We start from the raw sequence: 57,138 nt of genomic DNA, 5'->3' as shown, positions 1-57,138 counted from the left end.
TTCCGGGGTTTCGTTGTACTGGGTGGACAGGGCGCCCATGGCGTCGAACAGGAACGACTGGCTCCAATGTTCTTCTTCGCCGCCGCCGGCGAACACGATGTCCTGCTTGCCCAGTTGGATCTGCTCGACGGCGGTACCGATGCAGTGTGCACTGGTGGCGCATGCGGAGGAGATTGAGTAGTTCACGCCCTTGATCTGGAACGGCGTGGCCAGGCAGGCCGAAACGGTGCTGCCCATGGTCCGCGTGACACGGTACGGGCCAACGCGCTTCACGCCTTTTTCGCGCAGGATGTCCAGCGCTTCCATCTGGTTGAGGGTCGATGCGCCGCCGGAGCCGGCGATCAGGCCGGTGCGTACGTTCGATACCTGGTCTTCGCTCAGGCCGGAGTCGGCGATGGCGTCTTTCATGGCCAGGTAGGCATAGGCGGCAGCGTGGCCCACGAAGCGATAGATCTTGCGATCGATCAGTTCTTCGAGGGGCAGGTCGATGGAGCCGGAAACCTGGCTACGCAGACCCATTTCGGCATATTCCGGGTTGAAGCGGATGCCAGGGCGACTTGCACGCAGGTTAGCGGTGACGGTCTCTTTGTCATTGCCCAGGCAAGAAACGATGCCCAGACCAGTGATAACGACGCGGCGCATGCGGATAACCCTTAAAAGTTGTCAGTGGAAGTAAATACGCCGACCCGAAGGCCTTCGGCAGTATAGATCTCGCGACCGTCGACAGTCACCGAACCGTCGGCGATGGCCAGGTTCAGCTTGCCCTTGAGGACGCGCTTGATTTGAATGTTGTAGGTGACTTTCTTGGCGGTCGGCAGGACCTGGCCGAAGAACTTCACTTCGCCCGAACCCAGGGCGCGGCCACGGCCTGGCAGGCCTTGCCAGCCCAGGTAGAAGCCGACCAGTTGCCACATGGCGTCGAGGCCCAGGCAGCCGGGCATGACAGGGTCACCTTCGAAGTGACAGGCGAAGAACCACAGGTCCGGGGTGATATCCAGCTCGGCGACCAATTCACCTTTGCCGTACTTGCCACCCTCTTCGCTGATATGGGTGATGCGATCCACCATCAGCATGTTCGGGGCGGGCAGTTGCGCGTTACCTGGGCCGAACAGCTCACCGCGACTGCAGCGCAGCAGGTCTTCCCGAGTAAAGGCGTTTTGTTTGGTCATGCGAGCTCCTCAATAATCCCATGCGGCAGGGTAGGGCAAATCTTCCCGAACCGAATGAAGCGTTCATGCCTCATGTCGGCAGCCTACACATAGACTATTGCGTTGTAGTGAAAGTCACAGCGGCAAGGTACTGAATGTACACTTGTTCACTGAAATTTTAAACCGAGCCTGTTTATGGGCCCGTTCGGGTGCCTAAGACTGCCGCACTTTCGTCTTTCACGCCAGTCGGAGTTGGCTAGTGGCGCGCCGCTATTGCACCCAGCGCTGCAGGATTTGCTGCAGATCCGTGCGTTTGAACGGCTTGGCCAGGTAATCGTTCATTCCGGCCGCAAGGCAGGCTTCCCGGTCGCCCTGCAAGGCGTTGGCCGTCAGGGCGATGATCGGCAGGTCGGCGCAGCCGGGCAGTTGGCGAATCTGCCGGGTGGCTTCGTAGCCGTCGATCAGGGGCAGGCGACAATCCATCAGGATCGCGGTGAAGATCAGGCTCTCGGCACTGCGGATCGCCTCGGCGCCATCGGTGGCCAGGCTGACTTCAAAGCCCAGGCTGCGCAGCATGGCTTCGACCACGGTGCGGTTGACCGGATTGTCCTCCACCAGCAACACATGGCGACCCTCGCCGGCGCTGTGCTTGCCCTCGGCATCCAGGGCGATCGACGGCTGGCTGTGTGGGTCGATGGCCAGCGGGATCTCCAGGGTAAACACCGAGCCACGGCCTTCTTCGCTCTGCGCGCGCAGCGTGCCACCCATGCGTTCGGCCAGGGTACGGGCGATGGGCAGCCCGAGACCGGTACCGCCGTAACGTCTTGAAATGGAACTGTCGGCCTGCTGGAACGCATCGAACATCAATTCCAGGCGCTCGGCGGAAATCCCGATGCCGCTGTCACGCACGGTGCAGGTGAACCACACCAACTCATGGTCGAGCACCTGCCAGTGGGGCTCCACGCTGACGGTGCCGTGTTCGGTGAACTTCAAGGCATTGCCGATCAGGTTAACCAGGATCTGGCGGATCCGCGTCGGATCGCCCTGTACCCGCAGTGCGTCCATGCCGGGCGGGATCGGCAGCTTGAGCGCCAGCCCGCGCTGCTGGGCGCTGTGCTGGAAGGCCTGGGCGCAACTGTTGATCAGGTCGGCCAGGTTGAAGGGGATATGTTCCAGCTCCAGGGCCGCGCGTTCGATGCGCGAGAAGTCGAGAATGTCGTTGATCACCTTGAGCAAATGCTCGGTGGATTCGGAGGCCAGCGCCGCGTATTCGGTCTGTTCCTCGGTCATTTCGGTGGTTTCCAGCAGTTGCAGCATGCCCAGTACGCCGTTCATCGGCGTGCGCAGTTCGTGGCTCATCATGGCCAGGAAGTCTGACTTGGCGTTGTTGGCCCGTTCCGCCTCTTCGCGGGTCTGGATCAACTGGGCCATGGCCTGCTGTTGTTCGCGGCTGGCCTGGTTGAGGCCTTCGGCGAGGTTGTTGATATGCCGCGACAGGTCGCCCAGCTCCGAATCATCCACAATCGGCAGCGGCGTCTTGTAGTCGCCCTGCTGGATGGCCTTGACCGCATGGCCCATGGCGCTGATCGGTTGCGACAGGCTCGCCGCCAGGCGCCGGGCGAGCAGGAACGTAAACAGCAGGGCGAACAGCGCGAGGATACCGGCCTTGAACAGGATCTCCTGCTGGCGCTGGCTGAAGGCGTCATTGGACATGCCGACGATCACCCGGCCCAGATAGTCCGCGCGGGGGGCCTTGGGTTCGTTAAGGTTGTCCTGGAAAAAGTCGTTGCCCAACTGGATATGCTGCAGGCGTATCGGCGCCTGGAACACTTTGACCGACAGCGCGCGGTCGTGTTTCTCCGCGGGTTGCTCGACGTACACCAGGATATTTTCGCTGCTGTCCTGAATCTCCAGGAAGCGCACATGGGGCGTGGCCAGCGTGGCGCGCAGCAGGCTGTCGAGCACATCGTTGTTGCCCGAGATCACCCCATATTCGGTGGCGGGTGCCAGTTGGTTGGCGATCAATTGGCCGGTGTGGTCCAGTTCCTGGCGCAGGTCCTGGATACGCACGAAGGTGAAGAAGCTGATCAACAGCAACGTCAGCAACAGCGCCGGGCCCAGGGTTATGAGCTGGGTGCGGGTATTGATGTCCCAACGACGACGCAAGGTCATGGGCGTTTTTCTCCTTCGGCCATTCGGGCGGCGACGCTGGCTTCGTCCACCTGTTCGATGCCCAGTGAGCGTGCGACCTGCGCGTTGCCCACGACTTTGAAGTGGTCGGGGTACAGCGCGCGTGGCCAAGCGGCCGGCGGCTGGTCGAGCAAACGATCGAGTACCGCCAGCCAATCGTCCTGGTCGCTGTAGGTGCTGGCGAGGCTGCCGGCGCGCACAAACCCTGCATTGGGCCCGAACAGCGGCAATTGCTGGGCGTAGCTGCTCAGCAGCAGGTTTTTAGCGGTCTTCGGGTTGTACAGCTGCGGGTCATCGAGGCCGAGCAGCACGTCGCTGTTCCTGAACAGGGTTTGCAGCGGGCGACTGTCGTTAGTGTTGTCCCAGCGCTGCGGCACGATCTCCAACTCCAGGGCCGCCGCATGCTGGCGCAATTCGGGCAGCAGGAATTCACTGTCGGTGCCGTAGAGCACACCGATGCGCCGTGCCTGGGGCAGGACGCTGCTGATCAGGCGCAGCTGCCGCTCCAGCGGCGGGTCGCTCCACAACAGGCTGACCCGCGCGTGCCGTGAGGCCTCCGGGCGCTGATGGGCTTGTAGCCGACTGATGCGCAGTACCAGCGTCGGCGGCCCTTGGGTATCCCGCAGGCGCCAGTCGAGGCCGGGCAGGTCGAGCAGGATCAGGCGCGTGCCGGCGGGCAGGTGGCTGGGTGCCGGCAAGGCCGCAAGGGACGTGAAGGTGACGCGGTCTTCGGGGCGTTGCCGGGCCAGCGCCTGGGTAAAGGCCTGCACCCCGGCGCCGTCTTCGGCGGCGGTCAGCAGGATCTCGGCGCTCCACGCCGGTGCGCACAGCAACAGGCCGGCCAGCAGCCCGGCAAGTCGCCGCAACTTATAGATAAAGAAGGAGGTCATCCGTGACGAGTCGCCCATCTCAGAACTCCAGCTCCGCGCTGAAGTAGAGTACGTGACGATGGTCGTAAGTGTTGTCGGCCCAGGTGGTGGGCTGGTTATCGAGGCGTTGTTGCAACATGCCGGCCAGCTCCACGTTGGCTTTGCCCAGGGCAATGCGCTTGGCCACCCGCAGGTCGACCCGTTCGAAACGATATTGGTTGAGTGCGTCGTCGCCATAGTAGAACAGCGCGCTGGACCAACCTTGGCCCCATTCGCGCAACCAGCCGGCCGAGCCACTGTTACGCGCGGTCTGTGCTTTGTCCAGTGGGTTGCTGGTGGTGGCGTCGACATACGCGTAAGTCAGCCGCAGGCGGTCGGCGTTGCTCACGCGCCAGTCGAACTGGGACTCGGCGCCGGTGAAGCGTGAGCTGTTGGCGTTGCTGGCAATGTACTGGTTATTGCGCAGCGGCGAGCTGATCATGTCGGTGATTTCGTCGTAGAACACCTTCACGTCCATGTTCAGCCCGATGTCGGCAAAGAAGCCGTTGTAGCCCAGTTCCCGCGAGCGCATCAGTTCTTTGTCGAGGTTGCCCGGGCCCCGCGTCTTCACGAAGTACTGTCCGGAACTCTGCCCATAGGTCGGTGAGCTGAGGTTGGTGACGCGGTAGCTCCAGTTGACATTGTTCTCGAACATGTCCGGCGAACGGATGGCTTCCGAGTACACCGCGCGCAAGCCGTGGCGCGGGTTGATCAAATAGTTGACCGCCACCCTTGGCGTCAGCGAATGGCCGCTCAGGTGCGTGTCTTCGAACATGGCGCCGCCTTGCAGCAGCCAATGTTCACTGGCGCGCCATTCCAACTGGCCGAACAGGCGCCAGGTGGTGTCGTCCAGGGTGCCGTTGAAGTAGGTATCGGAGTCGGCGCGGTCGTAGCGGTAATTCATGCCGCTGACCAGGCGCAGGCTGTCGGACAGGCTGAGGGTGTCCTGGATTTCCACATCGTAGCGGCTTTCGCGGGTGCTCTGGTCGATGTCGCCGCATACGCTCTGGTTGGCGCCGTTGCGCCACTGGTCCAGTACCTGGTTGGCCAAGGCTTGTTCGGCGGCGCTGCCCGGTGGCGCGGTGCCCTGGCTGTAGGTGTCCATATGCCGGGCCAGCCGTTCGGCATAGTTGGGGTTGAGCTGCCACAACTGGGTCAGCTCGGGGCTGAACGAGACCTTGGCGTCACAGGCCTTCCAGATTTGCCGGCGGTCCCACTGCTGGGCCGAGCCTTGGATATACAGGCTGTGGTCTGGGTTGAAATCAAAGTTCCAGCGCAGGGAACCGGCGTAGTCCTTGGCCGTGACATCGGAATTGTCGCCGCCCTCGGTAATCCCGGCGAATACGGGGGTGTAGGTGTAAGGGCGCTGGTTGGTGCCTTCCTTGGCATTCAGTTGCCAGTCGATACTCTGTTGCGCGTTCAAGGTCTGGCTCACTGCCAGGCTGAAGCGGTTGAGGCGACGGCCGTCTCGGCGGTCGGCGCCAACGGCATCGCTGTCAAAGCCATCGTCCTGTTGCCCGGACAGCGACAGGCGCAGATCGCCGGTTTCCCAGCCCACGCCCTGGCTGGCATAAAAGTCATTGATACCGCGCTCACCGCGAATCACCTTCACCCGTGAGCCATGGCTGTTGGCCGGTGAGCGCGTGAGGATATTGACCACCGCCATCAAGGCATTCGCCCCGTAGCTGACGGTGTTGGGGCCGCGGAAGACCTCGATGCGCTCGATGTCTTCCATCGCCACCGGAATGTCGCTCCAGTCCACCGTGGCCAGGCCGGCGCGGTACACCGAACGCCCGTCGATCAATACTTGCATGCGGCGCGCATCGCTGGCGCTGGTGCCGTGGTAGTTCACCGCCGCCTGGTTGCCGGTGGTGTAGCCGACCATCATCCCCGGCACCAGGCGCAGCAGCTCGCTGATATCCCTTGCGCCGCTGGCCTTGATCAACTCGCTGTCGATCACGGTCATGCTGCCCGGCACGGCGGCGGCCGATTGCTTGAGGCGCGTGGCGGTCAATACCTGCGGCAGCGGCTGGCTGTCGAGGAACAGGTCGTCAGCCAGCGCAGGTGCACTGCACAACAGCATAAGCAGTAGAGATGAACGGGAAGGAGGGCCCAAATACACGACATGGCCTTGATAGTGACGGATAGCCGTCCATGTTAACCGAGGCGAGGCTATTTGCCAGTCGCCGCCCTTGCAATTCCGTCCCACAGGCGTGGCATTTCCCGACAGGCCCACGATTTGATACGGGGGCTGGCCGCAAGCGGGTCGCCCCGTATAATGCCGCCATCGCCACTGGTATGGATTAACGGATTGCATATGACTGAACAGCGCCCTATTGCGGTCCTGGGAGGCGGAAGTTTTGGTACCGCCGTGGCTAACCTGCTGGCCGAGAACGGTCATGCGGTGCGCCAGTGGATGCGCGATCCCGAGCAGGCCGAGGCCATTCGCGTACACCGCGAAAACCCGCGTTACCTTAAAGGCATCAAGATTCATCCGGCGGTCGAGCCGGTCACCGACCTGTTGGCCACCCTGGCGGACTGCGACCTGTGCTTTGTTGCGCTGCCTTCCAGCGCCTTGCGCGCGGTGCTGGCGCCCCATGCCGAGCGCCTGGCGGGCAAGCTGCTGGTCAGCCTGACCAAGGGCATCGAGGCGCAGACCTTCAAGTTGATGAGCGAAATCCTCGCCGAGATCGCCCCCCAGGCGCGCATTGGCGTGCTGTCCGGGCCGAACCTGGCGCGGGAAGTCGCCGAGCACGCGCTGACCGCCACGGTGATCGCCAGCGAGGATGAGGCGTTGTGCGAGCGCGTCCAGGCGGTGCTGCATGGCCGGACCTTCCGCGTGTACGCCAGTGGCGACCGCTTTGGCGTGGAACTGGGCGGGGCGCTGAAAAACGTCTACGCGATCATCGCCGGCATGGCGGTGGCGCTGGGCATGGGCGAAAACACCAAGAGCATGCTGATTACCCGTGCCCTGGCGGAAATGACCCGCTTCGCGGTGAACCAGGGCGCCAACCCCATGACCTTCCTGGGCCTGGCCGGCGTGGGCGACTTGATCGTCACCTGCTCGTCGCCGAAAAGCCGCAACTACCAGGTGGGTTTCGCCCTGGGCCAGGGCCTGAGCCTGGAAGACGCGGTGACGCGCCTGGGTGAAGTGGCCGAAGGGGTCAACACCCTCAAGGTGCTCAAGGCCAAGGCCCAGGAAGTCGGCGTGTACATGCCGCTGGTCGCCGGGCTGCACGCGATCCTGTTTGAAGGGCGCACCTTGAACCAGGTCATCGAGTTGCTGATGCGGGCCGAGCCCAAAACCGACGTCGACTTTATTTCCACCAGTGGTTTCAACTGAGGAACGCGCCATGAACGATCCAAAAGCAGCCCCCAAGTACGAGTCCATTGTCCTGCGCATCCTGTGGATGCTGGTGTTTGCCCTGGTGTGGCAGGTGGCGCAGTTCCTGCTCGGCGCATTGGTGGTGGTGCAGTTGATCTACCGCCTGGTCTACAGCGCGCCGAACCTGGGCCTGATGAACTTCGGCGACAGCCTCAGCCAGTTCCTTGCCCAGATCGGCCGCTTTGGCAGCTTCCACACCGAGCAGAAGCCCTGGCCGTTCGCCGACTGGCCAACCCCGCGCGCTCCCGAGGGCGAAGCCGCCCACAGCGTGCCGCCGGCGCCGCACCCGGTGCGGGATGAGGAGCCGAAGCTATGAAGGTGTGGGTCTTGCGTCACGGTGAGGCCGAGGCGCATGCCCGCACGGATGCCGAGCGCAACCTCACCGAACATGGCCGCGCCGAGGTGTTGCGCAGTGCGGCGCACCTGATCGGCCAGCCGCTCAGCGCGATCATTGCCAGCCCGTACGTGCGCGCGCAGCAGACTGCACAGCTGGTGCGGGACGCGTTGGGTTTTGCGCCGGACATCCGCACGGTGCCTTGGCTCACGCCGGAGGGCAATCCGCTGGAGGTCCTGAGCAAGCTCGACAGCGATGACAATGTGCTGCTGGTCAGTCATCAGCCCCTGGTCGGTAGCTTGATCAGCTTTTTGCAGCATGGCCATCAGCGCCAGCCGCAGCCGATGTCCACCGCCAGCCTGGCAGAGCTTGAAGGCGACTTCCCGCTGGCGGGGTTGATGAGCCTGGTCAGCGTGAAGAATCCGTAGGCTACCGCCAGGCCACAGAGGATCGGGTCTTATGTCCGTCGCTTTTCGTTGGAGCGAGCGCAGCGAGGCAGTTGTGTGGCAGGATTAGGGTCGTAATAAAACCAATAAGGACAATTCCATGAGCTTGTGGCGCACCCAACCGAATATCGAACAACTCAATGCCGGCCAGAAAAACACCATCGGTGAACTGCTGGACATCCGTTTTGAAAGCTTCGACGACGAATCCCTCACCGCCAGCATGGTGGTCGACCACCGCACTCACCAGCCCTACGGCCTGCTGCATGGCGGTGCGTCGGTGGTTCTGGCCGAGAGCGTCGGCTCCGTGGCGGCCTATTTGTGCATCGACCCGAGCAAGTTCTATTGCGTGGGCCTGGAGGTCAACGCCAATCACCTGCGCGGTGTGCGCAGCGGGCGGGTGACGGCGGTGGCCAAGGCGATCCATATCGGCCGCACCACCCAGGTCTGGGACATTCGCCTGACCACCGATGACGGCAAGTGCAACTGTGTCTCACGGCTGACCATGGCCGTGGTGCCTTTGGGCGAAACCCCTCCGGCGCGATAGGTGTGGCGTGAGTGTCATCATTCCTGGCAGTTACAGTCATTGCTGTGGGGCTTGGGCCTGGTGACAATCAATCTCGGTTTTTGCAGATGGATCCGCTATGTCGCAGCACGTGTTTTTTGCCCACGCCAATGGCTTCCCCTCGGCCACCTACGGCAAGCTGTTTGCCGCCCTGGCCCCGGAGTATGCGGTGGCTCACTTGCCGCAACACGGTCACGACCCCAGGTTTCCAGTGGACGATAACTGGCAGAACCTGGTGGACGAGTTGATCCATCATCTGGAGCAGCAACCGCAGCCCGTCTGGGGCGTGGGCCATTCCCTGGGTGGCGTGCTGCATTTGCACGCGGCCTTGCGCTGCCCGCAGCTGTATCGCGGGGTGGTGATGCTCGATTCGCCGGTATTGACCCGCGCCGACCGTTGGGTGATCCGCGCCGCCAAGCGCTTCGGTTTTATCGACCGCCTCACGCCGGCCGGGCGCACCCTGGGCCGTCGTGAAGAATTCAGCGACCTGGACGCCGCGCGCAGCTACTTCGCCGGCAAGACCCTGTTCCGAGGCTTTGACCCGGAATGCTTCGACGCCTACCTGCAACACGGCCTGTACCAGGCGGGTGATCGCCTGCGCCTGCGTTTCGACCCGGCCACCGAAATCAGCATCTACCGGGGCGTGCCCCACACCAGTCCCGGCCAGGTGCGCCAATTGAAAGTGCCGCTGGCGGTGGTGCGCGGTCGCCAGAGCCGCGTGGTGATGCGTCACCACGCCAGCGGCGTCGACCGTCTGCCCATGGGCGAAATGCTCACCATGCCCGGCGGCCATATGTTTCCCCTCGAACGCCCCCAGGACACCGCCACCTTGATCAAGACCCTGTTCGCCCGCTGGGAAGCCCGGGAGCGCAGCTGCGCATGAGCACACCCGTCGAAGAGGTTCGCCTGAGCCTGCCGCACATTGAGTTGGCGGCCCATCTGTTTGGCCCCGAGGACGGTTTGCCGGTGATCGCCCTGCATGGCTGGCTGGACAATGCCAACAGCTTTGCACGCCTGGCGCCGAAGCTTGCGGGTTTGCGTATCGTGGCGCTGGACATGGCCGGCCATGGGCATTCGGCGCATCGTCCTACAGGTGCCGGTTATGCCTTGTGGGATTACGTCCACGACGTGCTGCACGTTGCCGAGCAACTGGGCTGGAAACGTTTTGCATTACTCGGCCACTCCCTCGGCGCCATCGTGTCCCTGGTGCTGGCCGGTGCCTTGCCGGAACGGGTGACGCACCTGGGTTTGATTGACGGCGTGATCCCGCCCACGGCCAGCGGTGAGAACGCCGCCGAGCGCCTGGGCATGGCCTTGCAGGCGCAATTGAACCTGCAGGATAAGCGCAAGCCGGTCTACACCACCCTCGACCGGGCGGTTGAGGCGCGTATGAAAGGTTTGGTCGCCGTGAGCCGTGAAGCCGCAGAACTGCTGGCCCAGCGCGGTTTGATGCCGGTGCCGGGCGGTTATACCTGGCGCTCGGACAGTCGCCTGACCCTGGCATCGCCGATGCGCCTGACCGATGAGCAGGCGATGGCTTTCGTGCGCCGCGTGGGTTGCCCTACGCAGTTGGTGGTCGCCGCCGATGGCATGTTGGCGAAACATCCCGAATTGCTTTCCCAGCTACCCTTTACGGTAACCACGTTGCCGGGTGGCCATCATTTACACCTGAATGATGAGCCTGGTGCGGTCCTTGTTGCAGACTGTTTCAATCGGTTCTTCTCCGCGCCTTGACTTGGGGCGGTCAACTGCCGAGGCTGGGCGGATTGAAAGGGAGTCAACCATGAACCAACTCAACACTGCTGCGACCTCCGATGGCCAGGGCTCACCGATCCGATGAGCCTGCGTAAAGGATGTATACGTGCCCTCGGACTGTGCTGTTTCAGCCCCTTGGTGTTCGCCGCCGATGTGCCGGGAAGCCAGGACCTGCCTGCCGTGGCCCGTCAGGTCGACGCACAGATCGTCGATTACCGTCCCGCTGAAGAAAAGGAACGCATCTACCCCATGGGGGCGATCCGCAAGATCAGTGGCCAGTTGCGTTATGAGGGCCAGGCCACCGCCCGTGGGCAAGCCACAGCGATTACCTACGAGCTGCCTGCCGAACACACCTCCAGTGCTGCGTTCACGTCGACGCGCGAAGCGTTGCAGGCCAACGGCGCGCAGTTGTTGTTCTGGTGCCAGGCCCGCGATTGCGGTGAAAGCAGCCTGTGGGCCAACGAAGTGTTCGGTAATGCCAAGCTGGTAGGTGCCGACGGCCAGCAGGAATACCTGCTGCTGCGTCTCGCCGCCCCGCAGGAAAACTCCCTGGTGGCCATCTACGGCATCACCCGAGGCAACCGTCGTGCCTACCTGCATGTGGAGCAGTTGGATGCCGGCGCACCGCTGGGCGACCTGCTGCCCACCTCGGCCACCTTGTTGCGCGAGCTCAAAAGCACCGGTGAGCTGGATTTCCCCGCGCTTGGCGGCGACCCCGACGACACCTGGCTGACCCTGATTTCCCGGGGCTTGAACCTCGATACGACCTTGCGCGTCAGCCTGACCGGCCCGAAAGCCGAAGCCTGGCGCCAGGCTTTGGTCGACAAAGGCGTGCGCGCCGCGCGCCTGGAAACCGGCAGCACTGAAACCAAAGGCCTGCACCTGCATCTGATACGCTGACCGCAACAGGGCGAACGGACCCGTGCCGTTCGCCTAAGCTCTCTTCCTACAGCCTTTTCTAGAGATACCCCATGCTCAATAACGATCGCCTGCTGGTGCAAATCCTGCTGCTGGTGCTGTTTGGTGCCAGCTTCTGGGTGATGGCGCCGTTCTGGTCGGCGCTGTTCTGGGGGGCGGTGCTGGCGTTTGCCAGTTGGCCGCTGATGGTGCTGCTGACCCGCGCGCTGGGTGGCCGTGAATCCCTGGCCGCCGGCATCCTGACCCTGGGCTGGATGTTGCTGGTGGCGGTGCCGCTGGTATGGCTGGGGTTCAATCTCGCGGACCATGTGCGCGATGCCGTGGCGTTGATCAAGGATATTCAGGTCGATGGGCTGCCCGAGGCGCCAGCCTGGTTGGGGGCGATTCCCTTTGTGGGGGAACGCCTGGTCGGCATGTGGAACAGCATCGACGAGCAGGGCGCGGCGCTGATGGTCAGCCTCAAGCCGTACCTGGGGCAGGTGGGCAATTGGCTGTTGGCGCGCAGTGCGCAGATCGGCGGCGGCATCCTCGAACTGACCCTGAGCCTGGTGTTCGTGTTCTTTTTTTATCGTGATGGGCCGCGTCTGGCGATGTTCGTGCATCGCTTGCTGGAACGACTGATCGGTGACCGTGCCGGTTACTACATCGAACTGGTGGCCGGTACGGTGCAGCGGGTGGTCAACGGTGTGATCGGCACTGCCGCCGCCCAGGCCCTGCTGGCACTGATCGGCTTCCTGATCGCCGGCGTGCCGGGTGCGTTGGTGCTGGGGATCGTGACGTTCCTGCTCAGCCTGATCCCGATGGGCCCGCCGCTGGTATGGATCCCGGCCACGGCCTGGCTGGCGTGGAAAGGCGACTACACCTATGCGGTGTTCCTTGGCGTGTGGGGGACGTTCATCATCAGCGGCGTGGACAACGTGCTCAAGCCCTACCTGATCAGCCGTGGCGGCAACCTGCCGCTGGTGATCGTGTTGCTCGGGGTCTTCGGCGGCTTGATTGCCTTTGGCTTTATCGGCCTGTTTATCGGCCCGACCCTGCTGGCCGTGGCCTACAGCCTGCTGATGGATTGGAGCGCAACCCAGGCCCAGGTTCGGCGTGAAGACAAGCCCCTTTAAGCCCTGGGCAACCACATCACGGCGGTCAAGCCGCCGCCTGGGGTCTCTTCCAGGCTCAGGCGGCCGCCCAGGCGCTCCGCGGCTTCCTTGGAAATGGTCATGCCCAGGCCAACGCCGCCGGAATTGCGGTTACGCGAGCCTTCCAGCCGATAGAACGGCTCGAACACCGCCTCACGCTTATCGGGCGCAATCCCCGGCCCGTGGTCGATCACACGTATGACCAGCGCTTCGCGGCTGTCCTCCAGCTCCACGCGGGCGGTGCCGGCATAACGCAAGGCGTTGTCGATCAGGTTGTTGAGGCATGAGCGCAGGGCCATCGGTTGCACCTGCAAGGGCAGGCAGCTGCCCGCACATTGCACATCGGAGCCTTGGTCCTGGGCGTTTTCACTCATGGACTCCACCAGCGCCTGCACATCCAGCCAATGCCGGGTTTCACTGGTGCGCTGTTCGTGCAGGTAGCTCAGGGTGGCGTCGAGCATGTCGATCATGTCGTTCAGGTCCTGGCGCATCTGGCCCTGCAGCCGGGTGTCCTCGATCTGCTCCAGGCGCAGCTTGAGGCGTGACAGCGGGGTGCGCAGGTCATGGGAGACGGCGCCGAGCATGCGCGCGCGTTGGCTGACCTGCTCGCGAATACGCCTTTGCATCAGGTTGAAGGTCGAGGCGGCCTGCCGTGCTTCCCTCGGGCCGGATTCATCGAGGGGTGGGCTGTCGAGGTCCAGGCTCAAGCGTTCCGCCGCTTCACTCAGGCGCTGTATCGGCCGGCTCAGCAGTTTGGCACCGTACCAGGCCGCGATAATCAACGAGACGAATTGAAAGGTCAGGGGCACCACCGGGCCGCCAAACCAGGGGCGTGGGTGCTTGTCGCGCATCGGCGCCAGGGTCCCGTCCGGCTGCTCGATAAATCGCTCAGGAGGGGGCGGCGGCGGTTGGCCGTAGTGGTGAAACCAGAAGAACGCCAGCCCATGGGCCAGCACAATCGCCACCAGTAACACGCCGAACAGCCGACCGAACAGCGTGTTGAAGGGCGCGCGCATCAGCCAATATCCCGGGCGTCGAACAGGTAGCCTTCGCCGCGCACGGTCTTGATCAACTGCGGTGCCTTGGGGTCATCCCCGAGTTTTTGCCGCAGGCGTGACACCAGCAAGTCGATACTGCGATCAAAGGCCTCTATCGAGCGGCCACGGGCGGCATCAAGCAGCTGCTCACGGCTCAGCACCCGGCGCGGGCGTTCGATAAACACCCATAACAGGCGGAATTCCGCGTTGGACAGCGGCACCACCAGGCCATCGTCGGCCACCAATTGACGTAACACGCTGTTGAGGCGCCAGTTGTCGAAGCGGATATTCGCGCGCTGTTCGGTGCGGTCATCGCGTACCCGGCGCAGGATGGTCTGGATGCGAGCTACCAGTTCACGGGGTTCGAAGGGCTTGGACATATAGTCGTCGGCCCCCAGTTCCAGGCCGATGATGCGGTCGGTGGGCTCGCAGCGGGCGGTGAGCATCAGGATCGGGATATCCGATTCGGCGCGCAGCCAGCGGCACAGGGTCAGGCCGTCTTCCCCCGGCAGCATCAGGTCGAGTACCACCACATCATAGGTTTCGGCTTGCATGGCCAGGCGCATCGCGGCGCCGTCGGTCACGCCGGTGGCTAGGATATTGAAGCGTGCCAGGTAGTCGATCAGCAATTCGCGGATCGGCACATCGTCGTCGACGATCAGCGCACGGGTGTTCCAGCGCTTGTCATCGGCGACCACCGCGCCTTTTTGCTCGTCGTTCACGGGGACGGAAGGGGTATGCATAGTGCGATCATCTGCCTGGTTGTTACGGTCAGCATAGGCGCCCAGCCCCATGGCTGGTAGTGCTGGTCGGTGGGTCGTGCGGGCGAGGCTAGCGGCAGGGCGTGTTGTGGGCATGTCATGAATGTATCAGCTTTGAAATAATCATCTGGAATGCCTGGCTGATGGCGGTTGGTCAGTATTTACCGATCATCGGATCCCGCAACGGCGCTGCTTGCGCTACAATCCGCGCCGATTTCGACTTGCCTGAGAGCCCATTCCAATGTCCGCCTGCCAGACTCCTATCATCGTCGCCCTGGATTACCCCACCCGTGACGCCGCACTGAAGCTGGCTGACCAGTTGGACCCCAGGCTTTGCCGGGTCAAGGTCGGCAAGGAACTGTTCACCAGCTGCGCCGCGGAAATCGTCGGCACCCTGCGTGACAAAGGCTTCGAGGTGTTCCTCGACCTGAAATTCCACGACATCCCCAACACCACCGCCATGGCGGTCAAGGCTGCGGCCGAGATGGGCGTGTGGATGGTCAACGTACACTGCTCCGGCGGCCTGCGCATGATGACCGCCTGCCGCGAAGTGCTGGAACAGCGCAGCGGCCCCAAGCCGTTGCTGATCGGCGTGACCGTGCTGACCAGCATGGAGCGCGAGGACCTGGCGGGCATTGGCCTGGATATCGAGCCTCAGGAGCAGGTGCTGCGCCTGGCCGCCCTGGCGCAGAAAGCTGGCCTTGATGGCCTGGTGTGCTCGGCGCTGGAAGCCCAGGCCTTGAAAACTGCCCATCCGTCGTTGCAATTGGTGACCCCGGGTATTCGCCCTGCGGGCAGTGCCCAGGACGACCAGCGCCGCATCCTGACCCCGCGCCAGGCACTGGACGCGGGTTCCGACTACCTGGTGATCGGCCGTCCGATCAGCCAGGCGGCGGATCCGGCCAAGGCGTTGGCGGCGGTAGTCGCCGAGATCGCCTGATCGATGCGCGTTCCCACGTTCGCGTGGGAACGCGCGGATCTGCCGTGTATCAGCTGACCTTGAGCACCAATTTGCCAAAGTTTTCGCCGTTGAACAGCTTCATCAGCGTCTCCGGGAACGTCTCCAGCCCCTCGACGATATCCTCCTTGCTCTTGAGCTTGCCCTGGGCCATCCAGCCGGCCATTTCCTGCCCGGCGGCGGCAAAGTTCGCCGCGTGATCCATCACCACAAAGCCTTCCATCCTTGCGCGGTTGACCAGCAGTGAGAGGTAGTTGGCCGGGCCTTTCACCGCTTCCTTGTTGTTGTACTGGCTGATGGCCCCGCAAATCACCACGCGGGCTTTCAACGCCAGCCGACTGAGCACCGCGTCAAGAATGTCGCCGCCGACGTTATCGAAATACACATCCACGCCTTTAGGGCACTCGCGCTTCAGGGCGGCGGGCACGTCTTCGTTCTTGTAGTCGATGGCGGCGTCGAAGCCCAGCTCATCCACCAGGAACTTGCACTTGTCGGCGCCGCCGGCAATGCCGACCACGCGGCAGCCTTTGAGCTTGGCGATCTGCCCGGCAATGCTGCCCACGGCACCGGCCGCGCCGGAGATCACCACGGTTTCACCGGCCTTGGGCGCGCCGGTGTCCAGCAGTGCGAAGTAGGCGGTCATGCCGGTCATGCCCAGCGCAGACAGGTAGCGGGGCAGGGGCGCCAGATTGGGGTCGACCTTGTAGAAGCCGCGCGGTTCGCCCAGGAAGTAATCCTGCACGCCCAGGGCGCCATTCACGTAGTCCCCGACGGCGAATTTCGGGTTATTCGAGGCAATCACCTTGCCTACACCCAGCGCGCGCATGACCTCGCCGAGGCCTACGGGCGGAATGTAGGACTTGCCTTCATTCATCCAGCCACGCATGGCCGGGTCGAGGGACAGGTATTCGTTGTGCACCAGCACCTGCCCGTCCCCGGGCGTGCCCACCGGCACGACCTGGTAAGTGAAGGTTTCCCGCGTGGCCGCGCCGACCGGGCGTTTGGCGAGCAGGAATTGGCGGTTGGTCTGGGCGGTCATGGCAAGGACTCTTTAGAAGTGAAGCATGATTGATAGACCTTGGACGGCCCGGGGGCAAGGTCAGCCTAGGGTGCGAATGCTCATCGATAGGTGCCATTGATAGTGAGCCCGGTTGCCTTATCACTATGACTCATGCGGCACTAACCGGACTTCTGATAGTGCTGACGTGTGCGTCTCGGCGTTGGCTAGACTCGTGCCACTGCCATTAATCCCAATAGGACATCCTCCATGAGCATGACGTTTTCCGGCCAGGTCGCCCTGGTGACTGGCGCCGCCGCCGGTATTGGTCGCGCCACTGCGCTGGCGTTCGCCGCCGAAGGCTTGAAGGTCGTGGTCGCCGACCTGGACGTAGCTGGCGGCGAGGGTACGGTCGCGCTGATCCACCAGGCCGGGGGCGAGGCGCTGTTCGTGCGCTGCAACGTCACCCAGGAGGCGGATGTGCAGCAGTTGATGGCACAGACCATCGGCGCCTATGGTCGCCTGGACTATGCGTTCAATAACGCCGGCATCGAGATCGAGAAGGGCAGGCTGGCGGACGGCAGCCTGGATGAGTTCGACGCGATCATGGGCGTCAATGTCAAGGGTGTGTGGTTGTGCATGAAGTACCAGTTGCCGCTGCTGCTGGCCCAGGGCGGTGGGGCCATCGTCAACACCGCGTCGGTGGCGGGGTTGGGCGCGGCGCCGAAGATGAGTATCTACGCGGCCTCAAAGCACGCGGTGATCGGCCTGACCAAGTCCGCAGCTATCGAATACGCGAAGAAGAAAATCCGCGTCAATGCCGTCTGCCCGGCGGTGATCGATACCGATATGTTCCGGCGCGCCTATGAAGCCGACCCGCGCAAGGCCGAATTCGCCGCCGCCATGCACCCGGTCGGGCGTATCGGCAAGGTGGAGGAAATCGCCAGCGCAGTGCTGTACCTGTGCAGCGACGGAGCGGCGTTCACCACCGGCCACGCCTTGGCCGTGGACGGTGGCGCGACGGCTATCTAGGACCTGGCGCCGGCCCCTTGTTCGAAAACGTCTGGGCGCGCGTGGGGCTTTTCCAAAGCTGGCAAAACGCTGTGACCGAATATGTGTCAGTAGGTAAATAAGTCAATAAAATCAATAATTTAATAAATTTATGCGGCCGGCAACCTGCTGCTTCTGTGCTTAACTCTCCGGGTTGATAACAGACAGTTGAAGTGAGTGGCTCATGGATTTAGGGATTGATCGACAGGCCCTTGTACCGGTAGTGCAGCAAATCGTCAGTGCAGTGGTGCAATGGATTCGCAAGGACGGCGTGAGCCCCGGAACGCGCTTGCCGTCCGTCCGCCAGTTGGCCCTGGATAACCTGCTCAGCCAATCCAGCGTGATCGAAGCATTCGAACGGATGGTCGCCCAAGGGGTGCTGGCGCCCCGGCAGGGCTCGGGATTTGTGGTGGCCCAGCCGGCTGCCTGCCACGAAGGCAATTGGTATGAGGGGGCGGAGCGCGAGTGGGGCGCCTTTGCCGACAATCCGTTGGGCGAGTTGAAGCTGGGCTGTGGCTGGTTGCCCGATGCCTGGCGCGAAAGCGATGACATCAGTTACGCGATTCGTGAAGTCACCCGCACCGACACGGCCGGCCTGTTCAACTACAGCACCCCTCTGGGTCTGCCTGCGCTGCGCGAGCAACTGCTCAAGCGTCTGACCCAGATTCACATCGCCACCAGCCTGGAGCGCATCCTGACCACCGCAGGTGCCAGCCATGCCCAGGACCTGCTGATACGTACGCTGCTCAAGGCCGGCGACAGCGTGGTGGTCGAAACCCCCGGGTATGCCAACCTCTATCGGCAGCTGGCGTTCCAGGGCGTGCAACTGCTGGAAGTACCGCGTACCCGAGGCGGCCCCGACCTCCCGGCGCTTGAAGCGCTGCTGCAGCACCATCATCCCAAGTGCCTGTTCATCCACAGCCTCTATCACAATCCCACGGGCACCAGCCTGTGCCGGCTGGTGGCCGAGCGCTTGCTGGAACTGGCACACCGCAAGAACTTCCTGATCATCGAGGAAGATGTCTACGGCGATCTGCAACAGGCCAGTTGCACGCGGCTTTCTGCATTGCCCCATGATGATCGGGTGATCTACGTCGCGAGTTTTTCCAAGACCCTGAGCAGCGCCTTGCGCGTGGGCTACCTCTGCGCCAGCAGCGCAATCATCACGCAACTGGCCAGCCTCAAGACCTTGAGCGGCTTCGGCACCTCCCGGTTTGCTGAAGCGGTGGTCGCCACGTTGCTGGCCAATGGCACGTATCGCAAGTGGGTGCAGCGCCTGCGCAAGCGGTTGAGCAGTGAAATGGCCGTGACCCTGCAAGTGCTGGAGGACGAAGAGTGGGAGGTGTTCGCCGTACCCACCGGCGGTATGTTCCTGTGGGCACGCCCGGGGACGGCGCAGCCTTCGCGGTTGCAGGCGTGCGCCCGGCAGTTGGGGGTGTTGTTGTCGCCCGGGGCGTTGTTCAGTCCCACCGGCGGGCACAGTGAGTGGCTACGCCTTAATGTCGCCTATGCTACTGATCAACGTGCCTTGGCGTTGTTCCGTGCGATGGGGCCCGCCAGATCGACCTCGACCATTCTGAAAACGACGAGTGTGTAGCTTTTTGCCATTATTGTGGCGCCAGTGCCTTGTGCTCAGTGCCTTTTGGTTGCGAATCTCGTTGCTTGTCCATCGGACTTGATGGCGTCCGCCATTGCAAGAGGATTCAAGTGCAATGATTTCAGGCGTGCAACGACGTTTCGCCAACCTGGGTATGGCGAAAAAACTGGGCTTGGGCTTCACCCTGGTGCTGCTGCTGACGGCGTTGGTCGCGGCTATCGGCGTGTGGTCCCTGCAAACCGTTGGCCAGCGTTTTGAAGGCCTCAAGGCCATGTCGTCGCTCAACAGCGGCTTGCTCAAGGTGCGCCTGATCGAACAGGACTACGCGCTGCACGCCGACCCCAAGGCCGTCGACGCCTTGCATGAAAGTCTCGATGCCCTGGCGGCCCAGGCGGCCGGCCTCAAGGCCCGGTCTGCGGCGAATGTGCCGGTGATGGCCGAGGTCGAGCAGGCTCTGGCAGCCTACCGGAAGGCGTTCGATGAGTTCGTCGAGCTGACGCAGACCAAGGATCTGGCGCTGGAAATGGCCAGTTGGTCGGTGTCCAGCGTGGCGAATAACCTGGATGTATTGCAGGCCGGGCTGGCGGACGACGGCGCCTATGGCCTCAAGGAAAGCCAAGGTAAGGAGGGGGCCGAGTTTATCGAGCAGGCAGGCCAGATCAGTCAGGTTTCCCGCTTGATGTTGCAGGCCATGAACGAAGCCCATGTGCGCCTGGACCAGAGCCGCAAGGCGGATGCTGACGACGCCGAGCAAGGCAAGATCGAGCAGGCCGACCAGGCCCTGGCCCAGGTCGAGCAATTGAAAACGTCGGTCAAGGACCCTGGTTATCAGACGGTGCTCAACGAAGTTTCCGGGCATATCGCCGCCTTCAGCGAAAAGCTGGGGGAATACACCGGCCTGCTGGCCCAGGAAAAAGTCGTCTACAAACAACTGCATGATCGAGCTGACCAAGTCGTCAGCCGGGTCAACCAGGCCTATGACGCTGAAGACCTGTCGATGCAGGCGCAACTGAAGAAAAGCGCGATGTTGATCATTGGCTCGTCGGCCCTGGCCTTGCTGGTGGGGTTGATTGCGGCCTGGGTGATTACCCGCTTGATTGTCGCGCCGCTGCGCAGTGTGATCGCGGTAGCCCGACAGATTGCCGCCGGGGATCTGAGCGGGCGCATGGAGGTCAGCCGCCGTGATGAAATCGGCCAGTTGATGCAGGCGATGCAACAGATGGGCGGCGGCCTTAGCCAGATGGTCAGCGGCCTGCAGGCCGGTATCGAACAATTGGCCAGCTCGGCGCAGTCGCTGTCCAGCGTGACCGAGCAGACCAATGTCGAGGTCAGCAGCCAGAAGGAAGAAACCGAGCAGGTCGCTACCGCGATGAACCAGATGACCGCCACCGTGCACGATGTGGCACGCAACGCCGAGCAGGCCGCACAAGCCGCGCAGACGGCGGATGAAAAAGTCGACAGCGGCCAGCAGGTGGTGCGCCAGAGTTTGCAGCGTATCGAATTGTTGGCCACGTCCAGTACACGCGCGAGCACCAGCATCGAGAGCCTCAGTGCCGAAATTCAGAATATCGGCACCGTGCTGAGCGTGATCAAAAGCGTCGCCGAACAGACCAACCTGCTGGCCCTGAACGCAGCCATCGAAGCCGCCCGCGCAGGCGAACAGGGCCGGGGTTTTGCGGTGGTGGCCGATGAAGTACGGGCACTGGCCAAGCGCACCCAGCAGTCGACCGAAGAAATCGAGCGGCTGGTCAGTACCTTGCGCAGCGCGGCGCAATCATCGGTGCAGCAGATCCAGCAAAGTGGCGAACTGGTCAAGCTGGCGGTCAGCGATGCGCTGGAAACCGAAAGTGCCCTGGGCAGCATTGCGGTAGCGGTGTCGTTGATCCAGCAGATGAACCAGCAGATTGCCGCTGCGGCTGAGGAGCAGAGCTCGGTGGCCGAAGAGATCAACCGTAGTGTCACCAGTATTCGTGCGAGTGCCGATCAATCGGCGTTGAGCATGCAGGGCAATGCGGCGTCGAGCATCCAGCTGGCGCAGTTGGGGGCGGAGCTCAAGGGGATGGTGGGGCACTTCCGCCTTTGATCGCCGCCCCGAGGCGGCGATCAAAAGGGAGGGCGATCAGGCGTGGTTGGCGAGGAAGGTCAGCAGCGCTTCGTTGACGAAATCCGGGTTCTCCCGGCTGGAGATATGCCCGGCGTCTGGAATCAGGATCAGGGCACAGCCAATCAGTTCGGCCATTTCCTCGGATTCGGCGGGTGGCCGAGGCTTGTCCTGTTCGCCACACATCACCAAGGTGGTATCGGCGTCCAGCCGCGGTAGTTGCTCCAGTACATCTTCGCGGCTGAAGATCAATCGACCCAGGGGGACGATGCTGTGCAGCAGGCGTTCCCGGGGAAAGTCCTGCAGTGACTTGCGAAAATCCTGGTAGAGCGCCGATTCGCGGTCGATGTCGGGGCGAAAGAAGATCGGCGCGATCACATCCAGCAACGGCTCAGGAATGGCGCCGGCATCTTCAATCATCTTGAACAACGAGAAGTAATACTGGCGCGTGGCCTCTGGCTCGGCACCGAGGTAGGTGTCCATCAGCACCAGGCTGTTGATCCGCTCGGGGGCCTGCAATGCCAGGCGTGCGCCCCACATGCCGCCCACCGACAGGCCTGCCAGGTTGATCTGTGCGATCTCCAAATGGTCAAGCAGGGCCAGGACCTGGCGCGCAAGGTCGTCGAGGGTGTGGGTGGGGGCGGGGAGTTGGCCCGATTCGCCGTGGCCCCACAGTTCGGGCACGATGACCCGGTACTGTTGTGACAGGGCTTCGATCTGCGGGGCCCACATGTCGCGGTCCCACAGGTAGCTTGAGCCGAGCAGGACGACAGGGCCGGTGCCCTGGTCGACGTAATGCAGCGGTTGTCCATCAATGACGGCGATAGGCATAGCGGGCCTCTGACTTCACGGAGTGAGGGGCACTTTTTTACGCTAGTCGGGGGCGGGGCGATAGATGCAAATTGATGGCATGTTGGGGCGAGCGGGCAGCCCGCTCACCCCAGGGGAGTGGGCAGATCAGTCGTAGATGACTTTCTTTTTCCACTCGGCATCGGCGTCGACTTCTTTCATGCCTTCGGTCAATTCGTTGACTTCCTCCGCCGCCTGTTTGCTGTTAGCCAGCACGGTCGAGTTGGCGCGGGCCAGTTGACCTTCCAGCAATTGCAGCTGTGCACTGTAGAGCACCGGTTCAGGCTGCTTGCGCAGGTACTGCACGCCACGCTCGAAGGCCAGGCGCGCCTGGCCAGGCTGGCCCTGCTGCAAGGCGTGCTGGCCGAGGTTGTTGAAGAACTCTATGTGCAACAGCACCAGGATATGACGGATTTCCTTGATCCAGTGCTTGGCTTCGTTGGTCGGCAGGAACCCGTCCTGGGCGGCGCGGGTGACCTGGCCATGCAGGGCTTCCAGCAGGAAGCGCACGTCCTTGGCCTTGGCTTCGGTCTGGATCGGCGCCGGCGGGTTGTTCACCGGGATGGACTCGCCCTGGGCCACCAGCGTGTTCAGCTCGGTGATACGGGCCTTGAGCGGTGCACTGGTCTTGTTGAGGTTCAACAGGCGCTGATTGACGTTGAGCTCCAGGCGGGCCAATAACAGCTTGAGCGCCGGGGTCATCAGTTGGCCAGGGAAGGTCTCGGTGATCTCACCGCAACGGCGCAGGCGATCATTAAGCTCGATCTCGGTGCGCTTCTTTTCCAGCTTGTTGTTTTCCACCACGTGGTTCATGTAGCCAATGGCGATCAGTATTACGATCCCGGCAATTACCAGCAGGGTGATCATGAGTGGTGTCACCGGTGTGACCTCTTTGATAGGGTTTACAGTGGAGTGTAGTGACTGGGCTTGTCGACGGATAGGACTGATCGACCAGTTACCCAGGTAGTTCTTCTATATAAGTAGCCGCTCCCTGCGTAGATGCACATTGCCATCACTTGCTGGAACGAACTATAGCGCCTTGTCGGACGCCAGAATATAGGCGTCAAGGCCTGGACGGGCAGAATGCCCCGCGCGGGCCGGTAAACACGGGCGAAGTCATTGATTTAAATAAATTTATCCTTGGGGGTTGACGACCTTTCAATCCATCCATAGAATGCGCGCCACTTACAGCGTAAAGCACACAGCGAAACGCGGTAGGGAGTGAATGTTGTACGTGTGTCCCCTTCGTCTAGTGGCCTAGGACACCGCCCTTTCACGGCGGTAACAGGGGTTCGAGTCCCCTAGGGGACGCCATATGCGGGAATAGCTCAGTTGGTAGAGCACGACCTTGCCAAGGTCGGGGTCGCGAGTTCGAGTCTCGTTTCCCGCTCCAATTTACAAGCAGTGTGGCTTTCGGGCGGCACTGAGTGAAACCAGGACCAAGTCTTCGGACGAGGCCTCTGGGCACTGAAATACACACCATGTGTTTCAGTAGCGTGTCCCCTTCGTCTAGTGGCCTAGGACACCGCCCTTTCACGGCGGTAACAGGGGTTCGAGTCCCCTAGGGGACGCCATTTGCGGGAATAGCTCAGTTGGTAGAGCACGACCTTGCCAAGGTCGGGGTCGCGAGTTCGAGTCTCGTTTCCCGCTCCAAATATTGATCTACAGACTTCCACTGGCATCTGTAGGTCGTTGAAAAGAGGAGCTTCGGCTCCTTTTTTCATTCCAGCAAAAGCCACGGTAATCCACCGACAGCCAGCATTTTTGAGGCCAAAATTGAGGCCAAAGAATGCGGGTGGTACCGGTGCAGGATTGTTGCTGGGGTTGGATCGGGATGACTAGCAGCATCGAGCCTAAGTCTCATGACTTAGGAGTTTGATGATGGCACTCTCTGATCTGACCGTGCGGCAAGCCAAGGCTGCCGAGAAAACCTACAGCATTCCCGACACCGACGGCCTCGGCTTGGTGGTCACCCCCACAGGCGGTAAATCGTGGCATCTGCGCTACTACTGGCTCGGCAAGCAGAAGCGCATCTCCCTGGGTAACTACCCCGAGGTCGGACTGCGCGAAGCACGCGCGTTGCGTGATGAAGCCCGGGCGCTCGTGGCGAAGGGCATCAATCCCCATACCGACCGCAAACAGAAGCGGCACGCCGTCAAGCTGGCCTCGGACTACACGTTCAAGGCTGTCTTCGATGCCTGGGTCGAGCATCGCGCGAAGGAACTTAAGGAAGGCAGAAACAGCACGCTGTCGCAGATCCAGCGAATCTTCGGGAAGGATGTGCTGCCCAGCCTTGAGAAGATGTCGATCTACTATATTCGTCGGCCTCAACTCCTGGGCGTCCTGGCGCGGATCGAGCGACGCAAGGCTTTCACCACAGCCGAGAAGGTCCGCACCTGGCTGGGCCAGTTGTTCCGCTACGCCCTGGTCATTGTCGAGGGCATGGAGGCCAATCCGGCCACAGACCTCGACGTGGTGGCCGAACCCAAGCCACCGGTGAACCACAACCCCTACTTGCGTCTGCCTGAACTGCCCGATTTCCTCCAGAAGCTCAGGCTCTACAACCCGCGTGGCTGGCAAACGCAGCTCGGCATTCGCCTGTTGTTCCTGACCGGGGTGCGTACCGGCGAACTGCGGCTAGCGACTCCGGATCAGTTCGACCTCGAGCGCAGTCTTTGGATTATTCCGCCGCATATCGTCAAGCAGCTTCAGGACGAGATGCGCAAGGCGGGCAAGCGCCCGCAGGACATACCGTCTTACATCGTGCCCCTGTCTGTCCAGGCCATCGAAATCGTGCACTACCTCCTGCGTGTAATGCGGCCTGCCCAGAAGCACCTGCTGGCGCACCGCAGCGAACTCAAGAAGCGCATCAGTGAGAACACGCTCAACGCTGCTTTGAAACGAATGGGCTACGAGGACCAACTGACCGGCCATGGCATCCGGGGAACGATCTCGACGGCACTCAACGAGATCGGTTATCCCAAGATTTGGGTGGACGCGCAGCTTTCGCACTCCGATCCGAACAAGGTGAGTTCGGCCTACAACCACGCCAAGTATGTCGAGCCGCGCCGCCGGATGATGCAGGATTGGGCCGACCGTCTCGACCTGCTTGAACAGGGCAAAGTGGAAGCTGCCAGTGCGCATCTCACCATCCATATCGAAGGGGTGCCAGCGATGGCGGAAGAGCCGACGGCCATCGCCGCTGCTTCCGCTAAAGCCGCCATGTCGTCCACGCCGATCGTTGTGGCGCCAAGTACTGAGGGCGCCACCTTCCAGCGGCTGTCGCAGGTGCCTCCGCCCCCCACTCGGACGCCGGAACCGGAAGTGTCTGCAATCCAGCGCGAGCGCGAGGAAATGCTGGCTATGTACGAGTCGCCTAGTTGCCTGCCGGTGCCGCTGTTCGGCAAGCTGGCCGGTAAGTCCAAGGACCAGATCAACCGCGAGCTGAAGGCAGGCAAGCTGCTTTCCATCAGTCTCGGTAATCGGGGGCAGCGTGTTCCTGATTGGCAACTGGTGCCACTCAAGCACAAACTGGCCCAGGTACTCATGAATCAGTGTCCAGGAGCGGACTCGTGGGACCTGTATCGAATGCTGACCCGACCGCACCCAGATCTCGGTGAGCGCGCAGCGATCGATGTAGTCACGCCGACCAATGTGGTCGCGATCGTTCGGACCATCATGGACGACCAACATCATCCAACTGCCTACGAGACCGTCTCACCGCGGGCTATCTCCAAGAGCGTGCGGCAGAGCATTCGCCAGAAGATGGATGGCTAGGCGGTGTTTGAAGGTGTTTGAATGCCAACACTGCGGCCCGTTGACCGGAGCGGGGCTGCCCCGGTCAACAGGTATCGGAGGCTGCTCCAGCGCTGGCGACCTGCAGCGCTCTGCGCTCGAACTGCTCAGCAGCCGAGTGGCTTGCCCGCGAGGACGCAGCAGATGCGTCACGATCTCGTAGCTGCCGTCGGACAACCAACGCATGTTGATCCCCAATACATTCGCTTGCTGAACGCGGGATTGCGCGCATAGCAAACTTCACGCTTTCCTCCTTGTAAGATTATTTTCCCCTGCTTCAGACCGCTGTGCCCTCTGATTTCAAGATCGTGAGAGAGCATGGGTCGAAGTACGTTTCTTCCTAAATTAGTCCGAACGGTTGCCTGGCGCAAAGCTCGATTCTGCACGGTCGGACGTGAGTTAAAACGTTATGGACCATGACTCTGCGTTCATAGGAATTGATGTTTACAAAAACAAGCTCGACTCATTCGTCAGCACTACTGGTCAAGTCGAACAGTTTTTCAATACTCAAGAAGATATCCAGCGTTGAGCTAAACATCTCAAGGCTAATGAGCCAGTTTTGTGGTGCTGGAAGCGACTGGTGGATATGAGCTGCTTGCCGCTGCTAGCTTTGCGCTGCTGGACTGCCAGTCGTTGTCGTGAATCTCCGGCACGTGTGTGATTTCGCTAAGGCTACCGGTCGGCTGGCTAAAACCGATGCCTTGGATGCCCAGGTGATTGCGGACTTTGCTCAGGCCGTCAAACCCGAGATTCGGGAGATGCCAGATGAACATCCTCGTGAACTGGCGAATCTACTGACTCGACGCCGTCAGCTCATCGATATGATCGTGGCTGAAGAGTCTCGACTGAAACAGGCGGTATTCAAGGCACTTCGACGGGACATCAAGGCACATATCGTCTGGCTTCAAAAGCGCCTTAAAAGCACAAACGATGACTTGCACGAAGCGATCAAAGCATCGCCGGCATGGAAGGGCAATTATGATTTGCTGCGGGAGGTTTCTGGTGTTGGCAACGTGCTCGCACTTTCGCTGCTGACGATGGTTCCGGAACTAGGCAAGTGGCTGCATTGGGTGGTATGGCCCCTTTAACTGCGATAGCAGCCTCTACAAAGGACGGAGATGGATATGTGGTGGTCGAGCTGAGGTGCGAAGTGTCCTTTATATGGCTGCCTTGTCCTCGAAGAGCCATAACCCGGTGATCGAGAGGTTCTATAATCATCTGCTTGCTGCAGGGAAGACGAAGAAAGTAGCGCTGGTGGCATACATGAAAAAGTTGCTGACGATCCTGAATGCTTTGGTGCACTATCAAAAAGCATTCGCTGAAATGGCTTGAATTTCGACACGGTTGCTCTCTCCCATCACACCAGAAATGCTCGCCGCCGGCGAACTGCGCCGCAGTACCTTGTAGCTGCTCTGTGAACTCCAACCGTTGCGCCACCTAGCCATCGAACAGCCCTCACTGTGATTGCTACGAAGTCAGGTGAATGCCATAACGATCCTGTCATTCGAATGAAATACACCCCAGCCTAAGATCCCGATACGAGGCTGCCTACGCACGCCTCCTGCTTGACGCGAAAGTCTTGATTTCTACGTGAATGTGGCGCCGTTGATTTCCTGCGCCGGCCTTTGAGATTTACTCCGGGCCGATTTTCAAGGATCGATATCTACGCGCGTAGATAGCAGTAGAAAAAGAGATCTCGTGGGTATCGACACTGACGCATCCCCAAAATGGTCCCTTGTGGGCCGTCCTTGTATCAGGAGTTTTTTTATGTTTACAGTTGCAAGTGCTGCTAAACCCGATACGCCTTTCGCATGGGGCGTAGCGGATGAAAGCTTGATAACCCCGCAAGGACGTAGAGAGCTGTATCGCGCCACGCTCGCCTGTTGGCTTGGCACGGCAATGGAGTATGCGGACTTCGCCCTTTATGGCCTGGCGGCGGGCCTTATCTTCGGCGATGTGTTTTTCCCCAATGTGTCACCTGCCATGGCGTTGCTCTCCACCTTCGCAACCTGGTCGGTGGGGTTTGTGGCGCGGCCGATTGGCGCTCTGTTCTTCGGGTGGCTGGGTGATCGCAAGGGCCGCAAGGTGGTCATGGTCTCCACCGTCGTGTTGATGGGCGCTTCCACCACGTTGATCGGCTTGATTCCCAGCTATGCATCGATCGGTATCTGGGCGCCGGCATGCCTGGTGCTGCTGCGCTTTACCCAGGGTTTCGGTGCAGGCGCCGAATTGGCCGCAGGTACGGTGATGCTGGGCGAGTTCGCGCCCGCCAAACACCGGGGCCTGGTGTCCTCGGTGATTGCCCTGGGCTCCAACAGCGGAACCTTGCTGGCTTCACTGGTTTGGCTTGCCGTGGTGCAAATGGATCAACAGCAATTGCAGGAGTGGGGATGGCGCATTCCGTTTCTGTGCAGTTCTCTGATTGCCGTGGCCGCCCTTTGGCTGCGTCGCAACCTGCGGGAAACGCCGGTGTTCGAGCTTCGAAAGGCACAATTGCAAGCGCAGCGCGATAACGCTCTCACTGCCCCTGTACAGCCAATTGGTTTCTGGAAAGGCAGCCGGGCATTTCTGACCATGGTCGGTTTGCGCATTGGAGAGAACGGCCCTTCTTACCTGGCCCAGGGTTTTATCGTCGGCTACGTGGTGAAGGTACTTGCGGTGGATAAATCTGTCGCAACCCAGTCCGTTTTGATCGCGTCGATCCTCGGCTTTTTGATCATCCCCTTGGCGGGCTGGCTGTCTGACCGGTTTGGTCGACGCATCGTGTACCGCTGTTTCTGCCTGCTGCTGATGCTCTACGCCTTCCCGGCGTTCATGCTGCTGGATTCACGCGACCCGGCCATTGTCATGGCCACTATCGTGGTCGGCATGGGCCTCGCTTCCCTCGGTATTTTCGGCGTACAGGCGGCCTGGAGCGTTGAGATATTCGGCGTGAAAAACCGCTACACCAAGCTGGCCCTGGCCAAGGAGCTGGGCTCGATCCTCTCCGGCGGTACCGCGCCTCTGGTGGCTGCCGCGCTGCTGACCTGGACCGGCCACTGGTGGGCGATTGCCGGGTACTTTGTCGCCATGGCCGGGATTGGTTTCGTGACGACCTTTGTCGCTCCGGAAACCCGTGGGCGCGACCTCAACGCGCTGGCAGATGCTATCTAGTTTCATCCCCCTGAAAAACCACTGACGCCTCGCAGAAAGGCGCAAACCCGCACGACGGTTCAATCACCGGTCGGGCGAAGCCATGCCTGTAAATCGGCAATCCATAGGAGCATTGACATGAAACGGTCCACCCTCGCACTGGCAGTAACTACCAGTATCCTTGCGCAACAAGCACTGGCCGCAGGCTTTATCGACGACAGTACGGCGTCGGTCAACGCGCGCACTTTTTACCTTCGCAGTGATAACCCGAACACCCCGGGCGTTGATCAGAACGAGCTTACCCAGGGTTTCAAACTCGACTATCTCTCCGGGTTTACCCAAGGCACCGTCGGCTTCGGTCTCGACGTTCAAGCCATGCAGGCATTCAACCTTTCCGGTGGTACCCAACACCCGAATGCCAGCACTTCGAACTCACTAGCACCGGTCGATTCGGACGGCACGCCGGTGGACAGCTGGAGCCGCCTTGGGGCCAACGCCAAGCTTCGCGTGTCCAAGACCGAGTTCCATGCGGGCAGCGCGCTGCAGCCTAACCTGCCGATCCTGGTGGCCAACGATGGCCGGTTACTGCCGCAAACCTTTGAAGGCCTGACGGTAACTTCCAAAGACATCGATAACCTGACGATCAATGCCGGGCAACTCAACCGCTCCACGGGACGTGCCTCGTCCAACTCCACTGGGTTGGCCATTGCCGGTGGCACCCAGGACAGCAACTCATTCATCTATGCCGGCGCCGACTGGAAAATCACTCCCACCACCACCCTGCAGTACTACCGTGCCGACCTGAAGGACTATTACACCCAGGATTTCCTTGGCCTGTTGAACATCACGCCGCTGGGTAAAAACTCACGTTTTAAAACCGACCTGCGCTACTTCAATAGCAAATCCCAGGGTAAAAACGGCACCGCCGGTTATCTCTTCAACAATAACGGCGGATATGCCAGCGATCCGGGCAAAGTGGATAACACCACCTGGAGTGCGGCGTTCACCTATTACCTGGGCGGCCACGCCTTCATGCTCGGCCACCAGCAGGTGTCTGACTCGGGCGGCACCGTGTACTTGAACCAAGGCAACGTAATGGGCGGGGCCGGCAACAGCGAAGGCAACGGCGGTGCCAGCGTCTACCTGATTACTGACGTGATGGACAACTCGTTCATCCGCGCCGGCGAAAACACCAACTTTGCCCAGTACTCCTACGATTTCGCCGCGCTGGGCGTGCCCGGCCTCTCGGCCTCGGCGCTGTACCTACATGGCGACAACATTCGCTCGGTCGACGGCGCCAGCCGCTACTCGGAGTGGGAGCGTGATATGCGCATCGACTACGTGGTGCCGAGCGGCCCGTTGAAAGGGTTTGGGACCTCGTTGCGCGAAGGCAGTTTCCGTAGCGGCATTCCCAACGTGGGGGCGGTGGACCAGGCGCGTGTGATCTTCAGCTATACCTACGCGATCTTCTGATTCTGAAGGGGGCTGCGGGTGACTAAACGGAGTCGTACAAAGTCATCAAACTGAAATAAACTAGCGGTGATAATGCTGCCCATCTCATCCCTCTTCTTGCCGTAAACATCTACGCGGATAGATCCTTTACCGAGTACCGCCCGCGTGTCCATCGACTCACAGGAAATAGCAGGTCGCTTTGACAAAACAGTATCCCACTCGGGCCACACGCGATGATGTGGCCCGCGAAGCAGGAACCTCGGTCGCGGTCGTCAGCTATGTGATCAACGACGGTCCAAGGCCCGTCGCCAAGGCGACGCGCCAGCGTGTGCTGGATGCCATAAAACAGACCGGTTACCGGCCCAATGGCGTCGCTCAGGCATTGGCCTCGGGCAAAACCCGCACCTATGGGCTGATTGTGCCGAATATCTCCAATACCTTCATCGCCTCCTTCGCCCATGCGCTGCAACAGGAGGCGCTGGACAACGGTCTGGTAATCCTGCTGGGCGACTCCGGTGACTGCCGCAAGCGTGAACTGAACCTGATCAACAACCTGTTGAGCCAGAGGGTTGATGGCCTGTTCTACACCAGCGTCGACCGCCACCCGCATATCGAGCTGATCCAGGCCAGCGGCACGCCTTTTGTGATGCTCGACCGGGTCAACCCCAGCTTGGCCGTCAATATGCTGCGTGTCGACGAGCGCGGCGCTGCATGTCAGGTCACCGCGCATTTGCTGAGCCATGATTACCGCGAGGTAGGCATCATTTGTGGTCCCCTGGAAATGCTAAACGCCCAGGACCGTTTGAACGGCTGGCGTGACGCGCTGGCGGACTACGGAATTGAGGAGCGCGCAGAATGGATCTTGTCCGACAGCTATACGCGACAAGGCGGGTATGACGCGACACAGCGCATGTTGGCCGCTGGCCCTCCGCCCCGCGCGCTGTTTTGCTCCAACGAAGCGCAAGCCATCGGCTGTATCCGGGCCCTGTCGGAACACGGCATAAAAGTCCCCGAACAGGTAGCACTGGTGTGCTTTAACGGTACCGAGGAGTCGGCGTTTTATGCCCCGTCACTGACTACCGTTTGCCAGCCCGTGCGGGAGATGGCCAAAGCCGCCATTGCAATGCTGCTGGGTTGGAATGGCGAGGTGAAGATGCGAGAGTTCTCTCACCGTCTGGTGATTGGTGAGTCCTGCGGATGCGGCGCTTTGCAAACACCGCGAGTCTAAAAAAAGAAGGTGAAATGAAACGTTTAATTATTGATTGCGACCCCGGAAACGGGATTGCAGGCGCCAATGTTGACGACGGTCTGGCATTGGCGCTGGCACTGGCTGCACCCGAACTGTCGCTTGAACTGGTCACCACGGTTGCAGGCAACACCCCCAGCACCGTGGGTTACAACGTCGCCAAAGACCTGATGGCCCGAACCGGCCGCTCGCTACCGGTGGTCAGGGGCAGCACCCAGGCACTGCAGGAACCAGGCGGCCCCTGGCGCGATGCACTGGACAACACCGTACACACGCGCCAGCTCGCTCATTTATGGGATGGCGTTCGTACTCCCCTTGATTTCGAGGCCCCGGCCCAGGAAGCGGCTGACGCCATAGGCCAGTTGATTTGCACGAACCCTGGGGAAATCACCCTAGTAGCGATCGGCCCGCTGACCAACGTCGCGCTGGCGATTGAACGCTACCCCGAAATGATCAAGGCAGTCAGGCAGATCGTGATCATGGGCGGTGTTTTCGCCCTGGATGACTTCATCAAGGACACCAACTTCGGCTTCGATCCGGAAGCGGCGGACCGTGTCCTCAGTTGCGGTGCGAATATCACCTTGGTGCCCCTAGATGTCACCACGCAAACCCTGATGACTCACCACGACCTGGACCGTATCCAACAACTCGATACGACCCTCGCCAATTTTATCTGCGAGACGTTCAGGCCCTGGATCGACTATTCAATGGCCACCCGCGGCCTGGCCGGTTGCTGGATCCATGACGCCCTGGTGATTGCCTGGTTGCTGGACCCACGCGTAGCCACCACCACGCACTACTACACGGAGGTAGAACTGCGCGTCGGCCGTACGCGAGGCAAAACCTGGCGCTACAAGCAGCCCCTGCGGTTGGACGTAGCCATCACGCCGCCCACCAGTGGCCTAGTGGACGTATTGCAAAGCGTAGACAACCGATTATTGCTCGAAATCATAGAGAAGTATTTATCGACTAATCCTGGCTCGGCCTCAAAGAACCACCAATGATATCGGAGCCGTGACTCAGTTCAATTTTGGTGTGCGCAGAACTGTGCGCAGCACACTGCGCGTTTTACTCAAGCGCTCACGCTCTCGGCTCTGGCACGATTCTTACCGGGGTCGAGCTGGGTGCAACGAGGTCAAACATGCCACTGGGCTGGACCAAAGTTGTCCCCAGATTTATGTGTTCGCGATCAGTGCTTTTAGATCGTAAAGTGTATCTTTTGGTATGGGAAGGCCAAAACGCTGAGCATCGGCCCGGTTTGCGAAGCGACGTTCACCGGGTAGACGATCCTGACCTACTTGCGTGAGCCGTTTACACAGCAGAGCAATCCGCATCGCGAAGTCAGAGTTAGCTATCAATTTGGGGTCAATGACAATTAGCGGTTGCCCGCTCCCTAGACATGGGGCCCTCAAGGCCATCCCCCAAAATCATTTTCAAATGACAATTGTCCACCCGTCAGGGCTTCGGCCAAAATCTCAACCAAGAAGGCGATTGATGAATCCTTGTAACCACCGAATGTGTTAAGGGCACTGCCGTCCAGGACAGCATGATGATCCGTGGACGCTTTACCATCTCTATCCACTCCTGTCCCTGATGGAAGCATTTGATTGGCAAGAGCATGAAGTCGTACTTCGCCGTTTGCCACTACGCTTGTAACCTGATCAACAACGAAGGGTTCTGAGTTAGCTACTGGGGCGGTAAAGACAATTGGGTTTGTACAATAGACTTTTGTGTGGCCTCCATGAGGAACTACATTTGGCAAACCATTTAAAAAGCTGATAGCTAAAAGGCCCCTACGCGCGAGCGGCTCCACGTCTGGCCAGAGAGCGCTCAAGTAGTGCGAGTTACGTAGTGCCACAATGGAAACACCGGTCATCGCAAGAGCGGTTTCAATTTGTTCTGCAGCTGCCGGCTGCGCGAGCCCATTTCGAGCATCGACGCGGATGAAGGATGGGTTAACCATTATTATGTCGGGTTCACCGTGGCCATTGGGCCATCCCTTTTTTAAAGCCATCTCATAGCCCGGCATGCTGCAAATTCCGTGGCTTAGTGCGCCGTCTTGCTCACATCCGGCACAATTCTTCCGCAAGAATTGCCGCAGAGAATTCAGATACGCCGTTGCTGACAAAAATGTCTTTAAGTAGTGATTCCAGTTCTTTGAAATCTACCTGAACTACAGGTTTTTCGGCTGTCATGATCTAGTCATCAGTTCGTTCAAGGTGTGTTTTTCTATTCATTTCGAGCGCGAGCACTGGGCGAATTTGAAGATAAGAAGCCCGCTTTCACGGGCTTCGTTTCATATCGCTAGTGACCGCTTATAGGCTAGGAAACGCGAATTGAGACGCTTCATGACTGGCACGCTTCGGCCAGCGCTGGGTGATGGCCTTGCGTTTAGTGTAGAACCGAACCCCGTCCGGACCGTACGCGTGTAGATCCCCGAACAACGAGCGCTTCCAACCACCAAAGCTGTGGTAAGCCACAGGCACTGGCAGGGCGACGTTGACTCCAACCATCCCGACCTCGATCTCATCGCAGAACAGCCGCGCGGACTCGCCATCGCGGGTAAAAATACAGGTACCGTTACCGTATTCATGCTCGTTGATCAGACGCATGGCTTCTTCAAGGCTGTTCACACGCACGATGCACAGCACTGGGCCAAAGATTTCTTCTTTATAGATAGTCTGTTCTACGGTGACATTGTCGAACAGGCAGCCTCCAATGAAAAAGCCTTCTTCGTGACCAGGTACTTTGAAGTCCCGACCATCTACCACCAGGTTCGCGCCGGCCTCGACGCCCGCGTTTACGTAACCAATGACCTTATTCATATGCCCTTGAGTAACGAGCGGCCCCATGTCCAAACCACGCTCTGTACCAGCGCCGATTTTCAGTGCCTTGATTTGCGGAGTCAGCTTGGCAATCAGTGCATCGGCTACTTGATCACCTACGCAAACGGCAACGGAAATAGCCATGCAGCGCTCACCGCACGAACCGTAAGCGGCACCCATCAAGGCGCTGACGGCGTTATCGAGGTCCGCGTCAGGCATGACCACAGCGTGGTTTTTCGCCCCACCGAGAGCTTGCACGCGTTTCCCGCGACGGGTGCCCTCGGAATAAATGTATTCAGCGACAGGGGTGGAGCCGACAAAACTCAGTGCTTTGACCTCTGACGCTTCAATCAGCGCGTCAACGGCGACCTTGTCACCGTGCACCACGTTCAATACACCTTTAGGCAGACCGGCCTCGTGAAACAGCTCTGCGATCAGCAATGTCGAACTTGGGTCGCGCTCAGATGGCTTGAGGATGAAGGTGTTGCCGCAAGCGATCGCGAGCGGATACATCCACAGCGGGACCATGGCCGGGAAGTTGAAGGGCGTGATGCCCGCCACTACACCGATGGGTTGAAAATCGGACCAGGCATCAATACTAGGGCCAACGTTACGGCTGAATTCGCCCTTTAGAATTTCAGGCGCAGCGCACGCGTACTCGACGTTCTCGATCCCTCGTTTGAGTTCACCTGCGGCATCTTCCAGCGTCTTGCCATGCTCTTCGCTGATCAAACGAGCAATTTTGCCCTCGTTAGCTTCCAGCAACTGTTTAAAGCGATAAAGAACTTGGGCCCTTTTGGCCGGAGGGGTATTGCGCCAAGCAGGGAACGCTGCTTGAGCAGCATCAATGGCCTGCTGAACGGTCTCAATACTTGCCAGGCCCACCTGGCGAGTAACTTGGCCAGTGGCTGGATTAAATACATCGGCGACACGGCCTTCGGTGTGGACGGCCTGACCGTTGATAAAGTGATGAACGTTACTCATGAGTGATCTCTGTATTCAGGGGAAGGGAAAAAATGGAAATCAATCAAGCCGTCTGCTGAAGCGCATCGCCTACGGCATTAAATAGACGACCAAGCTCTGCCGGTTTGGCGTTAAACGTTGGGCCGAACTGCAGCGTGTCGCCACCAAAGCGTACGTAAAATCCCGCCTTCCAAAGCTTCATGCCGATCTCAAATGGCCGAATAATCGCATCGCCGTCGCGTGGAGCGACCTGAATGGCGCCCGCTAGTCCGCAGTTACGTATGTCAACCACGTGCCGGGTGCCCTTAAGGTCGTGCAAGCTGCGCTCAAAATGAGGTGCAAGATCGGCGGCTTGTTGGACCAACTGTTCGCGTTCCAACAGTTCCAAGGTAGCAAGTGCGGCTGCGCAAGCCACTGGATGGGCCGAGTATGTGTAACCGTGGCCAAACTCCACAGCATAAGGTGGCAAGCTTTGCTGCATGAAAGTGTCGTAGATCTCACTCGGGGCAATCACGGCACCCATTGGAATCGCACCGTTAGTGATCTGCTTCGCCACGTTCATGATGTCCGGGGTGACGCCGAAGTACTCAGCCCCTGTGTTTTTGCCCATGCGGCCAAAGGCCGTGATGACTTCATCGAAGATCAACAAGATGTCGTGCTGAGTGCATATTTCCCGCAGCCGCTGCAGATAACCTTCGGGTGGAACAATTACCCCAGCCGAACCACTCATTGGTTCGACAATAACGGCGGCGATGTTGGAGGCATCATGCAGCTCGATGAGCTTGAGTAATTCATTGGCCAGCTCCACGCCTCCGGTTTGTGCCATTCCCGAGTGAAGGCCATTCCCGGCTGCAATGTATGTGGCAGGTGGTCGACATCCATGAGTTGACCGAACATTTTGCGGTTTCCACCAATGCCTCCCAGGGAAGTACCGGCTACGTTCACGCCGTGGTAACCGCGTGCCCGACCAATCAGCTTGGTCTTGGATGGCATTCCTTTGATTCGCCAGTACGCACGGGCCATCTTTACAGCGGTATCAGCGCACTCAGAACCGGAGCCAGTAAAAAAAACATGGTCTAGCGAATCCGGCGTCAGCGAAGCGATCTTGTCCGAAAGTTTAAAGGACAGTCGATGGCCGTCCTGAAACGCGGGGGAGTAGTCCAAGGTGCCTAGTTGCCGTGAAACAGCTTCTTGAATTTCTGTACGCGAGTGACCGGCCCCGCAAGTCCACAAGCCTGAAAGGCTGTCGTAAATCTTGCGTCCCTCATCGTCCACCAGCCAGCTGCCCTTAGCCGACACAATGATTCGGGGGTCCTGGTGAAAGTTGCGGTTGGCAGAAAATGGCATCCAGTGGCTGCGAAGGTTCAGATCATGGTGCCGAGATTGGACGATAGTGAGTGATTGATTCATCTGAGAAAGGCTCCGGAAAGGATTGAGCGAAGCATGCGCCGATCTCAAAGGTGTTATAAATCTGAATCGTTAAACGTTTAGATTTAGGAAAATTCACCTATGAACAAAAAAACTTCGCTTAGTCAGGTAAGCGATTTTGATTTACGACTGCTGAGACTTTTCAAAACGGTGGTGCAGTGTGGGAGTTTCTCTGCTGCAGAAACCTCACTCGGGATTAGCCGCTCGGCGATCAGCGTGCACATGGCCGACCTTGAAAAACGCTTGGGGGTTCGTTTGTGTCAGCGTGGCCGCGCCGGCTTCGCACTGACGGATGAAGGTCGAGAAGTGCTTCGGTCGGGAGAAACAGTGCTCGTCGCGATTGAGGGTTTCCGCACGGAAGTGAACCAATTACACAGCCAACTGCGAGGTGATTTGAACATTGGCGTGATGAACAACCTAGTGACGCAGCCGAAGATGCGCATCACTAGCGCCCTGAAATCCCTGCGAGCGCAAGGTGATGGCGTAACCGTTAACCTGAGCATGAGTACTCCGGGCGAGATCGAACGTGGAGTCCTGGACGGACGCTTACATGTCGGCGCAATTCCGTTGATCACACCGCTCCCAGGCCTGGAGTACAGCCTGCTCTACGAGGAGCGCTCGTACCTCTACTGCAGCAACGAGCATCCGCTGTTCAGCAGAACCGAGCAGGTTTCCACGAACGATTTACGCCATGTGAATGCTGTGGTTCCTAGCTTTCGCATGACCGCCGAAGCCATTGGTTTGCACCACCTGCTTGATTGCGCCGCCACTGCCACTGATCGCGAAGGCATCGCTTTTCTCATCCTGACCGGGAGCTACATTGGCTTCCTTCCCGATCATTACGCGGCCTCTTGGGTGGAAAAAGGCATGATGAAAACGGTTGCTTCTGAACGTTTTCACTTCGATGCGCCGCTCGCCATTGTGACCTCCAAAACGCGTCGCCCAAGCCTAATCCTCGATCACTTCCTCCAAGCAGTCCACCAAACGGTCTGACAGCTTTCGACCTTCGAGCGGTTTTTCGACCGCTCGGTCACTCCAGCAGAAAAAGTTCCGAAAGGTGGTTGACAGCACAATTCATTCAATCCTAGGCTGTGCACAGCGCTGCACACATGATAGCGCACAACGCGACATGCTCTGACCTTTCTGCCCAAGAAAAATTACATATCGGTGAGGTTCAAAAAAATGGCTCGGTTATTTTCTCGCTCCGTCCGCAACATGCTTCTCTGCGCAACCGCTGTCGGTGCGCTGATGAGCCAGATTCCAGCACAAGCTGCTGATTCGACACTTTGGCAAGGGATTCAAAAAGCCGGGGTGCTCCGCTGCGGAGCTGCCGTTGCCGCGCCATATGTCATGCGTGATGCCCGTTCAGGGCAGTACAGCGGCTACTTCGTAGATTTGTGCCGAGACTTTGGAGAGAAGGTGCTCAAGGTCAAAGTGGAGTTTGTCGACACCAACTGGGAAAACATCGTCGCGGGTCTTCAGGGTAATAAATGGGACTTGGCCATGGCGTTGAACCAGACCCCAGAGCGGGCTATGGCAGTGACCTTCTCGGTCCCGGCGACCGACTATCAAATTTCTTTCCTCACCAACAAAGACAACCCCAAATTTGCCAGTGCGGGCACTGCTATTGCTGATTACGACAAACCAGGTGTGTCGTTTGCGGTGATGTCCGGCTCTGCGGCGGACAAGGCAATCAGCGCTGTCGTGAAGCATGGTACGGTCATGCGTCTCCCAGGCATGGATGAAACTCGACTGGCGGTCATGTCCCATCGCGCTGATGTTCTGGCGGATGCCAGCGACACCAACCATCTATTCGCCGTAGCCAACCCGGATTGGACCAAAGAAGTCATGCCTGTTCCAGCCTTGGCGAAACAAGGCGTTTCGTTTGGACTCAATCGTGACGCTACCCCATCTGACATGCAGGTACTGAACATCTACCTGACTCAGCGGCGAGAAACCGGTGAGATCTCCGCCTTGGTCGATAAAGCGTCCGCAGCGGCGAATGCCGACGAAAAAAAAGCCAAGTAATTCTTTGATGATTCCCGAGAGCGGGCGGTGACCGCCGCTCTCCTGGAGACCAACTATGTCAGCGCCTTTACTGGTGGCCAGTAAGCCACAGGTTTCGTTCGTGTCCGATTCGGAAAGCGGCGATTTCATCCAACTGCGCGATGTTTATAAATCCTACGGCGAAGGGTTAGTGGTGATGGACCACCTGAGTCTGGATATGCGCGCTGATGATCGCTTGGTAATCATTGGCCCAAGCGGAAGCGGCAAGAGTTCGTTACTGCGCGTCATGATGGGACTGGAAAGCATCCAGGGTGGAACGATCAGCTTCCAGGGCAAACCCTACATCGAAGGTCATTCGAACAACAAAGGCAAGTCACTGGACGCACGTCTCCAGACCCAAATCGGCATGGTGTTCCAGCATTACACGCTGTTCCCGCATCTTTCGGTACTGAGCAATCTGATCCTGGCACCGATGAAGGTTCATGGGCTTTCTAAAGCCCAGGCGACCGAGAAAGCCCGGCTGTTCCTGGCTCGGCTGGGTCTGGAAAGCAAGCTCAATGCTTATCCCAGCCAGCTTTCCGGAGGGCAGAAGCAGCGCGTCGCCATTGCCCGCGCACTGATGCTTGAACCGAAATTGATGCTGTTCGATGAGGTGACCTCGGCCCTCGATCCGGAAATGGTCACAGAAGTGCAGAACGTGATGCTGCAACTGGCCGAAGAAAAGATGGCCATGATCATCGTCACGCACGACATGCACTTTGCAAAGCACATCGCCACGCGTGTGGTGTTTTGCGCCAATGGAAAAGTTGTCGAGCAAGGGCCTCCTGCAGAGATATTTACGCAGCCGAAGGAAGTGCGCACCCGCGAATTTCTCGAAAAAGTCCTGCATCTGGGCTGAGGGAAACGGCTATGAATTATCAATTTGATTTCCACTTCCTGACCGGCAACTTCGGTGCTCTCTGGGATGGCCTGAAGGTCACTCTGCAGTTGGCACTGGTGTCTAACGTGGTAGGGCTGACGTTGGGGTTCGGTCTGTGTTTGCTGACGTTGAACCGATGGTTTTTCATCCGCTGGCCGGCTCAGTTGTTTATTGAATTCTTCCGTTGTACGCCGGCACTGCTGCAGATTGTCTGGTTCTTCTACTGCGTACCGATGCTGTTTAACGTCTTCATAGACCCGATCACTATGGGCGTGCTTGCTCTGGGGCTGAACCTCACGGCATTCAATGCGGAAGCTTACCGGGCTGGTGTGCAAGCAGTACCACGCGAGCATCTGGACGCCTGTGTGGCCTTGGGCTTGCGGCCATGGCAGCGGACCCTCTACGTGATTTTGCCGCAGGCACTACGCACCGCATTACCGGTGCTTATGACCAACGGCATCTCAATCCTGCAGCAAAGTGCACTGGTGGCCATTGTCGCCGTCGCTGACCTGATGTACGTCGGCAAGAGCATTGCCACCGAGGCGTATCGTCCTCTGGAAACCTATTCGCTCATCGCTCTTATCTACTTCGCGCTATCGCTGCCCATTGCGCAGTTGGTGCAGTGGCTCGAGCGACGCCAGGAAACCGCGCACGCGCGCTGAGGAGAACATCATGGGTCTTGATTTTACGGTGGTTCTTTCTTACTGGCAGGTACTGGCTAAAGGTCTTGCATTGACGCTGGCCATTACCGTGAGTTGCGCCGTGCTAGGTAGCATTTGCGGGTTTCTGTTAAGCCTTTTGCGGCTCTCGAAAAGTCGCTTTATCAGTATCCCGACCAGTCTGTACGTTGAGTTGTTTCGTGGCACACCGCTGCTGATCCAGCTTTTCTGGATTTTCTTCTGCCTGCCGGTGGTGTTCGGGATATCAATTCCTCCGTACGTGTCGGTGGTGCTGGCGCTGACCCTTTACATGACCGCCATCACCAGCGAGACCTTTCGCGGCGCACTTAAATCTATACCCAGCGAACAGCATGACGCCTGTACAGCTTTGGGCGTGAAGTCGTGGAACAAAGTGTTTTACGTGATCTTCCCTCAGACGCTGCTACGTGCCATTCCTCCGTTGCTATCCAACGTGGTCAGCCTGTTCAAAGAAAGCGCACTGATTTCTTCCGTAGGCATCGCAGACCTTATGTTTGTTGGCCAGAACATTTCCAACAGCACCGCGCGTCCCGTCGAATTCCTGACGGCGGTGGCAGTGATTTATTTCCTTGTTGCGTTCCCCCTGACCCGGCTGGTCGGCGTGATCGAGACTCGGATGCTCAGACGTTACGCGTACTAACTCATCACACTGGAGAATTTCCATGCAACAACTCAAAGGCATCATGCCTGCCCTGGTGACACCGTTCGACAAAAATGGCGCCATTGATTACGACGTGCTGGCGTCAATCGTTGAATATCAGATTAAACAAGGCGTCAGCGGCTTGGTACCGCTTGGCTCCACGGGCGAATACTACGCGTTGACCAATGACGAACGTCGTAAGGTGATGGCCACCGTTCGTGAGGTAGCCGCGGACCGCGTGATGCTGATCGCCGGTGCCAATGGCTCGTGTACCCGCGAAGTGATCGAACAAGTCAAACAGGCGCAGGGTCAGGGCTACAACAACCTGTTGGTCGCTCCTCCGTACTACGCTCTGCCTACCCAGGAAGAGCTGATCGGCCACTATCAGGCGATCCTGGCGGCAGTGCCGGACATCAATATCGTTCTCTACAACTATCCAGTTCGCACCAACGTAGAAGTGGGCTATAGCGTACTTGAAGCGCTGAAGGATGAAAATCGAGTCATCGGGATCAAGGAAAGCGCCGGCAATCTGCTTCGTGCCGTAGAGATTGGCGAAAACTACAAAGGCAAGATCCAGTTGTCGTGTGGCTCGGATGATCAGGCGCTGGACTTCTTCCTGTGGGGCGCAACTAGTTGGATCTGTGCGCCGGCCAACTTCCTGTCACCGCAAATCGTGTCCTTCTACAACAAGTACACGGCAGGGGACCTGGCGGGTGCGCAGGAGATCGTGCGTTCGTTGTTTCCATTGATGAACAACCTGGAAAGCGGCAAGTTTATCCAGAAGGTTAAATACGGTTGCGAACTCGCGGGCTTTGACGTGGGAGTGGCGCGTATGCCGCTCCTGCCTCTTACCGACGAAGAGAAAGCAGAATTCCGCAAGGAATTCGAAAAACTGCAAGGCTGATTTCGGCTCTGCACCGGCTTCCACGCGGGCCGGTGCGGCGCAGATTGGTACCAGCGTCGGCTTCACGTTCATAGATTCCGCGTCATATAGAGAGACGTTTATGACCCCAATGCAGTCAACCTCGCAGCAGCAAGCGCATCGAGAGACCGCCGTGGTCATCGGTGGCGGCATCGTCGGTGTGTGCTGTGCTCTGTACCTGCAACGCGACGGTTATCGAGTCACCCTGATCGACCCCGAAGCTCCTGGTGACAGCACGGCCAAATGGAGTTGCGGGCAGATGGCGGTCAGCGAAGTTATTCCATTATCAAAACCCGGAATACTCAAAAAGATACCGGGCTGGTTACTCGATCAGAAAGGACCCTTGGCGTTACGTCCCAGCGCATTGCCGGGCATCCTGCCATGGTTTCTGCGCTTTTTAGCCTGTGCTCGGCATTCCAGGATCGTTGAGATTTCCAACGAGATGGCTACCCTGACGCACCATGTTTACGAGGACTACGCGCCATTGCTAGAGGCTTGTGCCGACAAGACGCTAATGGGCGAAAAGCCGATTATCGAAGTGTTCGATACTGCGGCCGGACTTGAGCAGGAAGGTCCGCACATGGAGCTGCGCAGGTCGCTCGGCTTTAAGTCAGAAGTGTTGGATCGCAGCGCCATCGCTGACCTGGAACCCTCATTGGCTGGGAAGTTCAGCCATGGATTGCTGTTCCCGGACTGGCGTGCAGTCAGCGATACCAAGGGTTTCATTGCGGCGCTCACCCAAAGCTTCATCGACCAGGGGGGCATGCGAGTGCGCGCTCAAGCCAGGAAAATTGACCAGGTTGCAGACCGTGCCAGCGGCGTGACGGTTACCAACGGTGAGCGGTACGCGGCTGATCATGTGGTGATCGCGGCGGGCACCGGTTCACGACAATTTTTTGAGCAGACGGACAGCCGTGTCCCCCTTGCTGGCATTGCCGGATATCAGGTGCTACTGCCACATTCGGGTGTCGAGGTCAGACATTCAGTGATTTACGCCGACGGCGGCTTCTGCTTCGCCCCGATGACCCGTGGCCTGCAGATCGGTGGAACCATCGAGTTTTCCGGCCCCAATGCTGAACCCAACTATAAGCGGGCAGATATCATTCTAGAGAAAGCCCGCAAAGTTTTACCCCGGCTCAATATTAACGACATCGAATACGGTGTCGGCTATCGACCTTTTCTTCCGGACACCAAGCCTGTCATTGACCGCAGCGCTCGTCTGAAAAACGTATTTCTAGCTTTCGGTCACGGGCAGTTGGGGCTAACGCTCGGCGCGACGACCGGGAGGCTGATCACCGACATGGTCGCGGGACGTCAACCGGCCCAAGACCTGACTCCATTTAGTGCCAAGCGCTTTGCTTTCAATTGAGATTAATCATGAAATCCTACGATTTGCTCTACATCGACGGACAATGGGTAAGCCCTGTCAAAGACGGTAGTTTTGAAACCATTGACCCAAGCAATGAGTCCGTTATCACCCGCGTCGCCGCGGCCACCGCCCAGGATGTCGATCTAGCCGTTACCGCGGCACGTCGAGCCTTCGATGAGGGGCCGTGGCCGCAGATGACTGGAGCGGAGCGGGCCGCGGTCCTGCGTCGGATTGCGGCCGGAATTCGCGAACGCCAGCAGGCCTTGGCTGAGCTTGAAGTGCGGGACAATGGCAAGCCGTTGCCTGAGGCACTGTGGGACATTGGCGATACCGCTGGATGCTTCGATTTTTATGCTGACCTGGCAGAAGATCTTGACGGCATACGCGAGCAGCCGGTGGGTTTATCGGATGAACGCTTCACTTCGATTGCTCGCAAGGAGCCCGTGGGAGTTGCAGGCGCCATCATTCCGTGGAACTTCCCGATGCTGATGGCGGCTTGGAAAGTCGCGCCTGCGCTGGCAGCAGGGTGCTGCATGGTCTTGAAACCTTCGGAGTTGACTCCCCTGACGTCGCTGGAGTTGGCGGACATTGCCCACAACGCAGGACTGCCACCTGGTGTGTTGAACGTCGTGACTGGCCTGGGAGCCGATGCAGGTGCCCCCTTGAGTGAGCATCCAGGCGTCGACAAGCTGGCATTTACTGGCAGCGTTCCGACCGGCGCCAGGATCATGCAAGCAGCCTCTCGCGACATCAAAAATATCAGTCTTGAGCTGGGTGGTAAGTCGCCATTCATTATCTTTGATGACAGCGATATCGACGCTGCCGTCGAATGGATCATGTTCGGGATTTTCTGGAACCAGGGCGAAGTATGCTCGGCTACCTCCCGCGTGCTGGTTCAGCGTGATCTGTATGAGCCGTTGCTCGCGCGACTGGTGGAACAAACCCGCAATCTAACTATTGGTAACGGGCTGGAAGAGGGTGTGCTACTCGGGCCATTGGTCAATCGCGGCCAATACGACAAGGTACTTGCGGCAGTTGCCAAAGGCCGTGAGGAGGGCGCCCGATTGCTATACGGCGGTACCCGCCCTGAAAATTGTGAAAAAGGCTATTTCCTGACTCCGGCCATTTTTGCTGACGTGCCTGAGGATAGTTGGATCTGGAAAGAAGAAATTTTCGGGCCTGTGGTCTGCGTGCGCCCATTCGACGATGAAGCCCAAGCAGTGCGCAGCGCAAACGATTCGCGCTTCGGCCTGGCCGCGGCGGTCATGTCCAAAGACCTGGAGCGGGCCGAGCGCGTTGCTCGAAAACTGCGCGCAGGGATTGTCTGGATCAACTGCTCGCAGCCCACCTTCACTGAAGCCCCTTGGGGTGGCTATAAGCAGAGCGGGATTGGCCGTGAGCTGGGTGAGTGGGGCCTGAATAACTACCTGGAAACGAAGCAGATCACTCGCTATGACAGTGCCAAGCCATGGGGCTGGTATATCAAGTAAGGAGGCCGACATGCGCTGGAAGAAAACGCTTCAGCTAGTAGACGTGCATTGTGAGGGCGAGATCGGCAAAGTCATTACCGGCGGCGTCCTCGATATCCCCGGCAAAACCATGCTCGACAAGATGAATTACATCAACGAAGTGGACGATAGCCTTCGTCGTCTAGTCATGCTGGAGCCGCGTGGCTGCCTGCAAATGTCAGTGAATCTTTTGCTGCCGCCAACCCGACCCGAGGCCCAGGCAGGGTTCATCGTGCTTCAGGCGGACAAGGCACACCCGATGTCCGGCAGCAACTGCATTTGCGTGGTCACCGCTTTGCTTGAGCTGGGCATTTTGCCGATGCAGGAGCCGTTCACGACGGTGGTCCTGGACACCCCGGCAGGGTTGGTCACGGCCAACGCCCGCTGTGAGGACGGACGTTGCCTTGACGTTTCGTTGGACATGGTGCCAGCCTTCGTCGAGCAATTGGACGTAGCGATTGAGACCGAAGCGTTCGGCACCCTAAACGCTGATATTGCTTTCGGCGGAGTCTATTACGCGTTGGTAGATGTAGAACAGGTCGGCCTTAGCATTGCGCCTGAAAACGCGCGTGAACTGGCGGCGGCCGGTGTGGCACTCGCGCAGGTTATTAACCGCCAAATCAGCATCCGCCACCCTGTGTTCGAGTCATTGAATGAAGTTGCCTACGTGATGTTCCGTCATCGGGTGGATGCCAGGACCTATCAGACCTGTACCACGCTGCCGCCCGGACGTGTGGATCGCTCGCCTTGTGGCACGGGTAGCTCGGCGAATCTCGCTTGTCTCGCGGCGCGCGGTCTGGTGCAAGTCGGTGATCAAATGGTCTCTCGCTCTACCATCAATGGCGAGTTCCAACTGCAGTTTCTTGACTGCACCGACGTCGCAGGCAAGCCTGCTATCTTGCCGAGGGTCACAGGTCGTGCCTGGATTTACGGGTTTCAACAGTTGGGTGTGGATCCCGATGATCCTTTGTCAGAGGGGTTTATGCTGAGCGACACATGGGGACCTGCATTTACCGATGGCAATTAAGTCGTCCAGAACAGCCTTCAACTGCTGCTGATATCAGTCATAGTTAGGATTGGAGAGTCAGGATATGCGCTTCACGCAGGTTCTGTCGGTAGTTGATTGTCATGCCGAGGGTGAGAGCGGAAAGGTCATAGTCGGCGGCGTAGGTCAGGTGCCAGGCCAAACGATGTCGATAAACGCGTCCATCTTGAAACTCAGATGGACCATTCGCAAAATGGTCCTTTTTGAACCTCGCGGCGCAGTGTGGCATAACGCAAATATCGTGCTGCCTTCCAACCACCCGGAAGCGGACATGGGCTACGTCATCCTTGAAACGACTGAATACCCGGCAATGTCCGGGTCCAACACGATGAGTATTGCGACCCTATTATTGGAGACCGGCATCTTGCCTATGCACGAGCCTGTTACCAACCTGACACTCGAAGCGTCTGCTGGTCTGATTCGGGTGCGTTGCGAATGCTCAAACGGTAAGGTGACGAGTGTACGACTCGTTAACCAACCAGCCTTCTGCTATCACCTCGACAAGCACATTGAGGTGGAAGGGCTTGGGTCTGTTCGGGTCGATGCTGTGACCTTGGGTTTAGTCTTGATCCTTCTGAAGCATGGGACCTGTGCGAAGTCGGGGAGAAACTCAAGGCGCGGCTGCGAATCAACTTTCAGTTGAGCACCCTGAAAATCCAGCTATTCCCGGTATTACCAATACCGAGTCCGTTGGCCCTTTACGCCGTGAACATGGCCAGCTTATTTCGAAGAACTGTGTAGTGGTTTCACCTGGGCGATGCGATCGGTCGCCTTGCGGTACCGGCTCGTCTGCACGATTAGCGCTCTTGCATGCGAAGGGCCTTATCAACCCAGGCGAGGTGTTTATCCATGAGTCTATTACAGGGAGCCGCTTTACCTGCGCGATCGATGGGATAACCAAGGTTGGTAATTATTCAGCAGTAATCCCTGCCATCGCGGGACAGGCCTGTATCAAATGGGCATGGATCCGACCGATCCCTACCAGCGAGGCTTCACCGCGGCGGATACATGGATGTCGGTTGTGTAGCCATCTGCACGGCTGATTGAATGTGCGTATCTGACTCGGATCATACCCGCATGATCCTGGCTCGATGCGCTGCGCTCGGGTAGTTGAACCTACGGTTACTGAGTTATGAGCAACGCTTGATTAGTGCTAAATTCGCGAGCCGGTGTGACGTCCGGCTCCTATCGTTGAGAGCTGCCTGATGAGTAAAGACACTACAGAAACTAACGGCAATGCCAAGCGCCACGGTGGACGGTACATTTACGAAGAGCTTCGCAAACAAATCCTCACACTGAAGCTCAAACCCGGTACACCGCTGGATGAAGTATCACTGGCAGCTCAGTTCGGGCTGTCTCGCTCGCCGGTGCGCGATGCACTGGCGCGCCTGATCAGTGAGGGTTTAGTGACGATCCTGCCTAATCGCACGACCCTGGTTACACCGTTCGAAATCGAAGAATTTCCTAACTACATCTCCGCACTGGACCTTATGCAGCGAGCTGTTACCCGTCTCGCAGCGTTGCAGCGCAACGATGAAGATCTCGCACGTATTCGGGCCGCCGACGCCGCATACCTCGATGCCGTTGGTACCGGGGATTTCCAGGCGATGTCAGAGCTTAACAAGGCTTTCCATATGGCAATTGCCGAAGCCGGAAAGAACCCGTATTTCATTGGTTATTACGAGAAGCTTTTGGGCGAAGGCCAACGGCTTCTGCACCTGCATTTCGATTACATAATCAGTGCAGCCAGCACCAGCACACGCTTGGGTCGTGACCACGATGAAATTATTGAAGCGATTGCAGCGCGAAAACCTGATGACGCCGAGCGGGCAGCTCATGAGCACACGATGCTGTTTCAGCGCCGTTTCCTGGCTTACATGCAACAGAATTTGACTGACGGCATTTCTGTAAACTGAAAGGCTTACCTCGGGCGTAGAAATGACTGCTATCGGTTGTCGATTGCTGACCTTGCGACAGAGCTGGTAACCAAGTAGCAGTGACTCGCCGGTTCAAGAGGGGGGCTTCGCGCAACGCCCGCCGTCCGAATAGTTCTAACCATCCTTTCGCGGGATTTCTCGAAGCACGTTACTTGCATGGGGCTCTACAGTAGATCACACCAATATCGCTGACAGCCGCTGGACGTGGCACGACATAGAAAAGAATGAGAGTTTGAATAGCTACTGACAGTCACTCAATGTTTGAAGTTTTTAGCCATACTTTTTCAGCTCCTGTTCATTGAAATAGCGGAAGGTACCGATTAATATCTGCTGACGGTTGCATAGTTCTCCTGCTGCCGGCCGCTATTATTACCGTTTCTACGAATGGTATGCCTGAGGTTAAAAAATGAAAGGTAAGTTACTTGCCGCAATGGTGTTAATGATCGGTCTATGCGCTGTGAACGGCGCCAACGCTGAAAGCAAAGGCTTTGTGCATCCGGGAATGCTGAGTTCGGAGGACGATTTTACTAGAGCCAAGAGACTCGTTAGTGTTCATACTTCACCCGCCGTCGATAGCTGGAATCTCTTGGAAAAAAGCCGTTACGCGGTCGCTGATTACACGCCTAAGCCAGTCGATAGGGTCGTGCGGGGTAACCCTTCGTGGGGTAAAGACAATTACGGTGTGCTTTACCGCGATGCTGCAGCGGCTTATCAGTTGGCTGTCCGTTGGAAAATCTCTGGAAATGTGGAGTACGCCAATGCGGCGATTAAGGTGCTTGATGCATGGGCCGGCAAACTGACCGACGTTATTGGTACGAGCGACAAGTATCTAGCGTCTGGTATTTACGGTTACGAATTGGCTAATGCGGCAGAAATTATGCGGACCTATCCAGGTTGGAAAAAGCTGCCCCAATTTCAAGATATGATGCTTCGGGTTTTTTATACAATGAATCACGATTTCATAACCAAGCACAATGGATATGGGGAAGCCGGTCTGCACTATTGGGCTAATTGGGACTTGGCGAATCTTGCCTCGATGATGGCAATCGGTATATTGACGGATCGCCACGATATCTATGAAGAATCGTTGAACTATTTGCTTCATGGAAAAGGCAACGGCGCATTCAACAACGCAATGTGGGCTGTCTATCCAGGCACTGGAAAGGAACCCGGTCTGGCTCAAGTTCAGGAAAGTGGACGGGACCAGGGACACTCTACCTTAGACATTGGATTAATTGGCGTGATTTGCCAAATGGCGTGGAACCAAGGCGATGACTTGTTCAGTTTTAATAATAACCTGCCCTTGAAAGCCAGTGAATACGTTGCCAAGTATAATCTTCTTTATGATGTTCCATGGACCAACTACACCACCAGCGACGGCTCGATTCAAACTCATATTTCATCCGCCAGTCGCGGTAGCACCCGCCCAATCTGGACGTTGATTTACAATCACTATGCAGGAATCAAACACCTTGAAGCACCCTACACAAAAAAGATGCTGGATAATTTTGGGCCAGAGGCAGGTGCTTATGGGGCTAACAGTGGCGGTTTTGATCAGTTGGGTTATGGATCTTTGTTGTTCAATAACTATCAAGCGACCGCGGCTGGGAAACGCTGACTCTCTCGATAGCGGCGCAATTTTTCATTCGCATGAAGCCTTACGTTAGCCATCGCGTAGTGTGCTCTTCGAGTCCATTCGCCGCTTGGAACTGATCGTGGATGATAAGTGCTAGGCGGCGAGTGTTGAGTAAAGAGTGTTCGGGCATTAGCAAGGCAAAGTCGATGAGCGGCAGTTTCGGTAAACGCTCACCGCAAGAATCCACCAACTGTGGTAGATCATTGACGCGGGCAGCACGGTCAAGGCGTTACCGTGGCGCACCGTGTGCATCATATCTGGCAGATGAGACAAAGAGCTGGCCACTCGCCAAGACGTGCGCAAGCTGCCCAGCGCACCTATAAACTAGCGGACGTGCATGGCGTAAATTAGCCGTGCTAATTGATGGTCTGTGGCTTTGATCGCGCAATTAGTATCCATCCTCGTCAGTCTGACGCGATGACTGTTACCGATAAAAATTTGTCTTGACGAGCGTTTGACGCCGCTTGCTTCAGCGCTTGTGCCGTTCGATTTCGTAGTCGGCGAATGGGTTGATCTGGTCATGGAATATCTTGTATTTCCAATACAGGAACCAGTCTTTACCTTGGAGCAAAAGGTCGATGCGATTGCTATTGACGGTAATAATCTCGCGCAGGAGGCCGGGACGCTGGCCCTCGTGCAAGTGTTCAGCAGTTGCGCACGATCCGCCCGACAGTTGACCTCTTCCTTGTTCGGGTCCTGAAGGACTGATTGCTGTTGTGCGGCGAAGACCTCGAGATCTTCATGAAAGGCACGTTGCATCTCGAGAAAGAGCGCCCGCGTCACTTCTGGTTCGTCGATCCGGAAGTCATGCGTTTTGAGCCCAAAAATAGTGGCTGGTCGTCTCGGTCTCCGGCATGATCGCATGTAGCGCGTACATTGATGACATCTGTCCCCTCGAACGATCGCTCGTCGCTACTTACGCGTCGACCGCCGGTCCGGGTCTCCACGTTCGATGGGGGTAAAAATTTAATCATTTGCCAGCGATCGATTTTCTGATCGCATCCAGCGAGTCGCCGGTACGTGGGCGTCGGCGTATCGATCATCCAGCGTGTCTGAACGACGCTGCGTTCGTCACTTTCTACTGACGGCTAGTGCTGTCGCTTGATTGCCGATCGTCGAGCCGTGTATGAATGTCAGATGACTAAGGCCGTTTAGGTTGTCGCTGATCAATCGATAGTTGGCTTCGGCGTGCATGTAGTCTTGCTGCCATGCATGCGCGGCGTTGTCCAATAATGAGAAGTCGGGAACGAGCGTCGGATCTGCGCGGTTTGGGTCGCCCATCCATATCCAAGCAAGATGATGACGTTCGTAGATCGGGTAGGTCTTCCCTTTCGCCTACGGCGTAATCTGCTCTTCGCTGCGAATGCTGACGCATGTTCCGTGGCAGTCGACCGTGAACCTGTGATAGCCAAATTGACGTTGTCGCCCACCAGCGTGCTCAAATGCAGGGGGGACACGACAATGATAGCAACGGTTTTCTATGGCGACCGCTTCGCCTGCTTGTGTTCGATATTGCAGGACGGGTTGGTCCATGATGGTCAGGTCCCGAAGACTGTGAAGGAGCTCACTCGGCCAGGCGGCGACGTACCTAGCATTCTTCACATACATTGGCTTCTTCTGTTTATTATTCGTTGTAGGATCAAAGGTCGGTGGATAATCTTAGTCCGTCGCAGCGGATTCTCCTTTGAGACGTGGACAACGGATCCGTCCGACGAGTCTACGAAGGATAGACCGCGCCTAATATCCGAAAACTACGTCACCAGCGACTTTTTTTGTCCACTTCTGGAAGACGTCATTGAACTGCGAACTGAAATAACCTTCATACCGATCTCGGAGCGCTTAGGAAGGCTGCGAGTGTTCTTTGTCCTTGTCGCCGTATGAACAACATCTCTCAAGGATGTGCTGACGCAGCGGATTTACGAAATTGGACAGCTAACGAACCATGAATGGATGCCTGGATGATCTATGCGTAGCAGATTCCCCATTCGCTGACGTGAATTTTCAAAACCTCGCGCCTGTTCAGGATAGCTTCAATAACGGGGTTATATTGATGCAGTATTAAAGTCTGCGCTATATGGATGAACTTGCATTGAGCCAGAGGCAACGGCGAACCTTGGCGCGAAGGACGAGCCTGCTACTGATGGCGATACTCTCCTACAGCGAAGTAAGCGTCCAAACGTCCGGTTGCGCTGATTCTTTAAGATGATGGGTTGGTGGTTCCTCCGGTTGTTCTCGCAGACCGCTCTGCCCTTAGCGTACGGGCCTCTCCAGGGGGAACCAGTTGACGTTCAACTTTTTTCCCGTGGTTATAACCTCTGACGAATCGTCTCAATTCAAAATGCCCCCCCAAGGCGCTTGAGTCTAAGAAAATCCCGCTAACGAAATGAGTGTCTTGAACTACCCCAACAATCCGAGCGGTGCGCGCTGGTTTGAATCCACCCCGTCGTCGATTCGACGCCCCACCCGCAGCACTCTGAGTATTCATGTGTGCGGGTTTGCAAATCACGATATCAGCGCCTCATCAACTGAAGAGACGGGACCTCTCAATAACTTTGAACGGATCTCATGCTCCGGCCTTCATTAACTTGCCCTCCGTGCTTTGCTAAGTTGAGCCACCACTATCGGCAATCAGATAGGCGCGTCAGATAGTACTGTCTTAAAGCTTATAAAAGCATGGCTGCAATCAATGGCGACCCCTGCTGGGGGTGTACCCGCCAGAACGTTGTCACGCTGGCTGTTTGCTTCGACCAGCGGGTAAAAGCTGAGGGGACCGCCATTGAATTGAACCTGCACGTGCGTAGGTGATACCGGGCTACCGTGCCGGCTCCCCGCAAAGGTGGGCGTGCCGTCATCAAGTACTACGTTGTCCAGGCTGAGTTCGATCGGCAAGCCGGAATAACAGACCCACGTCAGAGTACCGGCCCCGAAAGTCACGCTGCCCAGGGGAGTGGATGTACTTGAAGACGAGGTGAGTGTAATGAGGCAGTTTCGTCCCGATATCGGTACCGTAATACGAGTCCAGCAAAATCGGCCCCCGCATCCTGCGCATGCAAATGTTTCGGTAGCTGACGTGATTAACCAGTCTGCCTCGGTTGGAGCCTGACTTAATATGCAGGTCTTTGCTGTTGGCACTATCGAAACCGTCCATGACTAGATCATCTACCAGCAAGTCGCTCACCCCTGCGTCGGTTTCGCTGCCAATCGACATACCTTGACCATAGTAGAAATGGTTGTGCGCAAACATCAGGTCGTGACTGGATTGCTTGGACCTCGACGATTTAATGGCCACTTGATCTTCACCTGTGCTGATATAGGAGTAGGCGAGCAGTACGTTGGACGCGGGACTGGGGTCAAAGCCATCAGTATTTTTGACCGTCTGCGGATTGAAGCAAGTGGCAGGTGTCAATTTGTCCGGAGTTCTGTTGTCGGGGACGATGTGAAAGTTGGGTGAGTTCTCTAACGCCACACCATAAAGGGTGAAGTCGGTACCTGCATTGATGTGCAGCAAGCGCGGCGTCTGCCAGTGGGACGCTGAGGAATCCCTTGTTTTCGCCATCCCCGGCGACCAGCTTCACGGCACTTCCAGAAGGGCAATTGTCAAGCGCGGCCTGGATGCGCTTCTGATCCGGATTCGATTGGCTAGGATTGCTGTCCAGGCTATCTATGGAGCCTTTGACTGGCGCAAGGTTGGCCACCAGCGTCATGCACAAACGTGTCGGCAAGCTGGGCTCAGATACCACACCCCAACGGGTATTGATAGGCGGGCTCGGCAAGCTGGGTGCCGCCGACACGATTTCCGGCAACACAAGCAGTAGCCCATATACCCCGCATGGTAAAGGCCATGAACGTCGCGGACTTCTGCATTCGTGGGTGAATGGCATCGCTATATCTCCAAGATGGTTACTTTCAAGCGTTGTCTTCTATCGCTCAATCCATTGAACACAGTCGTACACAAAACCTGGGGTTAAAAAACCGTCGCCTGCCTTTCCGGAAGCAGCGCTGATGTCCAATGAGTTCAAACCTGCATGAGGTGTGGTGCGTGGAATGACGTATTCGAACAGCACGTTATTGCCTCGGTAGATCCCGGGTGTGATGCCCCGGCTGTCAGGCTGGTTCGAGGGCGGTGGCGTGACGCTTCCCAACCCTGGTTGACCTTGATCTACGGGCGTCCGCCGACCTGGGCAAATGTCACGTAGAGACGCAATCGATAATCGCGTACCTCGTTTGGGCCGAGTGAAAAATTGATCCGGGTCGGGGACTTGACGGCTCGCCGCTTTACGGCGGGAGAGTCGCTCAGCGGGCTGCTCCCCACGTATAGAGCAGCGATTCAGCTCGTTCTGATAGAGCGTGGTCTGATAGTGCCCGGGGCGTGCACCCTCAACCTGGGCGTTACAGTTGGCGTCTGCGCGGGCCCAGTATTGAGCGGCGGCATTGCTCAATCCCGCCAACGTCGGCGGGCCCCTGGCGATGCCGGATAGATGAGCCGATACCGAACCCCGCCCAGCGCTGCCGATGAACCCTTTAGCCCCAAGGATTGATTCACGAAACTCAGGTCGCCAAGGGCCGCGGCAGGCGCTGCGCCTTCAGGGCCCGTGCAGTTCACGGCATTGCTGCACCACATCACACCACATTTATTGGCGCAGAGCTTTTATGCCCTGCGGTGCGATGCTGCGGTGGGCATGGACGGCATGTCGTGGCGAGACTATGAGGAAGGTCTTCTCCACCGTGTGACCGAGTTGCACGGAAGGCTTCACAACGGGGCCTTCAGGGCAACGCCTTCGCGACGGGTCTACACTCCCAAAGCCGATGGCAGGCAACGCTCGCTGGGTATTGCTTCTTTGGAGGACAAGATCGTACAGCAGGCGGTTGTTACCGTTCTGAATGCGATCTATGAGGAAGACTTTCTTGGATTTACGTATGGGCGTGATTTCGTAGAGCGCTTCTTCCATCGCAGGGTCGCTGTAACCGAACCAGTTCTGCATGAGATGAACCCGCAGCATCGCCATCAAAGGATAGGCCGGACGACCACCTTCGCCCTTCGAGTAATGAGTGTCGATCAGGGCAATCAAATACTGCTAGGGCACGACCCGATCCATCTCGATCAGGAACAATTCCTTGCGGGTCTGCTTGCGTTTACCGGCGTACTCAGCATCGGCGAAGGTCATTTGCTTCATTGAAAAGCTCGGCGATTGGTGGGGAGAATTTTGCCAAATCAGGAAGCCTTTTTCAGGATTTCCCTAATAGTCAGCCGAACTTTCTGAATTTCCGAGCTGGCCATTCAGATTTTGCTGTGCGATATGCAAAAACGCGAAGATGTCCGAGTTTTTGCCTTAGCGTCTGATTTTGCATGAAGTTATTTGCGTATATCCGGGCGGGTATAGTAACTATGCTCCCGACACTGGTCACCCTTCGACCCGTCCGGATAAATATAAAAAAAGAGCCGCATAGGAGCATCGTAGTGAATAAGTCCAATTTTGCCATAGCTATAGGCTTAGGCGTATTAGTGCAAAATGCAGGCGCCGCAGGTTTTCTTGAAGACAGTACAGCCAGTTTGAAGTTGCGTAATTTTTATATCAATAACGATAATCGAGACTCCGCCACCGCGGCGCAAAAAGCTGCAGGTCAGAACTATCAAGCGGAGTGGGGCCAAGCATTTCGAATTGACTTCACGTCTGGGTACACGCAGGGCCCGGTGGGCTTTGGGATCGACGCCGTCGGGCTACTCGGTATTAAACTGGACTCCAGTGCAGATAAGCATGGCAACCCTACGGGCAATGCATACTCAGGGAACATATTCCCCAGTGACGGTAACAAAGCGGTGGACGATTTTTCAAGCTTGGGGTTAACCGCCAAGGCCAAATTTTCCAAGACCGAACTGAAACTGGGTACTTTGATGCCTCAAACTCCAGTTCTAGTTTCCAACGACGGGCGTTTGCTTCCACAGACGTGGCAGGGCGAACAAATTACCACGTCGGATATCAAAGATCTGACGCTGATAGGCGGCCAGATTGAGCAGGTTAAAAGCCGCAACTCTAGCAATAATGAGAATTTATCTATTGCTGGTGCCAATGGTGGAGCCAATAACGCCATTTCCGGGAAGACCAGTAATAAATTTATCTATTTTGGTGGCGATTATAAACTAAGCAAGGATCTTGTTGCACAATACTACTACGGCAATCTGGAGGATTTTTATAAGCAGAACTTCTTGGGATTGACACATAACTGGGCAGTTGGCCCAGGGGTACTTAAAAGCGATTTCCGATATTTCAACAGTAAGGATGACGGTGCCAACGGGCACGACCCTCTGTATTACACCACAGGGTATTACGGCGGCAATGTGACAAAAGGCAAAGTTGATAACAACCTCTATAGTGGGCTGTTCCTTTACACGGTAGGGGGGCATACCTTCGGCGGCGGCTATCAGTCCAGTAATGGAAATAGTGATTTTCCTTGGCTGAACCAAGGGGATGGCTCTTCCGCTTACATCATAACCGACATGCAGATTCAGAAATTCGGCCGCGCCGGTGAGAAGACTTGGCAAGCTCGATACTCATACGATTTTGCTGCAGTAGGCATTTCTGGGGCAACTGCTGGGTTGGTTTACGTGAAAGGAGATGGAATAGACACACCCAGCACCAGTAACGCCAGCGAGTGGGAGAGGGACTTAACGCTGTCCTACGTAGTGCAGTCTGGCGCGCTGAAAGGTTTGGGCATGATGTGGAAAAACGGTATGTGGCGTAACAACATCCCCAATGCTAGGCAGCAAGATGAAAACCGCCTAATTCTGAGCTACACCTTACCTCTTTTTTAAATCTTGAATGCGAATGCCGGCTGTTTTGGAAATTAAGTCCCTCGCTTGTTGACGAACGCCGGCATACGCGTCGAAAGGCGACCCTGAGAAGGGTGAGTAAATTGTCACTTGAGCAACCGTCGTTAGATGTAACAGTGCAAAAACACTGTTAATCCATCAGCTAACTAAATCGTGAGATAAGAGAATGAACAGCTGGTTTGCGAACATCAGCGTGACAAGGAAGTTAGGCCTGGGGTTTGGGCTGGTTTTGGCCCTTGCGTTTTCGGTCGCTTTCGTGGGGTGGATCAGCCTAGACAGGCTTATCGCTCGCAGTAACCTCATGACCAGCATCGCCACGTTGAGCGACCAACTAGGAAATTTGCGTGTGGCCCGTCTGCAATATTTACTGGCAAATGGTGATGAGGCAGCCGACCAAGCCATGTTCGATGCGCTGGATAGGTACAAAATACAGCAACAGGCTCTTCAAGCGATTCTTCAAAGTCCAGATGAGTCCAGACTGCTCAATCAAATGATCGATACCAGTGTGCGCTACGAAGGGGCGCTGAAAAAGTTGCGCGACGGTTATCATAGTGCCAACCGCATCCGCTCAAGTTTTGATGCCCAGGCTACCAACGCCATCTCGTCAATTGATGAACTTGCTGAAACTCTGTTGCTGGCGGGCGGAGGGGGCGAGGTC

General features: G+C 58.1%; 50 protein-coding genes, 4 tRNA genes and 7 pseudogenes (2 of these 61 cut by a window edge). 39 read left to right on the top strand and 22 right to left on the bottom strand.

What is annotated here, in order from left to right:
• From fabB to V3W40_RS20105, 5 genes are all read right to left on the bottom strand, one after another.
• On the bottom strand, nt 1–642 hold the 5' portion of the coding sequence (gene fabB / locus V3W40_RS20125) for a beta-ketoacyl-ACP synthase I (protein WP_074844724.1). The gene continues 579 nt to the left of window position 1, outside the view; the window shows 642 of its 1,221 coding nt (coding positions 1–642); its start codon is at nt 640–642; the stop codon falls past the left edge of the window.
• Nucleotides 643–653: 11 nt separating this feature from the next.
• Nucleotides 654–1,169 carry a 3-hydroxyacyl-[acyl-carrier-protein] dehydratase FabA gene (fabA, locus tag V3W40_RS20120; protein WP_003210552.1) on the bottom strand — a complete coding sequence of 172 codons (516 nt, stop codon included), beginning with the start codon at nt 1,167–1,169 and terminating at the stop codon, nt 654–656.
• Nucleotides 1,170–1,418: 249 nt separating this feature from the next.
• Complete coding sequence (locus V3W40_RS20115; protein WP_141605881.1) at nt 1,419–3,320, bottom strand: ATP-binding protein; 1,902 nt, start codon at nt 3,318–3,320, stop codon at nt 1,419–1,421.
• A complete protein-coding gene (locus tag V3W40_RS20110) occupies nt 3,317–4,246 on the bottom strand; it encodes an ABC transporter substrate-binding protein (RefSeq protein ID WP_137212856.1) in 930 nt (309 codons plus the stop codon). Before V3W40_RS20110 ends, V3W40_RS20115 begins: the two co-directional genes overlap by 4 nt.
• 1 nt (nt 4,247) lies before the next feature.
• On the bottom strand, nt 4,248–6,368 hold the full coding sequence (locus V3W40_RS20105) for a TonB-dependent receptor plug domain-containing protein (RefSeq protein ID WP_330215542.1): 2,121 nt from the start codon (nt 6,366–6,368) through the stop codon (nt 4,248–4,250).
• Nucleotides 6,369–6,563: 195 nt separating this feature from the next.
• Between V3W40_RS20105 and V3W40_RS20100 the strand changes: the two genes are divergently transcribed.
• From V3W40_RS20100 to V3W40_RS20065, 8 genes are all read left to right on the top strand, one after another.
• On the top strand, nt 6,564–7,589 hold the full coding sequence (locus V3W40_RS20100) for an NAD(P)H-dependent glycerol-3-phosphate dehydrogenase (RefSeq protein ID WP_065924502.1): 1,026 nt from the start codon (nt 6,564–6,566) through the stop codon (nt 7,587–7,589).
• 10 nt (nt 7,590–7,599) lie between these two features.
• The gene (locus tag V3W40_RS20095; protein WP_065939916.1) at nt 7,600–7,947 is read left to right on the top strand and encodes a DUF4389 domain-containing protein; all 348 of its coding nucleotides are present in this window, start codon (nt 7,600–7,602) and stop codon (nt 7,945–7,947) included.
• Nucleotides 7,944–8,393: a phosphohistidine phosphatase SixA gene (gene sixA, locus V3W40_RS20090; RefSeq protein ID WP_065924504.1), complete on the top strand. Its 450-nt coding sequence runs from the start codon at nt 7,944–7,946 to the stop codon at nt 8,391–8,393. The genes V3W40_RS20095 and sixA overlap by 4 nt, the downstream gene beginning before the upstream one ends.
• Before the next feature lie 118 nt (nt 8,394–8,511).
• Complete coding sequence (locus V3W40_RS20085; RefSeq protein WP_027607077.1) at nt 8,512–8,955, top strand: hotdog fold thioesterase; 444 nt, start codon at nt 8,512–8,514, stop codon at nt 8,953–8,955.
• Nucleotides 8,956–9,052: 97 nt separating this feature from the next.
• Complete coding sequence (locus V3W40_RS20080) at nt 9,053–9,856, top strand: alpha/beta fold hydrolase (protein WP_027607078.1); 804 nt, start codon at nt 9,053–9,055, stop codon at nt 9,854–9,856.
• Nucleotides 9,853–10,707, top strand: a complete 855-nt coding sequence (locus V3W40_RS20075; protein WP_065924506.1) for an alpha/beta hydrolase — start codon at nt 9,853–9,855, stop codon at nt 10,705–10,707. The genes V3W40_RS20080 and V3W40_RS20075 overlap by 4 nt, the downstream gene beginning before the upstream one ends.
• Before the next feature lie 102 nt (nt 10,708–10,809).
• Nucleotides 10,810–11,628 (top strand): DUF4892 domain-containing protein, encoded by an 819-nt coding sequence (locus tag V3W40_RS20070; RefSeq protein ID WP_065924507.1) that lies wholly within the window; start codon nt 10,810–10,812, stop codon nt 11,626–11,628.
• A 71-nt stretch (nt 11,629–11,699) separates the two neighbouring features.
• On the top strand, nt 11,700–12,761 hold the full coding sequence (locus tag V3W40_RS20065; RefSeq protein WP_065947278.1) for an AI-2E family transporter: 1,062 nt from the start codon (nt 11,700–11,702) through the stop codon (nt 12,759–12,761).
• Here the strand turns inward: V3W40_RS20065 and V3W40_RS20060 are convergent.
• Together V3W40_RS20060 and V3W40_RS20055 are read right to left on the bottom strand one after the other, a co-directional pair.
• Nucleotides 12,758–13,795 (bottom strand): sensor histidine kinase, encoded by a 1,038-nt coding sequence (locus tag V3W40_RS20060; protein WP_065924509.1) that lies wholly within the window; start codon nt 13,793–13,795, stop codon nt 12,758–12,760. The two genes, V3W40_RS20065 and V3W40_RS20060, sit on opposite strands and share 4 nt — an antisense overlap.
• Nucleotides 13,795–14,559 carry a response regulator gene (locus V3W40_RS20055; protein WP_065924552.1) on the bottom strand — a complete coding sequence of 255 codons (765 nt, stop codon included), beginning with the start codon at nt 14,557–14,559 and terminating at the stop codon, nt 13,795–13,797. The genes V3W40_RS20060 and V3W40_RS20055 overlap by 1 nt, the downstream gene beginning before the upstream one ends.
• A 259-nt stretch (nt 14,560–14,818) precedes the next feature.
• Between V3W40_RS20055 and pyrF the strand changes: the two genes are divergently transcribed.
• Nucleotides 14,819–15,517, top strand: coding sequence for an orotidine-5'-phosphate decarboxylase (pyrF, locus tag V3W40_RS20050; RefSeq protein WP_065947279.1), 699 nt, complete (start codon nt 14,819–14,821; stop codon nt 15,515–15,517).
• A gap of 49 nt (nt 15,518–15,566) precedes the next feature.
• Here pyrF and V3W40_RS20045 read toward each other — a convergent pair whose 3' ends face one another.
• Nucleotides 15,567–16,574, bottom strand: a complete 1,008-nt coding sequence (locus tag V3W40_RS20045; protein ID WP_065947280.1) for an NADP-dependent oxidoreductase — start codon at nt 16,572–16,574, stop codon at nt 15,567–15,569.
• A 228-nt stretch (nt 16,575–16,802) separates the two neighbouring features.
• On the opposite strand from V3W40_RS20045, the gene V3W40_RS20040 reads away from it, so the two are divergent.
• The 4 genes and pseudogenes from V3W40_RS20040 (at nt 16,803) to V3W40_RS34845 (ending at nt 21,262) form a co-directional block, all read left to right on the top strand.
• Entirely contained in the window at nt 16,803–17,564 is a 762-nt protein-coding gene (locus V3W40_RS20040; RefSeq protein WP_065924512.1) for an SDR family oxidoreductase, read from the top strand.
• A 202-nt stretch (nt 17,565–17,766) separates the two neighbouring features.
• Complete coding sequence (locus V3W40_RS20035; RefSeq protein ID WP_065924513.1) at nt 17,767–19,179, top strand: aminotransferase-like domain-containing protein; 1,413 nt, start codon at nt 17,767–17,769, stop codon at nt 19,177–19,179.
• A gap of 115 nt (nt 19,180–19,294) precedes the next feature.
• A pseudogene (locus V3W40_RS34850) lies at nt 19,295–20,401 on the top strand (HAMP domain-containing protein); the annotation flags it as partial.
• On the top strand, nt 20,381–21,262 hold the full coding sequence (locus tag V3W40_RS34845) for a methyl-accepting chemotaxis protein (RefSeq protein ID WP_371914624.1): 882 nt from the start codon (nt 20,381–20,383) through the stop codon (nt 21,260–21,262). The pseudogene V3W40_RS34850 and the gene V3W40_RS34845, both read left to right, overlap by 21 nt.
• A gap of 36 nt (nt 21,263–21,298) precedes the next feature.
• On the opposite strand, the gene V3W40_RS20025 is transcribed toward V3W40_RS34845, so the two are convergent.
• Complete coding sequence (locus tag V3W40_RS20025; protein ID WP_065924515.1) at nt 21,299–22,111, bottom strand: alpha/beta fold hydrolase; 813 nt, start codon at nt 22,109–22,111, stop codon at nt 21,299–21,301.
• A 126-nt stretch (nt 22,112–22,237) separates the two neighbouring features.
• Entirely contained in the window at nt 22,238–23,008 is a 771-nt protein-coding gene (locus tag V3W40_RS20020; RefSeq protein WP_027607090.1) for a hypothetical protein, read from the bottom strand.
• A 359-nt stretch (nt 23,009–23,367) separates the two neighbouring features.
• On the opposite strand from V3W40_RS20020, the gene V3W40_RS20015 reads away from it, so the two are divergent.
• From V3W40_RS20015 to V3W40_RS19965, 11 genes are all read left to right on the top strand, one after another.
• A tRNA-Glu gene (locus V3W40_RS20015) sits at nt 23,368–23,443 on the top strand.
• A 3-nt stretch (nt 23,444–23,446) separates the two neighbouring features.
• Nucleotides 23,447–23,522: transfer RNA gene (locus V3W40_RS20010), tRNA-Gly, on the top strand.
• 105 nt (nt 23,523–23,627) lie between these two features.
• A tRNA-Glu gene (locus tag V3W40_RS20005) sits at nt 23,628–23,703 on the top strand.
• A 3-nt stretch (nt 23,704–23,706) separates the two neighbouring features.
• Nucleotides 23,707–23,782, top strand: a tRNA-Gly gene (locus V3W40_RS20000).
• A gap of 228 nt (nt 23,783–24,010) precedes the next feature.
• Nucleotides 24,011–25,906: a tyrosine-type recombinase/integrase gene (locus V3W40_RS19995; RefSeq protein ID WP_330208393.1), complete on the top strand. Its 1,896-nt coding sequence runs from the start codon at nt 24,011–24,013 to the stop codon at nt 25,904–25,906.
• Nucleotides 25,907–26,577: 671 nt separating this feature from the next.
• Nucleotides 26,578–27,012: an IS110 family transposase gene (locus tag V3W40_RS19990; protein ID WP_330208389.1), complete on the top strand. Its 435-nt coding sequence runs from the start codon at nt 26,578–26,580 to the stop codon at nt 27,010–27,012.
• A gap of 73 nt (nt 27,013–27,085) precedes the next feature.
• On the top strand, nt 27,086–27,256 hold the full coding sequence (locus V3W40_RS19985) for a hypothetical protein (protein WP_330208388.1): 171 nt from the start codon (nt 27,086–27,088) through the stop codon (nt 27,254–27,256).
• Nucleotides 27,257–27,691: 435 nt separating this feature from the next.
• Nucleotides 27,692–29,077: an MFS transporter gene (locus V3W40_RS19980; protein WP_330208387.1), complete on the top strand. Its 1,386-nt coding sequence runs from the start codon at nt 27,692–27,694 to the stop codon at nt 29,075–29,077.
• A gap of 117 nt (nt 29,078–29,194) precedes the next feature.
• Entirely contained in the window at nt 29,195–30,529 is a 1,335-nt protein-coding gene (locus V3W40_RS19975; RefSeq protein WP_330215541.1) for an OprD family outer membrane porin, read from the top strand.
• A gap of 217 nt (nt 30,530–30,746) precedes the next feature.
• Nucleotides 30,747–31,736 carry a LacI family DNA-binding transcriptional regulator gene (locus tag V3W40_RS19970; RefSeq protein WP_330208385.1) on the top strand — a complete coding sequence of 330 codons (990 nt, stop codon included), beginning with the start codon at nt 30,747–30,749 and terminating at the stop codon, nt 31,734–31,736.
• A 14-nt stretch (nt 31,737–31,750) separates the two neighbouring features.
• Nucleotides 31,751–32,758 carry a nucleoside hydrolase gene (locus V3W40_RS19965; protein WP_330208384.1) on the top strand — a complete coding sequence of 336 codons (1,008 nt, stop codon included), beginning with the start codon at nt 31,751–31,753 and terminating at the stop codon, nt 32,756–32,758.
• A 404-nt stretch (nt 32,759–33,162) separates the two neighbouring features.
• Here V3W40_RS19965 and V3W40_RS19960 read toward each other — a convergent pair whose 3' ends face one another.
• The 4 genes and pseudogenes from V3W40_RS19960 to V3W40_RS19945 form a co-directional block, all read right to left on the bottom strand.
• Nucleotides 33,163–33,783 (bottom strand): Ldh family oxidoreductase, encoded by a 621-nt coding sequence (locus tag V3W40_RS19960; protein WP_330215540.1) that lies wholly within the window; start codon nt 33,781–33,783, stop codon nt 33,163–33,165.
• Between the two features lie 34 nt (nt 33,784–33,817).
• Nucleotides 33,818–33,949 (bottom strand): hypothetical protein, encoded by a 132-nt coding sequence (locus V3W40_RS19955; protein ID WP_330208382.1) that lies wholly within the window; start codon nt 33,947–33,949, stop codon nt 33,818–33,820.
• Nucleotides 33,950–34,069: 120 nt separating this feature from the next.
• Complete coding sequence (locus V3W40_RS19950; protein ID WP_330208381.1) at nt 34,070–35,563, bottom strand: CoA-acylating methylmalonate-semialdehyde dehydrogenase; 1,494 nt, start codon at nt 35,561–35,563, stop codon at nt 34,070–34,072.
• A 43-nt stretch (nt 35,564–35,606) separates the two neighbouring features.
• Nucleotides 35,607–36,952 (bottom strand): annotated as a pseudogene (locus V3W40_RS19945) (aspartate aminotransferase family protein).
• Nucleotides 36,953–37,051: 99 nt separating this feature from the next.
• On the opposite strand from V3W40_RS19945, the gene V3W40_RS19940 reads away from it, so the two are divergent.
• The 13 genes from V3W40_RS19940 to V3W40_RS19880 all read left to right on the top strand — a co-directional run bounded on the left by V3W40_RS19940 (nt 37,052) and on the right by V3W40_RS19880 (nt 49,633).
• A complete protein-coding gene (locus V3W40_RS19940; protein ID WP_330208380.1) occupies nt 37,052–37,963 on the top strand; it encodes a LysR family transcriptional regulator in 912 nt (303 codons plus the stop codon).
• Between the two features lie 189 nt (nt 37,964–38,152).
• Entirely contained in the window at nt 38,153–38,998 is an 846-nt protein-coding gene (locus tag V3W40_RS19935) for a transporter substrate-binding domain-containing protein (RefSeq protein ID WP_330208379.1), read from the top strand.
• Between the two features lie 55 nt (nt 38,999–39,053).
• On the top strand, nt 39,054–39,875 hold the full coding sequence (locus V3W40_RS19930; RefSeq protein ID WP_330208378.1) for an amino acid ABC transporter ATP-binding protein: 822 nt from the start codon (nt 39,054–39,056) through the stop codon (nt 39,873–39,875).
• A gap of 11 nt (nt 39,876–39,886) precedes the next feature.
• Nucleotides 39,887–40,558: an amino acid ABC transporter permease gene (locus V3W40_RS19925; RefSeq protein WP_330208377.1), complete on the top strand. Its 672-nt coding sequence runs from the start codon at nt 39,887–39,889 to the stop codon at nt 40,556–40,558.
• 10 nt (nt 40,559–40,568) lie between these two features.
• A complete protein-coding gene (locus V3W40_RS19920; protein ID WP_330208376.1) occupies nt 40,569–41,234 on the top strand; it encodes an amino acid ABC transporter permease in 666 nt (221 codons plus the stop codon).
• A 22-nt stretch (nt 41,235–41,256) separates the two neighbouring features.
• Nucleotides 41,257–42,138, top strand: a complete 882-nt coding sequence (gene dapA, locus V3W40_RS19915; RefSeq protein WP_330208375.1) for a 4-hydroxy-tetrahydrodipicolinate synthase — start codon at nt 41,257–41,259, stop codon at nt 42,136–42,138.
• Between the two features lie 100 nt (nt 42,139–42,238).
• Nucleotides 42,239–43,525, top strand: coding sequence for an NAD(P)/FAD-dependent oxidoreductase (locus V3W40_RS19910; protein WP_330208374.1), 1,287 nt, complete (start codon nt 42,239–42,241; stop codon nt 43,523–43,525).
• Nucleotides 43,526–43,533: 8 nt separating this feature from the next.
• Complete coding sequence (locus V3W40_RS19905) at nt 43,534–45,015, top strand: aldehyde dehydrogenase family protein (RefSeq protein ID WP_330208373.1); 1,482 nt, start codon at nt 43,534–43,536, stop codon at nt 45,013–45,015.
• A gap of 10 nt (nt 45,016–45,025) precedes the next feature.
• Complete coding sequence (locus V3W40_RS19900; RefSeq protein WP_330208372.1) at nt 45,026–46,060, top strand: proline racemase family protein; 1,035 nt, start codon at nt 45,026–45,028, stop codon at nt 46,058–46,060.
• A gap of 64 nt (nt 46,061–46,124) precedes the next feature.
• On the top strand, nt 46,125–46,721 hold the full coding sequence (locus V3W40_RS19895) for a proline racemase family protein (RefSeq protein WP_330208371.1): 597 nt from the start codon (nt 46,125–46,127) through the stop codon (nt 46,719–46,721).
• A complete protein-coding gene (locus V3W40_RS19890) occupies nt 46,660–47,121 on the top strand; it encodes a proline racemase family protein (protein WP_330208370.1) in 462 nt (153 codons plus the stop codon). The genes V3W40_RS19895 and V3W40_RS19890 overlap by 62 nt, the downstream gene beginning before the upstream one ends.
• A 162-nt stretch (nt 47,122–47,283) precedes the next feature.
• The gene (locus tag V3W40_RS19885) at nt 47,284–47,994 is read left to right on the top strand and encodes a GntR family transcriptional regulator (protein WP_330208369.1); all 711 of its coding nucleotides are present in this window, start codon (nt 47,284–47,286) and stop codon (nt 47,992–47,994) included.
• A gap of 478 nt (nt 47,995–48,472) precedes the next feature.
• The gene (locus V3W40_RS19880) at nt 48,473–49,633 is read left to right on the top strand and encodes an alginate lyase family protein (RefSeq protein WP_330208392.1); all 1,161 of its coding nucleotides are present in this window, start codon (nt 48,473–48,475) and stop codon (nt 49,631–49,633) included.
• A 354-nt stretch (nt 49,634–49,987) separates the two neighbouring features.
• Here the strand turns inward: V3W40_RS19880 and V3W40_RS19875 are convergent.
• From V3W40_RS19875 to V3W40_RS19860, 8 genes and pseudogenes are all read right to left on the bottom strand, one after another.
• Nucleotides 49,988–50,142, bottom strand: a pseudogene (locus V3W40_RS19875) (IS110 family transposase); the annotation flags it as partial.
• Between the two features lie 169 nt (nt 50,143–50,311).
• A pseudogene (locus V3W40_RS34840) lies at nt 50,312–50,537 on the bottom strand (hypothetical protein); the annotation flags it as partial.
• Nucleotides 50,538–50,577: 40 nt separating this feature from the next.
• Nucleotides 50,578–50,724, bottom strand: a pseudogene (locus V3W40_RS34835) (hypothetical protein); the annotation flags it as partial.
• Nucleotides 50,723–50,845 (bottom strand): hypothetical protein, encoded by a 123-nt coding sequence (locus tag V3W40_RS34830; RefSeq protein ID WP_442962863.1) that lies wholly within the window; start codon nt 50,843–50,845, stop codon nt 50,723–50,725. The gene V3W40_RS34830 and the pseudogene V3W40_RS34835, both read right to left, overlap by 2 nt.
• 141 nt (nt 50,846–50,986) lie before the next feature.
• Entirely contained in the window at nt 50,987–51,259 is a 273-nt protein-coding gene (locus V3W40_RS34825; RefSeq protein ID WP_442962857.1) for a Rieske 2Fe-2S domain-containing protein, read from the bottom strand.
• 1,243 nt (nt 51,260–52,502) lie between these two features.
• Nucleotides 52,503–53,207 (bottom strand): glycosyl hydrolase family 28 protein, encoded by a 705-nt coding sequence (locus V3W40_RS19870; RefSeq protein WP_442962856.1) that lies wholly within the window; start codon nt 53,205–53,207, stop codon nt 52,503–52,505.
• A gap of 364 nt (nt 53,208–53,571) precedes the next feature.
• Nucleotides 53,572–54,120: a polysaccharide lyase family protein gene (locus V3W40_RS19865; RefSeq protein WP_442962861.1), complete on the bottom strand. Its 549-nt coding sequence runs from the start codon at nt 54,118–54,120 to the stop codon at nt 53,572–53,574.
• A gap of 449 nt (nt 54,121–54,569) precedes the next feature.
• Nucleotides 54,570–54,825 (bottom strand): annotated as a pseudogene (locus tag V3W40_RS19860) (transposase); the annotation flags it as partial.
• Between the two features lie 284 nt (nt 54,826–55,109).
• Between V3W40_RS19860 and V3W40_RS19855 the strand changes: the two are divergent.
• Both V3W40_RS19855 and V3W40_RS34820 read left to right on the top strand, forming a co-directional pair.
• Nucleotides 55,110–56,462: an OprD family porin gene (locus tag V3W40_RS19855; RefSeq protein WP_330215539.1), complete on the top strand. Its 1,353-nt coding sequence runs from the start codon at nt 55,110–55,112 to the stop codon at nt 56,460–56,462.
• A gap of 184 nt (nt 56,463–56,646) precedes the next feature.
• Nucleotides 56,647–57,138, top strand: a pseudogene (locus V3W40_RS34820) (methyl-accepting chemotaxis protein); its annotated part runs 576 nt beyond the window's last position; the annotation flags it as partial.

This window comes from Pseudomonas sp. AM8, assembly GCF_036346475.1.
Lineage (GTDB): Bacteria > Pseudomonadota > Gammaproteobacteria > Pseudomonadales > Pseudomonadaceae > Aquipseudomonas > Aquipseudomonas marginalis.
Note: the sequence above shows the minus strand (reverse complement) of the source record. Positions and strands in the feature narration are given on the sequence as shown.

Coding starts and splice junctions, on each gene's coding strand:
- fabA (WP_003210552.1), bottom strand. CDS start 1,169: ATGACCAAACAAAACGCCTTTACTCGGGAAGACCTGCTGCGCTGCAGT.
- V3W40_RS20115 (WP_141605881.1), bottom strand. CDS start 3,320: ATGACCTTGCGTCGTCGTTGGGACATCAATACCCGCACCCAGCTCATA.
- V3W40_RS20110 (WP_137212856.1), bottom strand. CDS start 4,246: ATGGGCGACTCGTCACGGATGACCTCCTTCTTTATCTATAAGTTGCGG.
- V3W40_RS20100 (WP_065924502.1), top strand. CDS start 6,564: ATGACTGAACAGCGCCCTATTGCGGTCCTGGGAGGCGGAAGTTTTGGT.
- V3W40_RS20095 (WP_065939916.1), top strand. CDS start 7,600: ATGAACGATCCAAAAGCAGCCCCCAAGTACGAGTCCATTGTCCTGCGC.
- sixA (WP_065924504.1), top strand. CDS start 7,944: ATGAAGGTGTGGGTCTTGCGTCACGGTGAGGCCGAGGCGCATGCCCGC.
- V3W40_RS20085 (WP_027607077.1), top strand. CDS start 8,512: ATGAGCTTGTGGCGCACCCAACCGAATATCGAACAACTCAATGCCGGC.
- V3W40_RS20080 (WP_027607078.1), top strand. CDS start 9,053: ATGTCGCAGCACGTGTTTTTTGCCCACGCCAATGGCTTCCCCTCGGCC.
- V3W40_RS20075 (WP_065924506.1), top strand. CDS start 9,853: ATGAGCACACCCGTCGAAGAGGTTCGCCTGAGCCTGCCGCACATTGAG.
- V3W40_RS20070 (WP_065924507.1), top strand. CDS start 10,810: ATGAGCCTGCGTAAAGGATGTATACGTGCCCTCGGACTGTGCTGTTTC.
- V3W40_RS20065 (WP_065947278.1), top strand. CDS start 11,700: ATGCTCAATAACGATCGCCTGCTGGTGCAAATCCTGCTGCTGGTGCTG.
- V3W40_RS20060 (WP_065924509.1), bottom strand. CDS start 13,795: ATGCGCGCGCCCTTCAACACGCTGTTCGGTCGGCTGTTCGGCGTGTTA.
- V3W40_RS20055 (WP_065924552.1), bottom strand. CDS start 14,559: ATGCATACCCCTTCCGTCCCCGTGAACGACGAGCAAAAAGGCGCGGTG.
- pyrF (WP_065947279.1), top strand. CDS start 14,819: ATGTCCGCCTGCCAGACTCCTATCATCGTCGCCCTGGATTACCCCACC.
- V3W40_RS20045 (WP_065947280.1), bottom strand. CDS start 16,574: ATGACCGCCCAGACCAACCGCCAATTCCTGCTCGCCAAACGCCCGGTC.
- V3W40_RS20040 (WP_065924512.1), top strand. CDS start 16,803: ATGAGCATGACGTTTTCCGGCCAGGTCGCCCTGGTGACTGGCGCCGCC.
- V3W40_RS20035 (WP_065924513.1), top strand. CDS start 17,767: ATGGATTTAGGGATTGATCGACAGGCCCTTGTACCGGTAGTGCAGCAA.
- V3W40_RS34845 (WP_371914624.1), top strand. CDS start 20,381: ATGCAGGCGATGCAACAGATGGGCGGCGGCCTTAGCCAGATGGTCAGC.
- V3W40_RS20025 (WP_065924515.1), bottom strand. CDS start 22,111: ATGCCTATCGCCGTCATTGATGGACAACCGCTGCATTACGTCGACCAG.
- V3W40_RS19995 (WP_330208393.1), top strand. CDS start 24,011: ATGGCACTCTCTGATCTGACCGTGCGGCAAGCCAAGGCTGCCGAGAAA.
- V3W40_RS19985 (WP_330208388.1), top strand. CDS start 27,086: ATGGCTGCCTTGTCCTCGAAGAGCCATAACCCGGTGATCGAGAGGTTC.
- V3W40_RS19980 (WP_330208387.1), top strand. CDS start 27,692: ATGTTTACAGTTGCAAGTGCTGCTAAACCCGATACGCCTTTCGCATGG.
- V3W40_RS19975 (WP_330215541.1), top strand. CDS start 29,195: ATGAAACGGTCCACCCTCGCACTGGCAGTAACTACCAGTATCCTTGCG.
- V3W40_RS19965 (WP_330208384.1), top strand. CDS start 31,751: ATGAAACGTTTAATTATTGATTGCGACCCCGGAAACGGGATTGCAGGC.
- V3W40_RS19960 (WP_330215540.1), bottom strand. CDS start 33,783: ATGCCGGGCTATGAGATGGCTTTAAAAAAGGGATGGCCCAATGGCCAC.
- V3W40_RS19955 (WP_330208382.1), bottom strand. CDS start 33,949: ATGACAGCCGAAAAACCTGTAGTTCAGGTAGATTTCAAAGAACTGGAA.
- V3W40_RS19950 (WP_330208381.1), bottom strand. CDS start 35,563: ATGAGTAACGTTCATCACTTTATCAACGGTCAGGCCGTCCACACCGAA.
- V3W40_RS19940 (WP_330208380.1), top strand. CDS start 37,052: ATGAACAAAAAAACTTCGCTTAGTCAGGTAAGCGATTTTGATTTACGA.
- V3W40_RS19935 (WP_330208379.1), top strand. CDS start 38,153: ATGGCTCGGTTATTTTCTCGCTCCGTCCGCAACATGCTTCTCTGCGCA.
- V3W40_RS19930 (WP_330208378.1), top strand. CDS start 39,054: ATGTCAGCGCCTTTACTGGTGGCCAGTAAGCCACAGGTTTCGTTCGTG.
- V3W40_RS19925 (WP_330208377.1), top strand. CDS start 39,887: ATGAATTATCAATTTGATTTCCACTTCCTGACCGGCAACTTCGGTGCT.
- V3W40_RS19920 (WP_330208376.1), top strand. CDS start 40,569: ATGGGTCTTGATTTTACGGTGGTTCTTTCTTACTGGCAGGTACTGGCT.
- dapA (WP_330208375.1), top strand. CDS start 41,257: ATGCAACAACTCAAAGGCATCATGCCTGCCCTGGTGACACCGTTCGAC.
- V3W40_RS19910 (WP_330208374.1), top strand. CDS start 42,239: ATGACCCCAATGCAGTCAACCTCGCAGCAGCAAGCGCATCGAGAGACC.
- V3W40_RS19905 (WP_330208373.1), top strand. CDS start 43,534: ATGAAATCCTACGATTTGCTCTACATCGACGGACAATGGGTAAGCCCT.
- V3W40_RS19900 (WP_330208372.1), top strand. CDS start 45,026: ATGCGCTGGAAGAAAACGCTTCAGCTAGTAGACGTGCATTGTGAGGGC.
- V3W40_RS19895 (WP_330208371.1), top strand. CDS start 46,125: ATGCGCTTCACGCAGGTTCTGTCGGTAGTTGATTGTCATGCCGAGGGT.
- V3W40_RS19890 (WP_330208370.1), top strand. CDS start 46,660: ATGGGACCTGTGCGAAGTCGGGGAGAAACTCAAGGCGCGGCTGCGAAT.
- V3W40_RS19885 (WP_330208369.1), top strand. CDS start 47,284: ATGAGTAAAGACACTACAGAAACTAACGGCAATGCCAAGCGCCACGGT.
- V3W40_RS34830 (WP_442962863.1), bottom strand. CDS start 50,845: ATGCACGCCGAAGCCAACTATCGATTGATCAGCGACAACCTAAACGGC.
- V3W40_RS34825 (WP_442962857.1), bottom strand. CDS start 51,259: ATGTATGTGAAGAATGCTAGGTACGTCGCCGCCTGGCCGAGTGAGCTC.
- V3W40_RS19870 (WP_442962856.1), bottom strand. CDS start 53,207: ATGGCGAAAACAAGGGATTCCTCAGCGTCCCACTGGCAGACGCCGCGC.